The sequence below is a fragment of the Koromonas humicola genome (assembly GCF_059726255.1).
On record NZ_AP040873.1, the window covers coordinates 4,495,774 to 4,553,444 of the forward strand.

General features: G+C 56.4%; 52 protein-coding genes, 1 tRNA gene and 1 pseudogene (2 of these 54 only partly in view). 29 read left to right on the forward strand and 25 right to left on the reverse strand.

The features are described 5' to 3' along the window. Together hslU and hslV are read right to left on the reverse strand one after the other, a co-directional pair. On the reverse strand, positions 1-1,294 hold the 5' portion of the coding sequence (hslU, locus tag AC6IZD_RS19590) for an ATP-dependent protease ATPase subunit HslU (protein ID WP_497785399.1). 167 nt of this gene lie to the left of the window's left edge; 1,294 of the gene's 1,461 nt are visible here — the first part of the coding sequence; the start codon lies at positions 1,292-1,294; the stop codon falls past the left edge of the window. Positions 1,295-1,376: 82 nt separating this feature from the next. Beyond that, entirely contained in the window at positions 1,377-1,958 is a 582-nt protein-coding gene (hslV, locus tag AC6IZD_RS19595) for an ATP-dependent protease subunit HslV (RefSeq protein ID WP_497785401.1), read from the reverse strand. A gap of 378 nt (positions 1,959-2,336) precedes the next feature. Between hslV and AC6IZD_RS19600 the strand changes: the two genes are divergently transcribed. From AC6IZD_RS19600 to thiL, 3 genes are all read left to right on the forward strand, one after another. After that, the gene (locus AC6IZD_RS19600) at positions 2,337-3,245 is read left to right on the forward strand and encodes a M23 family metallopeptidase (RefSeq protein ID WP_497785403.1); all 909 of its coding nucleotides are present in this window, start codon (positions 2,337-2,339) and stop codon (positions 3,243-3,245) included. A 125-nt stretch (positions 3,246-3,370) separates the two neighbouring features. After that, positions 3,371-3,784 carry a CBS domain-containing protein gene (locus tag AC6IZD_RS19605; RefSeq protein WP_497785405.1) on the forward strand — a complete coding sequence of 138 codons (414 nt, stop codon included), beginning with the start codon at positions 3,371-3,373 and terminating at the stop codon, positions 3,782-3,784. Between the two features lie 235 nt (positions 3,785-4,019). Beyond that, positions 4,020-5,033, forward strand: coding sequence for a thiamine-phosphate kinase (gene thiL, locus AC6IZD_RS19610; protein ID WP_497785407.1), 1,014 nt, complete (start codon positions 4,020-4,022; stop codon positions 5,031-5,033). Positions 5,034-5,188: 155 nt separating this feature from the next. On the opposite strand, the gene AC6IZD_RS19615 is transcribed toward thiL, so the two are convergent. The 3 genes from AC6IZD_RS19615 to AC6IZD_RS19625 all read right to left on the reverse strand — a co-directional run bounded on the left by AC6IZD_RS19615 (position 5,189) and on the right by AC6IZD_RS19625 (position 7,673). Further along, entirely contained in the window at positions 5,189-6,301 is a 1,113-nt protein-coding gene (locus AC6IZD_RS19615; RefSeq protein WP_497785409.1) for an aldo/keto reductase, read from the reverse strand. 84 nt (positions 6,302-6,385) lie between these two features. Then, complete coding sequence (locus AC6IZD_RS19620; RefSeq protein WP_497785411.1) at positions 6,386-7,024, reverse strand: DsbA family protein; 639 nt, start codon at positions 7,022-7,024, stop codon at positions 6,386-6,388. 40 nt (positions 7,025-7,064) lie between these two features. After that, complete coding sequence (locus AC6IZD_RS19625) at positions 7,065-7,673, reverse strand: DsbA family protein (protein ID WP_497785413.1); 609 nt, start codon at positions 7,671-7,673, stop codon at positions 7,065-7,067. A 429-nt stretch (positions 7,674-8,102) separates the two neighbouring features. On the opposite strand from AC6IZD_RS19625, the gene ispE reads away from it, so the two are divergent. The 12 genes from ispE to AC6IZD_RS19685 all read left to right on the forward strand — a co-directional run bounded on the left by ispE (position 8,103) and on the right by AC6IZD_RS19685 (position 18,065). Further along, the gene (gene ispE / locus AC6IZD_RS19630; protein WP_497785415.1) at positions 8,103-9,083 is read left to right on the forward strand and encodes a 4-(cytidine 5'-diphospho)-2-C-methyl-D-erythritol kinase; all 981 of its coding nucleotides are present in this window, start codon (positions 8,103-8,105) and stop codon (positions 9,081-9,083) included. 16 nt (positions 9,084-9,099) lie between these two features. Then, a tRNA-Gln gene (locus AC6IZD_RS19635) sits at positions 9,100-9,173 on the forward strand. A 139-nt stretch (positions 9,174-9,312) separates the two neighbouring features. Then, entirely contained in the window at positions 9,313-10,392 is a 1,080-nt protein-coding gene (locus AC6IZD_RS19640; RefSeq protein ID WP_497785417.1) for a ribose-phosphate diphosphokinase, read from the forward strand. A 63-nt stretch (positions 10,393-10,455) separates the two neighbouring features. Beyond that, positions 10,456-11,145 (forward strand): 50S ribosomal protein L25, encoded by a 690-nt coding sequence (locus AC6IZD_RS19645; RefSeq protein ID WP_497785419.1) that lies wholly within the window; start codon positions 10,456-10,458, stop codon positions 11,143-11,145. 70 nt (positions 11,146-11,215) lie between these two features. After that, complete coding sequence (pth, locus tag AC6IZD_RS19650) at positions 11,216-11,809, forward strand: aminoacyl-tRNA hydrolase (protein ID WP_497785421.1); 594 nt, start codon at positions 11,216-11,218, stop codon at positions 11,807-11,809. Positions 11,810-11,848: 39 nt separating this feature from the next. Next, a complete protein-coding gene (gene rpsF / locus AC6IZD_RS19655) occupies positions 11,849-12,310 on the forward strand; it encodes a 30S ribosomal protein S6 (RefSeq protein WP_497785423.1) in 462 nt (153 codons plus the stop codon). Between the two features lie 94 nt (positions 12,311-12,404). Beyond that, positions 12,405-12,770, forward strand: coding sequence for a 30S ribosomal protein S18 (gene rpsR, locus AC6IZD_RS19660; RefSeq protein WP_497785425.1), 366 nt, complete (start codon positions 12,405-12,407; stop codon positions 12,768-12,770). 39 nt (positions 12,771-12,809) lie between these two features. Further along, positions 12,810-13,274: a 50S ribosomal protein L9 gene (gene rplI, locus AC6IZD_RS19665; RefSeq protein ID WP_497785427.1), complete on the forward strand. Its 465-nt coding sequence runs from the start codon at positions 12,810-12,812 to the stop codon at positions 13,272-13,274. 190 nt (positions 13,275-13,464) lie between these two features. Beyond that, on the forward strand, positions 13,465-14,061 hold the full coding sequence (locus tag AC6IZD_RS19670; protein ID WP_497785429.1) for an RNA polymerase sigma factor: 597 nt from the start codon (positions 13,465-13,467) through the stop codon (positions 14,059-14,061). A 25-nt stretch (positions 14,062-14,086) separates the two neighbouring features. Beyond that, positions 14,087-15,004, forward strand: coding sequence for a HEAT repeat domain-containing protein (locus tag AC6IZD_RS19675; RefSeq protein ID WP_497785431.1), 918 nt, complete (start codon positions 14,087-14,089; stop codon positions 15,002-15,004). Positions 15,005-15,060: 56 nt separating this feature from the next. Next, a complete protein-coding gene (locus AC6IZD_RS19680) occupies positions 15,061-16,275 on the forward strand; it encodes a DUF4097 family beta strand repeat-containing protein (protein WP_497785433.1) in 1,215 nt (404 codons plus the stop codon). A gap of 68 nt (positions 16,276-16,343) precedes the next feature. Then, complete coding sequence (locus AC6IZD_RS19685; RefSeq protein WP_497785435.1) at positions 16,344-18,065, forward strand: ATP-dependent DNA ligase; 1,722 nt, start codon at positions 16,344-16,346, stop codon at positions 18,063-18,065. A gap of 46 nt (positions 18,066-18,111) precedes the next feature. Here the strand turns inward: AC6IZD_RS19685 and AC6IZD_RS19690 are convergent, their stop codons facing one another. From AC6IZD_RS19690 to AC6IZD_RS19700, 3 genes are all read right to left on the reverse strand, one after another. Then, complete coding sequence (locus AC6IZD_RS19690; RefSeq protein WP_497785437.1) at positions 18,112-18,543, reverse strand: carboxypeptidase-like regulatory domain-containing protein; 432 nt, start codon at positions 18,541-18,543, stop codon at positions 18,112-18,114. A 208-nt stretch (positions 18,544-18,751) separates the two neighbouring features. Beyond that, positions 18,752-19,072, reverse strand: coding sequence for a hypothetical protein (locus AC6IZD_RS19695; RefSeq protein ID WP_497785439.1), 321 nt, complete (start codon positions 19,070-19,072; stop codon positions 18,752-18,754). Next, positions 19,069-19,605 carry an RNA polymerase sigma factor gene (locus tag AC6IZD_RS19700; RefSeq protein ID WP_497785441.1) on the reverse strand — a complete coding sequence of 179 codons (537 nt, stop codon included), beginning with the start codon at positions 19,603-19,605 and terminating at the stop codon, positions 19,069-19,071. The genes AC6IZD_RS19695 and AC6IZD_RS19700 overlap by 4 nt, the downstream gene beginning before the upstream one ends. A 340-nt stretch (positions 19,606-19,945) precedes the next feature. Here AC6IZD_RS19700 and mrdA point away from each other — a divergent pair, with 340 nt between their 5' ends. Then, on the forward strand, positions 19,946-21,898 hold the full coding sequence (gene mrdA / locus AC6IZD_RS19705; protein WP_497785443.1) for a penicillin-binding protein 2: 1,953 nt from the start codon (positions 19,946-19,948) through the stop codon (positions 21,896-21,898). Between the two features lie 34 nt (positions 21,899-21,932). Here the strand turns inward: mrdA and AC6IZD_RS19710 are convergent, their stop codons facing one another. Beyond that, entirely contained in the window at positions 21,933-22,361 is a 429-nt protein-coding gene (locus AC6IZD_RS19710; RefSeq protein ID WP_497785445.1) for a FixH family protein, read from the reverse strand. 13 nt (positions 22,362-22,374) lie between these two features. After that, positions 22,375-23,373 (reverse strand): cation diffusion facilitator family transporter, encoded by a 999-nt coding sequence (locus tag AC6IZD_RS19715; RefSeq protein ID WP_497785447.1) that lies wholly within the window; start codon positions 23,371-23,373, stop codon positions 22,375-22,377. A 176-nt stretch (positions 23,374-23,549) separates the two neighbouring features. Between AC6IZD_RS19715 and AC6IZD_RS19720 the strand changes: the two genes are divergently transcribed. Continuing rightward, a complete protein-coding gene (locus tag AC6IZD_RS19720) occupies positions 23,550-24,161 on the forward strand; it encodes a BON domain-containing protein (RefSeq protein ID WP_497785449.1) in 612 nt (203 codons plus the stop codon). Positions 24,162-24,315: 154 nt separating this feature from the next. Here the strand turns inward: AC6IZD_RS19720 and AC6IZD_RS19725 are convergent, their stop codons facing one another. The 3 genes and pseudogenes from AC6IZD_RS19725 to AC6IZD_RS19735 form a co-directional block, all read right to left on the reverse strand. After that, positions 24,316-24,933: a methylated-DNA--[protein]-cysteine S-methyltransferase gene (locus AC6IZD_RS19725; protein ID WP_497785451.1), complete on the reverse strand. Its 618-nt coding sequence runs from the start codon at positions 24,931-24,933 to the stop codon at positions 24,316-24,318. 50 nt (positions 24,934-24,983) lie between these two features. Beyond that, positions 24,984-25,865 (reverse strand): OmpA family protein, encoded by an 882-nt coding sequence (locus AC6IZD_RS19730; RefSeq protein WP_497785453.1) that lies wholly within the window; start codon positions 25,863-25,865, stop codon positions 24,984-24,986. Positions 25,866-26,368: 503 nt separating this feature from the next. Beyond that, positions 26,369-26,776 (reverse strand): annotated as a pseudogene (locus AC6IZD_RS19735) (Clp protease N-terminal domain-containing protein); the annotation flags it as partial. Between the two features lie 190 nt (positions 26,777-26,966). Here AC6IZD_RS19735 and shc point away from each other — a divergent pair. Further along, positions 26,967-28,961: a squalene--hopene cyclase gene (gene shc, locus AC6IZD_RS19740; RefSeq protein WP_497785455.1), complete on the forward strand. Its 1,995-nt coding sequence runs from the start codon at positions 26,967-26,969 to the stop codon at positions 28,959-28,961. Between the two features lie 30 nt (positions 28,962-28,991). On the opposite strand, the gene prmC is transcribed toward shc, so the two are convergent. Beyond that, a complete protein-coding gene (gene prmC / locus AC6IZD_RS19745; RefSeq protein WP_497785457.1) occupies positions 28,992-29,837 on the reverse strand; it encodes a peptide chain release factor N(5)-glutamine methyltransferase in 846 nt (281 codons plus the stop codon). A 370-nt stretch (positions 29,838-30,207) separates the two neighbouring features. Here prmC and AC6IZD_RS19750 point away from each other — a divergent pair, with 370 nt between their 5' ends. Continuing rightward, complete coding sequence (locus tag AC6IZD_RS19750) at positions 30,208-30,750, forward strand: DUF6144 family protein (RefSeq protein ID WP_497785459.1); 543 nt, start codon at positions 30,208-30,210, stop codon at positions 30,748-30,750. A gap of 142 nt (positions 30,751-30,892) precedes the next feature. Here AC6IZD_RS19750 and prfA read toward each other — a convergent pair whose 3' ends face one another. From prfA to AC6IZD_RS19770, 4 genes are all read right to left on the reverse strand, one after another. Then, positions 30,893-31,969 (reverse strand): peptide chain release factor 1, encoded by a 1,077-nt coding sequence (gene prfA / locus AC6IZD_RS19755; RefSeq protein ID WP_497785461.1) that lies wholly within the window; start codon positions 31,967-31,969, stop codon positions 30,893-30,895. A gap of 161 nt (positions 31,970-32,130) precedes the next feature. Then, the gene (locus tag AC6IZD_RS19760; protein ID WP_497785463.1) at positions 32,131-33,111 is read right to left on the reverse strand and encodes a DUF1385 domain-containing protein; all 981 of its coding nucleotides are present in this window, start codon (positions 33,109-33,111) and stop codon (positions 32,131-32,133) included. A gap of 106 nt (positions 33,112-33,217) precedes the next feature. Beyond that, the gene (locus AC6IZD_RS19765) at positions 33,218-34,684 is read right to left on the reverse strand and encodes a sensor domain-containing diguanylate cyclase (protein WP_497785465.1); all 1,467 of its coding nucleotides are present in this window, start codon (positions 34,682-34,684) and stop codon (positions 33,218-33,220) included. A 34-nt stretch (positions 34,685-34,718) separates the two neighbouring features. Beyond that, positions 34,719-34,892, reverse strand: a complete 174-nt coding sequence (locus AC6IZD_RS19770; RefSeq protein ID WP_497785467.1) for a hypothetical protein — start codon at positions 34,890-34,892, stop codon at positions 34,719-34,721. Between the two features lie 155 nt (positions 34,893-35,047). Between AC6IZD_RS19770 and recG the strand changes: the two genes are divergently transcribed. The 6 genes from recG (at position 35,048) to AC6IZD_RS19800 (ending at position 42,657) form a co-directional block, all read left to right on the forward strand. Continuing rightward, a complete protein-coding gene (recG, locus tag AC6IZD_RS19775) occupies positions 35,048-37,201 on the forward strand; it encodes an ATP-dependent DNA helicase RecG (protein ID WP_497785469.1) in 2,154 nt (717 codons plus the stop codon). A gap of 84 nt (positions 37,202-37,285) precedes the next feature. Further along, complete coding sequence (acpS, locus tag AC6IZD_RS19780) at positions 37,286-37,666, forward strand: holo-ACP synthase (RefSeq protein ID WP_497785471.1); 381 nt, start codon at positions 37,286-37,288, stop codon at positions 37,664-37,666. Between the two features lie 66 nt (positions 37,667-37,732). After that, complete coding sequence (locus AC6IZD_RS19785; RefSeq protein WP_497785473.1) at positions 37,733-38,818, forward strand: MlaD family protein; 1,086 nt, start codon at positions 37,733-37,735, stop codon at positions 38,816-38,818. Positions 38,819-39,045: 227 nt separating this feature from the next. Beyond that, positions 39,046-41,076 carry a M13 family metallopeptidase gene (locus AC6IZD_RS19790; RefSeq protein WP_497785475.1) on the forward strand — a complete coding sequence of 677 codons (2,031 nt, stop codon included), beginning with the start codon at positions 39,046-39,048 and terminating at the stop codon, positions 41,074-41,076. 174 nt (positions 41,077-41,250) lie between these two features. After that, a complete protein-coding gene (locus tag AC6IZD_RS19795) occupies positions 41,251-41,760 on the forward strand; it encodes a hypothetical protein (protein WP_497785477.1) in 510 nt (169 codons plus the stop codon). Between the two features lie 261 nt (positions 41,761-42,021). After that, positions 42,022-42,657 carry a hypothetical protein gene (locus tag AC6IZD_RS19800; RefSeq protein ID WP_497785478.1) on the forward strand — a complete coding sequence of 212 codons (636 nt, stop codon included), beginning with the start codon at positions 42,022-42,024 and terminating at the stop codon, positions 42,655-42,657. A gap of 85 nt (positions 42,658-42,742) precedes the next feature. Here the strand turns inward: AC6IZD_RS19800 and AC6IZD_RS19805 are convergent, their stop codons facing one another. Then, positions 42,743-43,366 carry a helix-turn-helix transcriptional regulator gene (locus AC6IZD_RS19805; RefSeq protein WP_497785480.1) on the reverse strand — a complete coding sequence of 208 codons (624 nt, stop codon included), beginning with the start codon at positions 43,364-43,366 and terminating at the stop codon, positions 42,743-42,745. Here AC6IZD_RS19805 and AC6IZD_RS19810 point away from each other — a divergent pair. Further along, positions 43,365-44,126, forward strand: coding sequence for an HpcH/HpaI aldolase family protein (locus AC6IZD_RS19810; protein ID WP_497785482.1), 762 nt, complete (start codon positions 43,365-43,367; stop codon positions 44,124-44,126). The two genes, AC6IZD_RS19805 and AC6IZD_RS19810, sit on opposite strands and share 2 nt — an antisense overlap. 22 nt (positions 44,127-44,148) lie before the next feature. Then, positions 44,149-46,500 carry a GH92 family glycosyl hydrolase gene (locus AC6IZD_RS19815; RefSeq protein ID WP_497785484.1) on the forward strand — a complete coding sequence of 784 codons (2,352 nt, stop codon included), beginning with the start codon at positions 44,149-44,151 and terminating at the stop codon, positions 46,498-46,500. A 90-nt stretch (positions 46,501-46,590) separates the two neighbouring features. On the opposite strand, the gene AC6IZD_RS19820 is transcribed toward AC6IZD_RS19815, so the two are convergent. The 4 genes from AC6IZD_RS19820 to AC6IZD_RS19835 form a co-directional block, all read right to left on the reverse strand. Next, the gene (locus AC6IZD_RS19820; protein WP_497785486.1) at positions 46,591-48,771 is read right to left on the reverse strand and encodes a patatin-like phospholipase family protein; all 2,181 of its coding nucleotides are present in this window, start codon (positions 48,769-48,771) and stop codon (positions 46,591-46,593) included. Between the two features lie 47 nt (positions 48,772-48,818). After that, entirely contained in the window at positions 48,819-50,879 is a 2,061-nt protein-coding gene (locus tag AC6IZD_RS19825; protein ID WP_497785488.1) for a beta-N-acetylhexosaminidase, read from the reverse strand. Between the two features lie 266 nt (positions 50,880-51,145). Beyond that, on the reverse strand, positions 51,146-53,635 hold the full coding sequence (locus AC6IZD_RS19830) for a PAS domain S-box protein (protein ID WP_497785490.1): 2,490 nt from the start codon (positions 53,633-53,635) through the stop codon (positions 51,146-51,148). Positions 53,636-54,015: 380 nt separating this feature from the next. Beyond that, on the reverse strand, positions 54,016-54,645 hold the full coding sequence (locus tag AC6IZD_RS19835) for a GntR family transcriptional regulator (protein ID WP_497785492.1): 630 nt from the start codon (positions 54,643-54,645) through the stop codon (positions 54,016-54,018). Positions 54,646-54,780: 135 nt separating this feature from the next. Here AC6IZD_RS19835 and AC6IZD_RS19840 point away from each other — a divergent pair, with 135 nt between their 5' ends. Both AC6IZD_RS19840 and AC6IZD_RS19845 read left to right on the forward strand, forming a co-directional pair. Beyond that, entirely contained in the window at positions 54,781-55,305 is a 525-nt protein-coding gene (locus tag AC6IZD_RS19840) for an ester cyclase (RefSeq protein ID WP_497785494.1), read from the forward strand. 9 nt (positions 55,306-55,314) lie between these two features. Further along, positions 55,315-56,292: a polysaccharide deacetylase family protein gene (locus AC6IZD_RS19845; RefSeq protein ID WP_497785496.1), complete on the forward strand. Its 978-nt coding sequence runs from the start codon at positions 55,315-55,317 to the stop codon at positions 56,290-56,292. Between the two features lie 165 nt (positions 56,293-56,457). Here AC6IZD_RS19845 and lipA read toward each other — a convergent pair whose 3' ends face one another. Then, the gene (lipA, locus tag AC6IZD_RS19850) at positions 56,458-57,384 is read right to left on the reverse strand and encodes a lipoyl synthase (protein WP_497785498.1); all 927 of its coding nucleotides are present in this window, start codon (positions 57,382-57,384) and stop codon (positions 56,458-56,460) included. Positions 57,385-57,450: 66 nt separating this feature from the next. Further along, positions 57,451-57,671, reverse strand: partial view of a c-type cytochrome gene (locus AC6IZD_RS19855; protein ID WP_497785500.1) — the 3' portion only. Its footprint extends 157 nt past the window's final position; only the last 221 of its 378 coding nucleotides appear in the window; its start codon lies off the right edge, out of view; the stop codon is at positions 57,451-57,453.

Consider the following 57,671-nt stretch of genomic DNA (forward strand, 5'->3'; position numbering starts at 1 on the left):
TCTCTGTCGTCTCGTTCACCCGCGCCGCAAAGACCGCAATCTCCTCCAACGCATCCGGAGTGAACTCAAGCTTCAGGTTTTCCGTTTCCAGCAATGCGACGTACTGCTTTGTCAGCGACGATTTCGGCTCCGTCAGAATCTTGACGAAGTCTTCCACCGTCAGCGACTTCAGCTCAACGCGAATCGGGAAGCGGCCCTGCAGTTCCGGAATCAGATCGCTCGGTTTCGACACATGGAACGCGCCCGCAGCAATGAACAGAATGTGATCCGTTCGCACCATTCCATAGCGCGTGTTGATCGTCGTGCCTTCTACGATCGGCAGAATGTCTCTCTGCACGCCTTCGCGCGATACATCCGGCCCATGTCCACCTTCACGTCCAGCAATCTTGTCGATTTCATCCAGGAAGATGATTCCGCTCTGCTCTACCCGATCCAGAGCCGTCTTGGTTACCTGGTCCATGTCGATCAACCGCTGCTCTTCTTCCGCAATCAGGTATTCAAAGGCTTCGGCCACCTTCATTTTCCGCTTCTTCGTACGCTGGCCAAAGATGTTGGGCAACATGTCCTTGAAGTTGATGTCCATGTCTTCGATGCCCTGATTGCTGATGATCTCGAACGTGGGCGTGTTCTTCTCGCGTACGTCGAGTTCTACTGTGCGCTCGTCGAGTTTGCCTTCACGCAATTGCTGCCTCAGCTTCTCGCGGGTGCGCGAGGTGCTTTCCGCAGGCAATGTGAGCGCGGTGGAGTCCCCCGGAATCGTTGTTGGTCCACTGCTGGGCGTCGCCGTGCCGCCGGTGCTTCCGTCTCCACCTGTCGTGCTGGTTGTAGCCTGTGAAGGAGGCAGTAGAAGATCCAGAATGCGTTCTTCTGCATTCATCTCTGCCTTCTCTGCAACGTCTTCGAGCTTTTCCTCTCTCACCATGTCGATTGCGATCTCGATCAGGTCGCGAATCATCGATTCCACGTCCCTGCCCACGTAACCGACTTCGGTGAACTTCGAGGCTTCGACCTTCAGGAAAGGTGAATTCGCCAGCTTTGCCAGCCTGCGCGCAATTTCCGTCTTCCCCACGCCCGTCGGTCCAATCATGATGATGTTCTTCGGCATCACTTCCTCGGCCATTTCTGGCGAGAGTTTCTGCCTGCGCATCCTGTTCCTGAGGGCAATGGCCACGGCGCGCTTTGCGTCCTGCTGGCCTACAACATATTTGTCCAACTCAGAGACAATCTCGCGCGGAGTCAATTCGTCCAGCGCGATTGAATCTTCTTCTACGGTCTGTGGCAAGTAAATCGCCATTCCAAATCCTTTCGGCGTCCGGGCTGCTGCGGCCCTCGTTGTAACGCCCACTTCATCGCGACCCTCATCAGGACCGCTGTTGCTACAGTTCTTCGATGGTGAACTTTTCGTTCGTGTAAATGCAGGTTTGGCCTGCGATGGTCATCGCTGCTTCGGCCACTTTCCGCGCGTCCATGTCCGTGAATTGCATCAGCGCGCGCGCCGCACTCAGCGCAAAGGGCCCTCCGCTTCCGATGGCCGCTATATCGTCATCCGGCTCAATCACGTCTCCGTTGCCGCTTAGCAGATACGTCTGTTTTTGGTCGGCCACCAGCAGCAGCGCTTCCAATTGCCGCAGCGTCTTGTCCGTTCGCCAGTCTTTGGCCAGCTCCACAGCCGACCGGCCAAGATTTCCGGCAAATTGCTCCAACTTGGTCTCAAATCGGCCAAAGAGCGAGAAAGCGTCGGCCGTCGATCCGGCAAAGCCCGCCAGAATCTTTTCCTGGTACAATCGCCGAATTTTCCGCGCTCCCTGTTTGATTACGTGATCACCGAGAGTCACCTGCCCATCGCCTGCCATCACCACTCGACCGTTGCGGCGTACGCACAGCACGGTGGTTGAACGAATTCGATTTTTCTGGTCGTGGGAAGATGCCTCGAAGGAAGTATTACTAGTAGATTTCATCGACATTGGCGTAGTTCACTATTATAACAGTGCACTCATATTTCTCTCGCTGGCGCGCATTCCGGATACTAACTCGGCGTTCGGGATACGAGTACTCACCATCAGTTTCTCTGAATGGTCCCCGATTTGCCCATCTATTCGCAATTTCATCGCCCATTGTGCAACTCTGGATTCCGGAAACGTCATCCAATATGCCAGCCGGGTGCCGAAACTGTTACCGTTCCCATTGACGCTGTCCGTTGCACGTTGGTAGGCTTGTAGAGTCATTAAGCGAATGAGCAGGCAAGGGAGGGGCGTTCTCAACGTCCGACGGCAACCTGCCCTCCTGTTTTTGGCTTGAGTTTCCGGCCGCATCTTTGCAATTTCTGGGAGATCACATTGCGGAAGCGCTGGTACATTCTTTTTGTCGCGCGCGACTCTGACGGTCAACTCCGCAAGATTCCCATCCCCGTACATTATCTCTACGTGTTTCTCGCTGGCGCCCTCATCGGCATGTGCACCATTACCGGCATGGCTGGCTCCTACGCCCGCATGCTCTGGAAGGTGGAGCGCTTCAACGATCTTCGCGCCGAGAAAGACCAGATCAAGCGCAATTACTCTCAGCTTGAGCAAGCTACTAAAGAGAAAGATGTTCAGGTAGCCTCGCTGGGTTCAATTGCCTCCGAAGTTTCTGCAATTTACGGGCTCAAGACGAATCCCCGCCTCTTGCCGACCAACGACAACGTGCAGCCCGAGCAGTACCAGGCGTCACTGAATACGTTGTACGCCCTGCGGGGATCGGCCCTCACCGGTGCCGCCGCCTCCGGAATGCAGGATGCAGGCACTCATCGTCTGACGTCACTCTCCGATTGGGCGCGCACCTCCACTGCACCTTCGCTCTGGCCGGTTGAGGGACGCCTTACAAGTTCATTCGGCGAACGCGTCGATCCGTTCAACGGTGAAGGCGCATTCCACAGCGGAATCGACATCTCGGTGCCCTATGGCACCCCGGTACACGCTGCCGCTGATGGCGTGGTCAGCTTCGCTGAGTTCATGAGCGGCTATGGACGCCTCATCAACATCGATCACGGCCATGGAACCTCGACCCGCTACGGACACCTCTCCGGGTTTGCCATTTCCTCCGGCCAGCACGTTCACCGCGGACAGGTAATTGGGTACGTGGGCACCACAGGACGCGTCACATCGCCCCACCTGCACTACGAAGTTCGCATTCAGAGTGTGCCAGTGAACCCGCACAAGTATCTCCGTACCACGATGGCTCGGGTCGGCAAACAAGGTGACAGCTAGCCACAAAGTTCCAAGTACTCTTCCTTATTCCTTCTCGTATTTACCCTCAATTCACACATTTCGGAAACTTTTTGCCTCCCGCGGTGTCTCTAAAGGAGTATCTTTCCTAAACGCGTGGCCCATATATGAGCATTGTTGATTATTTACCAGCAAACCCAATTGTTGTCTCTGTCACCTCGTCCGCTGCAGAAGCCATTGAAGCCATGGTGCACCGTGGCATGGGTGCCGCAACCGTCGTTGACGAACAAGGCGTAGTGGCCGGCATTTTTACCGAGCGCGATGTGATGACGCGCGTCGCCCTTTCAGGCCGTGACCCGCACCAGATTCCCTTGCGTGAGGTGATGAGCAGGCCGGTCCTCATGGCGACCCGTTCTACTCCTATCGCCGAAGCCACTGCCGTCATGATCAATCATCAGAAGCGTCACCTGCCCGTAGTCGAAGACGATGGCCGCATCATAGGCATTCTGTCGATCCGCCACGTCCTTGAGCGCAAGGTCGACGAACTCACGGCCCAGATTCGAGAGTCCGCCAACGTCTAGTTGACGGACAACCCTTCTCCAATCTCCACTGAGCAAACCTCAGATGCCCTTTTTGTCGGCCGACATCGATCTCGCAATTTCATTCTGAGCGAAGCTCCTCCCGTCTGTTCTTCATTTCTCCGCTCCCGCCACCAGCTTCGAACCTTAACCTTCGACGCCTTCAACTTTGAATCTTTGAAACATTGAAACCTTCGGAACTTTGAAACCTTGCGTTTTTCGAGTACTCTGCTACGTCATGCCAATTTCAGAGACACGTCTTGTCGAACGCATCCGCCTTGCTGCTGAGGCGGCTCACCCATCGCTCCGTCGTTCCGCGCCAGCTCGCGTCACGCGTTCCATCGGAGACGACTGTGCCGTGCTTTCCACCGCCGCTGGCACGGAGACGCTCGTCACGACCGATTTCTCTCTTGAAGGCATTCATTTCCGTCGCGAGTGGCACCCTGCCGACGCCGTAGGCCACCGCTGCCTGACTCGCGGACTCTCCGACATTGCTGCCATGGGAGGCACGCCCTTTGCCGCGTTCCTTTCGCTGGCTTTGCCCCAAGATCTCCCGCAGCGCTGGGCCGATCAGTTCTTCGACGGCCTTCTCAGCACTGCCCAAAGTGCCGGAGTCACGCTCGCCGGTGGAGACATCGCGCAATCACCCACGGGAGTCCTCGCCGACATCACAGTCCTAGGCACGGTCGCTGAAGGAAAGGCGATCCTGCGCAGCACCGCCCAGCCAGGCGATCGCATCTTCGTCACCGGAGAACTCGGTGCGCCAGCCGCCCTTCTCGAACAGATGTATGCGCAGCCTGAACGCCGCTTCCGCGCGTCATCTTACCCGGCGCATTTCTATCCGCAGGCTCAGCTCGATGTGGCCCGTTTTCTTGGAGACAAGCAGATTCCTTCGGCAATGATCGACATCAGCGACGGGCTGTCGATTGATCTCGAACGTATCTGTCGCGCCTCGGGCGTCGGAGCCATATTGCAAGAGAACGCCATCCCCATCGCCTCGCTCAACCGGCACGAAGTTGAGCTTCGCCACGCCCTCCACGGCGGCGACGAATACCAGCTCCTGTTCACTGTTCCGCCCGGCCGCCGCATTCCCTCCGACTACAAAGGCGTCTCCATCTCGCTGATCGGCTACATCACCGAAGGCAACGAGGTTTGCGTTGAGCACGAGAATGGCTACACTACCGAACTCGAACCCAAAGGCTGGCAATACTTCACGCCCGCTTCCGTGCGCGCCAATCGCAGGAGCAAGTAATTTTAATTTGTGGGTGTGCGCTTCTTGGGTTGTCATCCTGAGGCGAAGCCGAAGGATCCCAGCGCAGCTTTCAGCTTCGCTGGCGCGCTTGGTCACCAGCCACCCAAACGCAAAGAAGGCCGCCTCGCGGCGGCCTCCTCGACCAATCATCATATCTACGCTCTCTCGTAAAACCTGAAAAACAACGACTGCTTCGAAACCGGCTCGGCTCTGGCTACTAGTTCCGCCATCTGCTTGTCGCTCAGCGGCGTGAACTCCTTTGCCAGCTTAACGTTCTCTTCCAACTGCGCCACCGTATCGCAGCCAATAATTACCGTGCTTACCGGACGCGATAGCGTGTAGTACATCGCCTCGCGCATTGTCAGAGTTCCCGGCGTCGGAGCTAGTACCGTGCCTTCCCAGGAATGTTTCTGCTGCTCCATCGACGGCGGCGTCCACGTGGACAAAATCCTGCCGCGCGCTGGAATCTTCATTCCGATAATTCCCATTTGACGTTCAACAGCCAGCGGCAGCAGCTCTTTGTCGAAACTGTAGTGGTGCGAATCCGCCGCGTTCATCGCCATCAACACGGTGTCAAACGGATGCCGCCTGATGCTTTCGATCAGCGCCTCGGGACGATAGTGCCCGGTCACGCCCAGGAAGCGAACCACCTTCTGCTCCTGCATTTCACGTAGAGCTTCTATCGCACCGCCCTTGGCAAAAATCTGCTCGACATCGGTCAGCGTGCCCACGTCGTGCAACTGCCACAGATCCACATGATCGGTCTTCAACAACTGCAACGACTTCTCAATCATCCGTAGCGAAGCGTCGCGAGTGCGCTCCTTCGTCTTGGTCGCGAGGAATGCCTCATTCCGACGCCGCTGCATCACCGCGCCGACATACTGCTCGCTCCAGCGTTCCGGCCCGCCGTAGATCGACGAAGTGTCGATATAGTTCACGCCCAAATCGAGCGCACGCTCAATGATCGGAACCGCGACATCGGCGTTGTGCCCGCGCTCCAGCGCAGCCTGCCCGCCCAGGCTGAAGATGCCCACGCGAAATTCGGTCTTGCCCAGGTTTCGTGTCGGCATCGCCGTCTGCGTCACAGGGTTAAACGGCAGCCCCGCCTTCGTCTCGACCTTCGTAGTCTCTGCCAACGCCGAACTCGTCAGCAGCCCAACCGTTGCTGCTCCGCCCACCTTCAGAAATTCGCGCCGGCCCTGCTTTTGCCCCTGATTTTCCTCGCTCACGTTATCCTTCGCACCCGCGCAGAAGCGCGCACTGATCATAAACCTACTCACGTTAGGAAGAATCTCTCTTCACTCAAACGAAAGGCCACCCGAGGGTGGCCTTGATCTGATCTGTAACCAGACTTACTTCTTCTTCACTGTCTTCTTGGTCGTCGGTTCTGGTCCCATAGCTGACTTCACCTGCTCAATTGTCTCGAACAGCTTCGACTGGTCCGTCACCTCGACATACGGCACGCGCGATGAATTGCTCACGACATAGATCGTCGGCGTCTGATGTACGCCGGTGGCGGTTCCAAGCTGGGTGTCCGCCTCGACCTTTGCCTTAAGTGCGCCGCTCGGATCGTAGAACGCGGGCAGAGCCGTGTGATGTGCGGCAGCAAACTTGTCGGCAAACTGACGCAGGTTCGTCTTGTAGATCGATCCCTGGTTCGCGAAGATGTAGCGGCGGAACTCCTCGCCGAGTTGCGGCGACTGCGTGTCGAAGTAGCGCGCCATGATGTGCGCTTCCTTGCTCCACGGATGGTTTGGAATCACGAAGTCATGACGTACCAGTGCGACGCCGTAATTGCGCTGTGCCTGAATCAGCAGCGGATCGGCCTTTGCGCACGCCGGGCATTGCAGGTCTTCAAACACCACCAGTGCCATCCGGCTCCCAGCCGGAGGATGCAGCGCGCTAGTGTCGCCCGCCCATGCGGCCGAAGCCGCCATCATCATTACTGCAACCAGCGTTATCAACTTCGCTGCAACCTTGTTGGTCTTCATTATTGTTCTATTCCCTTCACGTTTCTTCGCAGGAAGCGCTCTACTTCTTGTCCGCCTGCAACTGCTCGATCATTGCAAATAACTGCGCCCGGTCCAGAGTTTCAATAAATGGTGCACCGCGCTTGCTATCACTCACTACAAACACGGTTGGAGTGTGAACCACTCCCGCCCGCTGCCCCAAAACGTAATCGGCTTGAACTTTCGCCTTCAACTCACCCGCCGGGTCGTAGTTTTCTGGAAACTCGAGCCCATGCTGATCAGCAAATCGCTCTGCCATGCCCGACAGGTTTTCTTTGTTGATCGACTGCTGATTGGCATAGACCCAGCGGCGGAACTCCTCACCCAGCGCGAGTGACTTCGTGTCGAAGTAGCGGGCCATAACATGCGCCTCAAAGCTCCAATTGTGCTGCGGCAGCGGAAAATCGCGCCGAACAACCGGAATCTTGTACTTCGTCGCAGCCTCTTGCAGAAGAGGTTCAGCGGCGGCGCAGTCCGGGCATTGCAGATCCTCAAAGGCGATCAGCGCTACCGATGCTCCCTGCGGAGGTCGCAGCGCACTTGTGTCTCCAGCCTTCATAACTCCCGGCAGGATCAGAAAACTCAGCACGGCCGCAAAATGCAGATGCCACGCTGCTTTCCTAAAGCCCATTCTGCGCGCTCCTTTCATTCTGGCCTCCCATGATAGACGAAGCTTCTCAGCCGTGCACTTCACGCCGCGTATTCAGCCTCGCAAATTAGATTGGCTGAAATCCGGGATGCTGTGAACATTTGCAGCCGCAAAAAAATAGAGACGTGGATTCGCTCCACGCCTCCAAGATGCTAAAGGAGGTTGTTTTCTTATGCTCGTTAGACGAACCAGCGACAGAGTCGTTAGCATCGGGATCGAAAATTCTTAGTCTCGGGACCATATACCATCTGGCTAACACTCTTTTGTTCCGGAGATGGCAAAAGAGGTAATCCTTGCTCCCTCAGTCGGCCGAGTGACGTTCGGGTTAAGTTTTTGGCTCAATCCTATTTACATCTTCAGCAATCGTTTCCGAGATTCTCGTTCCACAGCCGCTCCTAGTAGAATCACCTCATGGCAGTCACAGTTCGTTCGTTTGCAAAAATCAACGTCGGATTGGCGATTGGCGCCGTGCGCCCCGACCGCATGCACACGCTGGAGACCATCTACCAGACGATCGCCGCCCATGACCTGATTCGCGTCGAAGCCTCGCGGGGCAGCAACATCGAGATCCGCTGCAAGAACCCGCAGGTTCCCTGTGACGAGAGCAACACATGCTATCGAGTTGCCGACCGCATGCTGCGCTATTGGAAGCAGCGCACGAAGGTCACGATCACCATCGAGAAGAACCTTCCGGTGCAGGGCGGATTAGGCGCGGGTTCATCAAATGCAATTGCCACACTGTTTGCCCTTGAGCGTGAGATGAAAGAGGAACTGCCGGCGCACGAGCGTTTGCGCATTGCGGCTGAAGTCGGTTCCGATCTGCCCTTGTTCTTACTGGGTGGAACCGTGCTGGGAGTTGGACGGGGCGAGCAGGTCTATCCTCTTCAGGATCTCCCGGCGGTTTCGTGCGTGCTGGTCACGCCTAAGGTCGCCGTATCGACTCCGCAGGCCTTTCGTGACTGGGACACCCTGATGGAGAGCCAGCCTGAGCCATCGAGTTTGACGCAGAATCAGGGCTCCGTTACACTATCTAAGTTCAATCGCTCTTCGTTTGAGTGGTTGAGCCACCTGCATGAATCCGGTGTTCCCGTTGAAAACGGGGACCGGGCCGAGACTCCGCTTCTCGACCTCGTCCGAGCCGGGATAGAAAACGATTTCGAAAGAGTCGTCTTTCCTCAGTATCCCGAATTGCGTGACGTGAAGCGAGTGCTTGAACGCGAAGGTGCCAATTATGCTTCGCTCTCTGGATCGGGCTCTACGATGTACGGTTTGTTCAGTACTCGTGAGCACGCATTAAAAGCAGCCGAACGGATGAGCGCGGAAGGATTGGTAACCACCGTCACAGAAACGCTGCCCCGCAGTGCGTATCGCGGGCAGATGTTTGTGAAGTAGGTTCGGCGATTCTTACTGGGCGGTAGACTAATGGTAGGTCAAGTGCCTTTGGAGCACTTCGTCCAGGTTCGAATCCTGGCCGCCCAGCCAGACCACAGGTAAGCAATACTGGCATCAGAGCTGTGCCGCGAGATTGTTCAATCGCGCAGCGATTGACGGTGTCGCGTGCGGCAACTTCGAATTTCACGCGAATCAGGTGGGGATCAACCAGTCCCCCGCGAGGATAACGATGGAAGCAGTACCGAAAACGAGTTCAGTAGCGGCAGCCGCCGAAGCCACGCAGACGGCGCCGGAAGTAGGATCAGCGACCCCGGTTAAGGGAGCCGCCGAGCAACCTAAGAGTGACAAGAAACCGGTAACCGTTCGCCGCGATGACAAGCTTCGGATTTTTTGCGGCACGTCCAATCCTGGGTTGGCAAAGGAAGTCTGCGATTTCCTAGGTCTTCCGGTTGGGCAGATGTTCCTGACTCAGTTCTCCGATGGTGAAATCTACGTTCAGATTCTGGAGAACGTTCGCGGTGCTGATGTGTTCATCATTCAGCCCACTTGCGATCCTGTATCGCACAATCTGATGCAGTTGTTGCTGATCATCGACGCGCTCAAGCGTGCGTCGGCGCGCCGCATCACCGTTGTGATTCCTTATTTTGGCTATGCCCGGCAGGACCGCAAAGACAAGCCCCGCGTTCCGATCAGCTCCAAACTCGTTGCCGATATTCTTACCACTGCTGGCGCCAATCGCGCCCTCGTTGTTGACCTTCACGCTCCGCAGATCCAGGGCTTCTTCAACATCCCCGTGGATCACCTTTTTGCTTCGCCGGTTCTGGTCGATCATTTCCGGAAATTGAACCTGCCGAACCTGACGGTAGTTTCTCCTGACGCTGGCGGCGTGGAGCGCGCCCGCTTCTTTGCAAAGAAAATGGATGCTCCGATGGCGATCGTTGACAAGCGCCGTACGGAGATCAACGTAACTGAAGTGATGAACGTGATCGGCGATGTGCGTGGCCGCACTTGCCTGATCCTAGATGACATTGTGGACACGGCGGGAACGCTGGTGAAAACCGTACAGGCGCTTTTGGACAACGGCGCGGTTTCGGTTTCTGCCTGTGCCTCCCACGCAGTGCTTTCCGGACCGGCAATCGAGCGCATCTCAAAGTCGAACCTGAAAGAGCTGATTGTTACCAACACAATTCCGCTGAGCGAGGCGGGACAGAAGGAACCGAAGATCAAGGTGCTTTCGATCGCCGGTCTCATCGCGCGTGCGATCCAGTCGATCCACGAAGAGACCTCGGTGAGCAAGCTGTTTAGCTAAGTCCTGTCGCATGTGTTGCAACAGGGCGTCGAACTGAATTCAGACGTAGAAGGACTGAAACTGATGGCAACCGCAACCGCAACAAACACCGTGGAAGCGAAGATTCGCGAAGCTTCCGACAAGAACGCTGCGCGCCGTCTGCGCACCACCGGATTGATTCCGGCAGTGCTGTATGGTGCCAAGAAGGACCCGCGCGCAATCGCCGTCGATCCGAAGCAGATTCTGAAGATCCTGCACTCGGATTCGGGTCACAACACGATTTTTGACATCACCCTCGAAGGCGAAAACGCCAAGGCGATGGTGGTGGATTGGCAGTACGAACCCCTGAAGGGCAATCTGTTGCACGTCGATCTGAAGCGCATCGCGATGGATCAGAAGATGCGTCTTTCGGTGCCGGTTCACGTCGAAGGCGAAGCCAAGGGTACCAAGGAAGAAGGCGGCCTGCTGGATCTGGTTCTCCGCGAAATCCAGATCGAGTGTCTGCCGATGGACATCCCATCTTTCATCTCGGTGGACGTCACCAACCTGGGCCAGGGAGACGCAATCCGTGTCGCCGACCTGCCGCAGAACCCGGCCATCAAGTACTTGAACGATGCCGATTCTACGGTCGTGCATATCACCTTCGTTAAGGAAGAAGTCGCTGCTGCTCCGGCGGAAGGTGCTGAGACTGCTGCTGCTGAGCCCGAAGTCATCAAGAAGGGCAAGACTGAAGCGGAGCCCGAAGCTGCAGGCAAGGATACAAAGAAGAAATAGTGGATGGCCGGGCTCATTGTGGTTCGCAGCATTTCGTGCTGCCTGAGCCGGTGATGGAAAGGTTCGAAGGGTGAAACTGATTGTCGGGCTCGGGAATCCGGGCATCGAGTACCAGTTCACACCGCATAACATGGGGTTTCTGGCGATCGATCGCATCGCCGGGCAGTGCGGAGTGAAAGTTACAAACCGCCACTGCAAGGCAGTTACGGCGCGAGCGGTTCTGGAAGGTGAGCCAGCATTGCTGGCTAAGCCGGAAACCTACATGAACCTCAGCGGAGAGTCAGTCAGGGAGTTGCTGGAGCATTACGAATGTGATCCAGCAAAGGACCTGATCGTGTTGTACGACGACCTGGCACTCCCGTACGGCTTTATCCGGGTTCGCGAGCGTGGCAGTGCTGGCGGGCATAACGGGATGAAGTCGATCATCGCCTGCCTCGGTGGTTCGCAGGAGTTCCTGCGGATTCGTCTGGGGGTAGCGCCTGGGCACCAGGTGACAAACGGCAAGGAATACTTGCTGTCACCTATACGGAAGGCGCATTTGCAATTGGCCGATGAGGCCCTGGACGCGAGCAGTGAAGCGGTTCGAGTGATTTTGACGCAAGGAGCGTCAGCCGCAATGAACCGGTTTAACAAAAAAGGGAACGACGCCGGGCAGGCGGAGTAAGGATTAGGGCCAGCGCGAGCGCAGCCCAGGAGAGAACAGATGGATCGCAAATATGAAGTGATGTTCATCCTTCGTCCCGATACACCCGAGGAGGATGTCGAGCGCCTCCTGCAGACGATGGAGACAAATGTTGCCGCGACGGGCGGCAAGGTGACGGGCTTTGAGCGCATGGGCAAGCGCCGCCTGGCGTACACGGTGAAGAAGTTCCAGGATGGTCTTTATATTCTGGCTTTCGTGGAAGGTCCCGGTTCGGTGCTGAAGGAACTGGAACGCCGCCTCCGTGTGCAGGAACTTGTTATCAAGTTCATCACCGTGCGTACCGACGAGGAAGAAAAGCGGCTGGCGAAGGTCAAGAAGCTGCGTGACTCGAAGGTGCGCGGCCAGGGAACGCAGGGTCAGGCCGCGGCTGCAGCAGCTCAGGCAGCCGAAACCGCTGCCGCTACTGCGCAGGCTGAGACTTCGGAAGCAGCTCCGGCGGAAGTTCCTCCGGCGACTGTGTAAGCAACCGCACCTCTCGATAGAGATGCGGCGGGGAGCGCGAAAGGTCGCGCTCGCAACATAAGTTCAGGCGCCGCGGGCGCCAACAAGGAGAGTTATGGCAGACGAGAGCACCAAACAGGCAGCTCCGGAAAAGTCCGAAGCAGCGGCACCTGATGCCGCAGCACGTCCCTCGGGTCCCCGTTCTTCGTCGGGACCGCGCCAGGGCGGACGCCCCGGTGGCACGGGCCGCGACGGTGGCTGCAAGTTCTTCCGGCGCAAGAAGGTTTGCAAATTCTGCACCGAGAAGATAGACAACATTAACTACAAGGACGTTCGCTTGCTTTCCGGCTTCGTGGCCGAGAGTGGCAAGATCGTTCCTCGCCGCCTGACGGGCGTTTGCACCCCGCACCAGCGCCGCGTTACCGAGGCCATCAAGCAGGCGCGCAACATCGCTCTGCTGCCGTTTGCCGCCGGGCACTGAGCCCCTGGCGCACGGCTGAAACTAGAGAGGAATTGAGTCATGGAAGTCATTCTGAAAGAAGATGTTGCCAAGTTGGGCGCGCGGGGCGAAGTGGTGAATGTGGCCGAAGGCTACGGTCGCAACTACCTGTTGCCCAAGAAGCTCGCGGTTCAGGCTACGGCGGCGAACAAGGCCGTCATCGAGCAGATGAAGGCCTCTGCGGTTCGCAAGCTGGCGAAGGAAAAGGGCGATGCCGAACTGCTGGCGAAGCAGTTTGATGGCGTCAGCCTCCACTTTGTCCGCAAGGCGGGCGAGAACGATGCGCTATTCGGTTCGGTCACCTCGTCCGACATCGCGCACGAACTCGAAGGCCGAGGATTCAACATTGATCGCCGCAAGATTGAGCTCGATCAGCAGATCAAGTCTCTCGGCGAGTTCAATGTGCCGATTAAGCTGCACAAGGAAGTCACTGTGCAGATCAAGGTCACGGTTACCAAGCAGGACAGCGAAGCAGCCGCTGAGTAGTTTGGTTCAAAAGGTAAGTGAGAGGCCGGCGTCCGAGGGCGCTGGCCTTTCTTTATTCAGAACTGCAAAATAGATTGCTAACGGACTGTACTTTGTTCCGTCCAACCCTGTGAGCAATGTACTCTGGCCGCCGCGGTCAGACATCAACGTCGAGGGTTCCGGGCAAAGGCAGAGATCCCCAGAGGAAGACATGGTGGGGCAAGGCCCGGGCCGGGTGAATGACGCTGAATTGATTCGCGCGGCGCAGCATGGAGATCATGCGGCGTTCGAAGAACTCGTGCGCCAGTACGATCAGCCGGTACTGCGGTTGGCCCTGCACCTGACAGGCTCGGAGCAGGAAGCCAGGGACATCTACCAGGAAGCTTTCCTGAAGGTTTACCGCAACCTGAACAGCTTCCGGTTTGAGTGTTCTTTCTATACCTGGGTTTACCGGATCGTCTCGAACTTGTGCATGGATTACCTCCGGCGCAAGCAGGTGCGGAAGGAAGATCCTTCGGTGCGGGTCAGCTCGGACGGCGAAGAGTTCGATCTGCTGGATCAGGTTCCGGACGAGCGCGCTGGAGCGAGTCCTGAGCAGGACTTGATGCGTCGCGAGCTGGGTACGCGCATTGCTAAAGCGTTGACCAAGCTGAGTCCGAGAGAGCGCGTGGTTTTCGAGATGAAGCACTATCAAGGTTTGAAGCTGCGCACCATTGGCGAGGCTCTGAACACAACGGAAGAGACGGCGAAGAACACACTCTTTCGAGCGACGCAGAAATTGAGAGCCGCGCTGGCGGACATAAAGTGAGACGTAAGAAGTAAAGAAGGCAACTATGAATTGCGATTGGGTTCGGGAAAACATCGCGCTGTATCTATACGACGAGCTGACCGATGACGCCCGTCACGAGCTGGAGTCGCACGTCGATCGCTGCACCGAATGTAAGGCTGAGCTGGAGTCGATGCGTGCATTCCAAGGCGTGATGAGCGAACTACCTCAGCTCGAGGTGACCCCCAACCTCCTGGCTTCAGCGCGTATTCAGTTCTCGCAAGCACTTGAGACCGAACCCAAACGTCGCGGCTGGCGATTCACCTTTGACCCGATGGCGTGGATGTGGCAGGTGAAGTTCTCCCCCGCGCTGGCTGCTGTGATCTTCATGGTTGGTTTCGGTGGTGGTTTGGGCACCATGTATCGCATGAGCGCCGGGCTGCACGGTGGCGCAGGCGCCCAGCAGCAGGAAGCCTCGATTGCAGGAATTCGCAACATCATTCAGGAACCGGGTACAGACCGCGTGCGCATTGATTACGAGCGCGCTCTGCCGGAAACCGTGCAGGGATCGGTAAACGATCCTCAGATTCAGGCGCTGCTTGTAATGGCGTCGCGCAGCACGGCTGATTCCGGACTACGCATTAATTCGGTCGATCTGCTGCGGCAGAAGCCGGACGATCCGGCAGTCCGCGAGAGTCTTGTGTATTCGCTGCGCACAGACAGTAATCCTGGCGTGAGATTGAAGGCGGAGGAAGCGCTGGCTCCGATGGTGAAACAGGATATTCGCGTGCGTAACGCGATGCTGGAATCACTGCTCAACGACAACAATCCGGGGGTGAGGGCTGGAGCATTGAAAGCCTTGGGCGCTGTGCGAAGCGACACGAGTGTGCGACAGGCGTTGACGCAGTTGGCGAAAGAAGATCCGAACGAATTTGTGCGGCAGGGATCGGCGCGGTTGCTCGCGCAGCCCGCGACCGCTGAGTAAGTAGATAGACACTAATCAATGAATTTCGTAATCAAGGAACTGGCTGACCTTTTCCCATGCTCAATACGTTAGGCGGTCAGGCAGTGAGAATCATCGGCAAGGGTCGGATGCAGGCAGCATGTCTGCTGGTGATGGTTGCGCTCGTCGCTCCGGCGCTGGCCGACCAACACGTAGAGCGCGAAGGCCGCGGCTGGGTTGAGGAGCACTCCGGTCCATTGACCAGCGACAAGGCTCTGGCAGTCACGCGCTTTGTCGGATCGGTACGCGTCGTGACCGGTGCGAAAAGTGGTAGCTATGTTGTTCGCGTGCATTCGCAGGAACCGGTAGAGGCTACGGCCCGCAAGCAGTTCGCAAACTACCGGCTGATGCTCATGCGCAAAGGTGGGCAGACTGTTATTCAGACCGTTGGTCCCATTGATCTGGGACTGCGCTCGGAACTGGTGTTGCAGGTCCCGGGTGGCATGGAGACAATTCACGTCGATACGCTTGCAGGCAAGATCACAATCAGCGGCAAAGTCAACAAACTCGACCTCCGCACGCATGGCGGAGATATTGAGCTCGATGATGCGAATGAATTGAAGGCCGTCACCATGGGCGGCTCGGTGATTGTGAATCGCAGGCTCGGCGATTCGTTCATTCAGACCGGGGGCGGCGATATTCGCGTTGATGCCTCGACGGGCGATCTGGAAATACTTTCTCTCGGCGGAAACATCTGGCTGAAGGCGATTGCGAGGGGTCGCATTCGTTCGGGCGGAGGAAACATCGAAGTTGTTCGCTGCCTGGGGTCGCTGCTGGTGCACACCGATGGAGGCAACATCAATCTCGGCGAAATGGGCGGAGCGGTAACGGCTGAGACCGGTGGCGGATCGATTCGCGTTGGAGTAGCGCACAACGCGGTGGTGGCAAACACCGCATTGGGCAACATCGAGCTCTGGAAGCTATCTCAAGGAGCGCAGGCGCACACCGGCATGGGGCGCATCACTGCTGAATTTATTGGGAATCGCAATTCTATGCACGACTCTGAACTAGTGACTTCGATGGGAGACATTGTCGTGTTCTTCGCCCATGGGGTACCCGGAAACGTGCACGCCGTCACGGGCGCCAGCCCTTCGAAGCGCATTGTCAGCGAATTTCCGGACCTGAAGATTTCCAATGGAATGTCGGAGTACGGGCCGCGCAGTATTGCTGTGGATGGTGCTATTCACGGCGGCGGGCCGCTCGTTCAGGTGCGCACCATGATGGGACAAATCGAGCTGCGCAAAGTTCACTAGCCTATCCCCAGAACTCTCCTTCCTTCTCATTTGCTATCTCACTGAACCTGCGGAGCATCCAAAGCTGCGTGGGTTCGGACTCTATTGCAAATTTCGGTGCGGTCTGTGAAGCCGTCGCGGCCACCTCGCGCAAGAGCGAGAAGGTGTCAGTCGTGGCCGCATATCTGAGCAGCCTGCCAGTAGCCGAAGCTGGATTGGCCGCACGATACTTGGGCGGGCGTCCCTTTGCTGCGTGGGAAGAGAGAACGTTGCAGGCTGGGGGGAATCTTCTGTGGCGTGCGCTGGCCGAAGTGTCCGGTGATGACGAAGCGCTGGCAGAGGCGTTTCGCAAACATCGTGACCTGGGCAGTGCGGCCGAGGAGGCTTTTCGTGCGCGCAATGAGCGCGGCGGAGTGTTGATCCTGCAGCAGCTTGCTGGGAGCTTCGATGCATTAGCCGAAGCGCGTGGGCCGGCAGCAAAGCTAGCATTGCTTAACGCGCTGCTCGCGCAATGCTCGCCGCTCGAAGCCAAGTACATTGTGAAGATCATGCTGGCCGAAATGCGTATCGGCCTGAAGGAAAGCCTCGTCGAAGAGGCCATCGCGAAGTCGTATGGTGCCGAGGTAGACGCTGTGAAGCGTACGGCCATGCTTACGGGGGATGTGGCGGAAACGTTGTTGCTGGCAGCCGAGCATCGATTGCAGGATTCGCGCATGCGGCTGTTTCATCCTATTGGCTTCATGCTGGCATCGCCCGCGGCCGATGCGGAGGAGGCCTTTGGGGAGTTCTCGGACGCCATCATCGAGGACAAGTACGATGGCATCCGCGCGCAGGCGCACGTCGAGGCAGCGACGGGCAAGGTACGCATCTATTCGCGCACCCTCGATGAAATCAGTGGTTCATTTCCCGAGTTGGTTGAGCCGCTTGCAACTTTCACACAGGACGTGGTGCTCGATGGCGAGGTGCTGGCTTGGAACAATGGCCGTGCACGACCGTTTCGCGAGTTGCAGAAGCGATTGGGACGCAAACGCGTAACGGCTGCCATGCAGCGCGATATCCCGGTGTCATACGTTGTGTTCGATGTCCTCGCACTCGGCGGACAACTGACGATTGCACGCCCGCTGCTCGAGCGCAAAGAGTTGCTGGGCTCGCTGTTTTCCGGTCGCAAACAGCAGTCGCAGCCGTTCCCCACGATGCTGCAATTTGAAGAACCACAAGACAACTCACCAGCTCCTGAGGATCGCATCCTGCTCGCGCCGGAAGTTGAGGCGCACTCTTCTGCGCATTTGGAAGAGCTTTTCAATGCGGCGCAGGCGCGAGGCAACGAAGGCTTGATGATCAAGCAGGCGAAGTCCGAATACACTCCGGGGCGTCGTGGCAAGAACTGGTTGAAGTTGAAGCGCGAGTTAGCGACGTTGGATGTCGTAGTGACTGCCGCCGAATATGGCAATGGACATCGGGCGCAGGTTCTGAGCGACTACACGTTTGCCGTGCGCGACGGCGACCGCTTGCTTAATGTCGGCAAGGCCTACACCGGGCTGACCGATGCGGAAATTCTGCGCATGACGGAGTGGTTCAAACAGCACACGATAATCCAACGCGGACACGTACACGAAGTTGAACCCACGATAGTGATCGAAGTGGCGTTCAATGCGGTGATGCGTTCGGATCGCCACAATAGCGGCTACGCACTGCGCTTCCCGCGAATTGTGCGCCTGCGTGAAGACAAGCCCGCGAGCGAAATCGATACGTTGGATCGGGTCAGAGAAATCTATGAGAGGCAGGGTGCGGAAGCGAAGATTGCATCGTGAATATAACTCAACGCTGCCCTCCTAAGAATAGGCCGTCTAGATCCGATCACTTAACCGGGCACTGAGAATCCGGCTGGTCGGTCGGATTCACTCGCAGGGTCAGTTTCAAGTTACAAGGTGCGTCAGCCCTGCACCACAACTCAGATGGCTGTTTGAACGCTCGGGTAGGTGAAGCGATTAGACGATAACCTCCCTTTGGAATCGAGCCGAGGTCGAACTTGCCATCATTGCCAGTGACTGCTTTTGCAACTGTGACCGGCTTAGTTGCTGATACAAATCGACGCAGCTCGATAGGTGTGTTCTTGAATACTGCGCCGGTCTGATCTGTTACCTGTCCTCTAACCACAGTCGCCGAGTGCAAACTAAGATTAGGGGTGACTTGGAGCTTATCGCAGTAATTAGCGTCACGGCTGCCGAACCCAACAAGCTGAGCCAATCCGGTATAGCTAAGCAGAAGCATAATCGCAATGGTTTTCATGGTCGTTTGCTCGAAGTATGACACCCCCCGGTGTAAGTCGTTGGTTCAGGTATTGCGTTAGACTGCTCCAACGTGGCCGCAGCCCCAGAGTTGGAAAGACGCCAACTCTGGGCCACCCTAAGCATCATGAGATCGTGTGGCGGCCTCACGTCATAGCGGAGGCTGGTCAGTGCATGGCTACGGGAGTGATAGCGACTCCACCGTTTGGCTATAGAGTTCTTGAATCGGAAATCAACTGGATGGCTTTCAGTATCTCCTTTGCTCTCGCGTGAACCACTCCTATGATTCCGAGCGCGAGGCTGCCGGTCCAAAGCACCAGCGCAAGACTCGCTATCTGGAACTCTACCCATTGGAAGTCACGTGAGGAATTCGTTCGCAGGACGTCTGAGATTTTGAACACCTCGATGAACGCGAAACATGCCATCAGGAAGAGGCCTACTGACATGAAGCGGATCACCTTCCCTCTGCGGTCAACTTTGTCCAGCGTCTTGCGTAATGCGGATTCTGTTGCATCTGAAGCTGAATTCATATTTGCCTTTCTGTGGCAGCCCTCATGCATTTGAGACCGTAGGCGAGTCGGGATTTCACCGTTCCGGGACTCAACTGCAGGACGTCGGCGACCTCCTGAATCGTGAGGTTATGCAAATAGTGCAGAGCCAGCACGGCTCTGCTTGCGGGTGAAACATGGGTCAGCAGGCGGTGGACGTCTAACGTAAATACAGTCGCATCGGCTTCTTCGAGCGCAGGGAGATTATCAACTTCGATCTCCTCGTCACACTTGGCCTGCCACAAACGCTTGCGGCGAAGGTAAGCGAAACAAGCCCGGCTTGAGATTCGATATGTCCACGCGCGGAAATACAAGGGCTCCGAAAGAGCCGACAGGTCACGGCAGATCTGCAGAAAGACCTCCTGTAGCACGTCTTCTGCGCCTTCGGTACCCACCATCCGTCGCACATATGCGTAGAGAGGACTCTGCACTGCTCGCAACAGTTCTTCAAGCGCCTCACGATCCCGACACTGGGACCGAAGAACCAGGTGCGCTTCATGTAGCCGAGCTTCCATCAATTCCCTCTACTCTGATTAGGGGCAATTATGAGCCTAAGTGTTCGAATTGAGGGGAGAAACAATATTCAGGGCTATCGTTGTCGAGAATCCGAATACTGTCATGCGCATGACAGCTGGCGCTCATGGCCGCAGTCCCAGAATTGGAAATTCGCCAACTCTGGGCCACCCCAAGCAGATGGCGGCGGGTTTAGCTTGTAACAGTCCGTCAGGCCTGAGGGAAAACTCTTAGCATTCAGCTTAGAATTGAACCTTAGCGAGAGACACAGGCGCGCCGACATCCTGTCTTGCAGGGTGGCATTGACTGGTGCACAACCTGTACGTCCGCGCCGGTCAATTCATGTTCGAACGCGAAGAAAAGGTTTCACAACTCCGTCTGACGATTGCGCAGTATTGCGTGGTTGGCATCTTCCTGCTGTTGATTTATGGGCTGTGGCGGCTTCAGGTCGTGCATAGCGATTACTACGAAGCAATGGCGCAGCAGAACCGCATCAAAGAGGTGCCCATCCTTGCGCCGCGCGGCAGAATTCTCGATCGCGAAGGCCGCATCATTGTCGACAACTATCCATCTTTTTCGGCGCTGTTGCTGCGGGGGCAAGGCAAGCTTAATGAGCAGGATTTCGATGCCATTGCTGCGGGACTCCACCTCGACCCCGATGAAATGAAGCAGCGGATTCATCGGCTGACGGCGCTGCCAGGGTACCAGCCAATCTTTCTGAAATATGACATTGCTCCGGATGAGCTAGCGTTTATCGAGTCGCATCGAAACGAGCTTCCCGAACTGGACGTCATCACGGTGCATCGTCGGCTGTATCCGAAAGCTGGATTCATGGCGCACGTCATCGGGTATGTTGGCGAAGTCAGTGAAGACATGCTCAGGAATCCGCGGTATGAGCTGTATAGTCCGGGCGATGTCGTCGGACAGAGCGGCGTGGAGGCGGAATACAACGACCTGTTGATGGGCAAGAATGGCTCGCGACGGGTGATGGTGAACAGCAAGGGCAAGGAGGTCGGCGAACTCAGCGATACCCCGGCGATCCCCGGCAAGCAATTGCAACTGACAATTGATCTCGATATTCAAATCGCTGCGGAACAGGCTCTGGGGAACAATCCTGGCGCGGTTGTTGCGTTGGACCCGCGCAATGGCGAAGTACTAGCGATGGTGAGTCGTCCGACGTTCGATCCGAATGCATTTGCCGTGCGGATTTCTAACAAGGACTGGCAGGCGCTGTTGAGCGATCCGGATAAGCCGCTATTGAACAAGGCGATTCAGGCGCAGCTTGCACCGGGTTCCGTGTTCAAGGTTCTCATGGCCGTCGCGGCATTGCAGGAAAATGCAATTGCGCCCGAGACGAGGATCAACTGCGCTGGCGGCGCGGATTACTATGGGCACTTCTTCAGGTGCGACCGCCACCATGGGCCGGTGAACATGGCCGAGGCGATTGCGCTCAGTTGCGATACATATTTTTACGCGCTTGGGGCGAAGTTGGGAATAAACCGCATCTCGCAATACGCGAGGGCCTTCGGCTTGGGGCAGAAGACGGGAATCGATCTGCCGCAAGAGGCTGCGGGCGTGATGCCGGGCGAGGAGTGGGCGGCAAAATACTACAAGCGAAAGTGGTATGCGGGCGAAACCATATCGGTAAGCATTGGCCAGGGAGCTGTGGCGGCTACGCCTGTTCAGCTAGCGCGTGCGATCGGCGCAGTAGCCAACAATGGCACGCTTTACACGCCGCATGTGGTCCGCGAGGAGGGATTACCGGACAATCTTCGTCGGAGCAATGTGGCATCGCGAAGGCAGGTATCTTTTTCCCCTGAAGCTTGGACCCTCGTCACAGATGCCATGGCGCAGGTGACGACCACAGGCACGGCTGCTGCGGCGCATCTGCCGGGAATCGATTTTGCCGGAAAAACAGGCACGGCACAGACGGTCTCGCTGGAGACACGCAAGCGGATGGGACTCTCGAACAAGAAGTATGAGGACAACGCCTGGTTTGTGGGCTTCACTCCGCGTCGCAATCCGGAAATCGTTGTGGCGGTTCTGAGCCAGGGTGCTGGATGGGGATGGCGCTCCGGAATCGTCGCTTCGAAGATCATCAAGGTGTATGCAGACAAGCAGCGCGCGAAGGCGGAGGGCAAGCGCTACGTCGTGCCGAATATCGCGCCAGTGAATCCCGGTCAGGGATCGGGTGAAACACCCGCACAACCTGCTCCGGAAGAGAATCCAGCTTCGAAGCAGGTCGCGGCGCTCAACATCGGGGATAGTGGAAGCGCGCAGCGTCGCAGGCTGTAGACCTGTGAACGATACTGCGGGGATCCGTGTGACTCTAGCCGCCGACCTCGATGTTGAATTTCTGCTCGCGGCTTTTGCCGTCGCGTGAGGCGGAAAGGTTCACGTCCCACGGGCCAGCCATTTCCAGATTCACCTGTCCCTCGTAATCGCCTCCACCCTTGTTGCTCAGGGTGATGTGTTGGGCACCGTGTTCCATGCCGGGCATGGTGACGTCGGCTTTCACGGTTGCTCCGTCGGCGGGTTGGTTGGCAGCATCGATCACATGCACCTTCAGCATGATTGGCGAGCTGTACTTCGGCGGAGTGGGGTCGGTTGTCAGCGTGAAGCGAAACGGCGTGAGTTGGTCACGCGTGTTATTGATGATCGCCGACGGGGATGGTGGTGCGGCTGATTCGGATTTGCATCCGGCGAAGGTGAGTGTGAGAGCAGCAACAGCGACAACGGTGAAAGTCGAACAGCGCATTTGCCTGCTTCTCCTAGTGTGAGTGTCCCGCCTGCGACTGCCCGTGGTCGTGCTTGTGCTCGTGAGGAACGGGCAGAATGCATCCATGTTGCAGGTCGCAGTCGGCGCTTTCAAACTGAATGGTTGTGTGGTGGATGTGGTGACGGTCGGAGAGCAGGTGGCGCATCTCTTCCAGAATGACGTTGCTGGCCGAAGGAGGAATGTCGGCAATGGTAATGTGCGATGAGAGCGCGTGGGTGTCGCTGCCGATGCTCCACACATGAAGATCGTGGACATCGAGCACTCCCTTGATCGAGCGCAACTCCGACTCGATTTCCTCCAGCTCCATGTTGCTGGGTGCGCCTTCGAGAAGAATGTTGATGCTTTCGCGCACGATGTTGATCGACGACCACAAGACCATAGCGGAAATCGCAATCGAGAGCGCCGGGTCAATCCAGTTCTGACCAGTGGACAGAATCGCCCAGCCGCCCACGATGACGGCGGCAGTCGAAAGCGTGTCGCCAATCTCGTGTACCAGCACCGAACGCATGTTCAGGTCGTGAGCGCCACGCATGAGCATCAGCGTGATGGCGCCATTGAGCAGAACGCCGGCGGCGGCTACCCACATCATCAAGCCTGCATGCACCGCTTCCGGATGATACAGGCGGTGAATTGCCGAGTAGAAGATGAAGGCGGCAATGACTATCAGGGTGATGGCGTTGACGAAAGCAGCCAGTACTCCGGCGCGTCGCCATCCGTAGGTTTTCGTGCTCGTAGGCGGGCGCTCACCGAAGTACGCGGCGAGCCACGAGAGCAGCAGGGCAAAAAAGTCCGAAGCGTTGTGTCCCGCTTCCGAAAGCAACGCCAAGCTATGTGCCTTAAACCCCGCAAACAGCAGCAGCAGAATGTACGCCAGCGTGAATCCCAAAGCCAGGCGCAGCACACGGCTGTTGAGCGGAGGATGAGCATGGGCGTGAGAATGCCCGGCGTGCGAATGCATGAGATGGAGTTTACGGCGGGCCAGCTTACACATCAAGACTGCGGAATCCGGAATTGCACAGCATTTACATTGTTGGCCTGAAAGGGCTTCCCGGTTGTGAACGTGAGTAATGAACAACAAAGTTCGGGCAGCGACCGGAAGCTCTCCGGCATCTCAGATATTGAGCAACGTGGGTCGCGATGAGTCGAGCCGCGAAGGGGAGCGATTCTTTGGGCAAGAAATCTCTGTTGCTGGTTCTGGCATTGACGGCGTTTTCCGCCAGAGCAATCTCGCAGGAGATTGTGATTGAGCCGACCAACGGGAATTCTCGACCCAAAACCAAGGTTACGCGCCCCGCTGCTGCGGAGTCCGCTCCAGCACAGCCGAAAGCGGCATTGAAAACCGCTGATCAACAAAGTCCTCCCGCCAAGCCGGGGGCGAAAAAGCCTGCCATGCGTCGCGTCTCAGCGAAGCCGAAGCCTTCGGTTTCGGTTGCTCCAAAGCCCGAGGCAGTTTCCACTCCAGAGCCGACGAAGGTAGAGACTCAGGTTCCGCCAGCACCGGCGGTGAAGAAAATTCCCGACCGCCCGGAGTGGGCGCTCAAGGACACGCGCGATGCCCAGACGCTCCAGAACGAAATCGCAAACGCCTTGGCTCGCGATCCAAAGCTCTCAAGTTCTGCAATCAAAGTGAATGTAGATGGGGATTCGGTCACTATTCAGGGCCAAGCCGCGGGTACTGAAGAACGCCTTCAGGCTGTGCGCCTGGCACAGAGTTATGCGTGGAACCGCAAGGTCATCGACAATATCGACGTTGTGAAAACTGTTTCCGCACAGAAGTGATGAAACCTCCTGAACTTTCCCCGGCTTCGGCCGGGGATTTTTCATTGCGGGCTGGGCAATTTCTGGATTCGTGCCCCAGAGGCGTTTTGCTTTCCCACCTTAGCCGCGCATGAAACGCGCGTCGAAGGTGGGGCACCTGCGATTTTTTTCGGAGCTAGACGGCGAGTTCGCCGAAGAGGCTGGGTTGCTTGGGGACGGATGGGCGGAAGCGTGCGCCTTCGAGCCGCAGCAGAAATTCCTTCGCGGGCAGGCCCCCTCCGAATCCGGCTAGCGTGCCGTTGGAGGCAATTACTCGATGGCACGGAACTATGATCGCCACGGGATTGTGATGATTGGCTTGTCCTACGGCGCGTGATGCCAGGGGAGAGCCAACTTCCTGAGCAAGTTTGGCGTAGGACCAAGTCTCGCCGAAAGGGATTCGCAGAAGCGCCTGCCAGCAGCGAACGTGGAACTCTGGCCCGCGCAGGTCGAGTGGAAGATCAAACTTCCGGCGCTCGCCTGCAAAATATTCGTCCAACTGGCGCATGACATTGCGGAAACGCTCTGGCTCCTCGATCCAGCGAACGTCCTTTGTGCCGTAGGGAGCGATCAAGTGTCCCTCGAAGGCGAGCATGGCAAGACCCCGCTCGCTCATGGCGAGGTCGAGATGGCCAACAGGCGACTCGTATCCTGCGGTAAAGAAGAACTCAGATGGCTCGGGAAATAGCATCGACTGGCCAAAGATAGCATGAATGCGGGAGGCTTCGCCTAGTCCATCAGCGTACGAAGGCATACAAAAAGGCGCGAGCCGTGTGGCCCGCGCCCTTTTTCCTCGTCCCCGTGTTACTGAGGCTGTGACATCGAAGGCGTAGTCTGTGCGGACTGCTGTGCGAGGTCGCTTACACCGTTCTTCAGGAGCGTGACTTCGACACGGCTGCCGCGAGCGTGCTTGGTGTTGTCGTCGGAGGCATTCGCAATCTTCGCGTTGCCAAGGCCGAGTTCATAGATGCGGTACACCGGAATCTGGTGGTTGATCACCAGGTAGCGGACGACGGCATCGGCCAAGTGCTGCGACTGCTGCAGCGAGCCTGCGCCACGTCCCGGCGTGAAGCCCTGAACTTCGACAACGTATCCCTTCTGGTCCTTCATGGTCTCGGCAAGCTGGTCGAGAGCTTCCTTTGCGCTCTTGCTCAGCGTGGTAGCGCCGGGCTTAAAGCGGATCTCAACCTGGTTCGCGCTCTGGTACTGATCAAGGTTCGCTACGACCTGCGAAACCGTCTGCAGATGAGTGCTGGCCTGCTGCGCGGTCTGGTTCGCCGTGTTTGCACGGTTAGCAGCGTCCATCGCGTGCTGGTCGGCCAAGGAGGCGTGCTGGTCAGCGCGCTGGATTCCGGCGGTGGCGCGCGCATCAACGTCTTTCAGCATGCGGGCGTTCGAGGCCGTCAGTTCGTCAAGTTCGTTGGCGCGATCGCGGATCGGAGCCAGTTGCTTCTGAACGTACTTCTTGCGGGCGAACGGGTTCAGATGACCCCAGAAGCCTTCGCGGGTCTGAGGCTGAAGTGGTTCGAGCTGCTTGTCAGGATTGGCCATCGGCGAATTCGCATCAGTCGTCTGCGTCTGGGCTGCGGGCTGCTGCTGATCCGGCACTGGGTTGCTTTGCTGCGCAACGACCGGCAGGGCAAGTGTGGCAACCAGGGGCAAGGCAAACAGGAAACGGTTTTTCATTAGCATTCCTCCGGCGGGCTGATCCGCTTTCAGGCTACCCTGTGCGGTACCGCGACACTCTTGCTAATACAGTTCAGATGCCAAACTGAAAGTAGAAGTAAGTCGCTTGTTTTCAACGAGAATACAAACAGAGTGACACTGGTGAACGGTAGGAATAGGGCCAGGTGGGTAGAAATTACAGAGTTGAAAAGGGAGTAATGGCCGACCTATTTTCGTCTAAGTTCGATGAGGATTCTTGAGGGTTGATAAGCGGTGGCTACTTCGGTAGGTTCGGCGTTGAAGACGTATGTCACGTTTTCAACCTGATAAGACGTGTCTTCCTCATTCCTGTTCTTGAACATCACTTCTTCGCCGATGTGCGGAATAGGCGCATGAGGCGGTGCTCCGAAGGAGGCGATGAGGTCAGTGCCGCAGACGAACTCGATGCTCTGGCCTGTGCTGGTACGGGTGTAGGCGGCGGGTTTCGGGGTTGATGGGCCTGAAAGAATCGCGGCCAAGATCATATCTCTCGCCGTTTGAAGATCGAGCCCCGATTGTTTCAGCAGCGATGCAGCAGTGAATTTCTCTTCGTGCAGCAAACCCAGGAGCAGATGTTCGGTGCCGATGTGTTTATGTCCAAGTTTGTCAGCCTCCTCAGCGGCATACGCGAGCACACGCTTGCACTCGTTGCTGAGCGGCAGGTCAACCGAGGTTGAGACTTTCTCGCGAATAACCGTGGTTTCTTCTATGCGCTTGCGAATTGATTCGGCGGTTGTGGACGAGGCCAGAACCAAACGTGCCAGCGCCTTGTCTTCACGAAGCAATCCGAGCAGCAGATGCTCTGTCTCAATAAAAGGAGCGCCGAATTGGCTTGCCTCGTATCGGGCGAAGAAGATCACGCGCCGTGCTTTTTCTGTGTATCGCTCAAACATTGCAAACGTGGACCGCCGCTCGAAAGTTCTCTCCATTACTGATGCAGAACAGAGCCCTTGCTTATGGCTGCATGGCAATCGCCGTGGATAAGTAACGCATTTTGCTTTGACGATCGTAAGTAGAACGACGTAAGCTGAAAAGAGCTGTTCGAAATTGACGGTTTTGGAAGGTTTTTGGAGAGGCTTGGAATTGGACAGAATACCGGGAGTGGTATTTGCAGGCGAAACAAAAACAGCACAGATAGACGAAGCGGCGGTCGCATTCAATGCGATCTCAGCAGACGAAGCAAGATCGGTGGCCAAACAGGCGTCGCGTGCCTTGGTGGCTAAGCAATATAGCGAAGGCTACTGGTGTGGCGATCTGACGGCCGACTCGACGCTGCAGGCCGACTACATCCTGCTGCAGATGTGGCTTTATCCGGCGGCGGAAGATGGCACGTGGAATCCTCCGACCATGGCGAAGATCCGGAAGGTTGCGCGCGTCATTCTGGAGACGCAGAACCCCGACGGAGGCTGGAGCATTTACGTGCCCGGCCCATCGGAAATCAATGCGACTGTGCGCGCGTACACGGCGCTGAAGATGGTCGGCACTGACATGCAACACCCGCGCATGCAGAAGGCGCTGGCGATGATTCGCAAACTCGGCGGCATACAGGCGTGCAACAGCTACACGAAGATCAACTTCAGCTTCTTCGACCTGTTTCCGCGCAAGTTCTGTCCCACGGTGCCTCCGGAACTCATGCTGCTGCCGGGAAATTTCCTGTACGAAATGTCTTCCTGGACGCGAAGCATCATTGTGCCGCTTTCGATCGTGCAGGCCATCGGTGGAACGAAGCCTACGCCCGGACTGCTTCGAGTTGACGAGCTGATCCACCCGACACGCAAATTTGCACTGCAAAGAAAAGACCGGATCGCGAATCTGTTCATCACCGCCGATAAGCTGTTGAAACGCTGGGAACGGCAGAGCGTTAGAAAGATTCGTGACAGTGCAATTCGACAAGCCGAGAACTGGATGCTGCAGCATTTGCAGTACAGCGAAGGGCTGGGCGCAATTTATCCGAGCATGATGTACGCCGTCATGGCCATGGACGCGCTGGGATATGAGCGCGATCATCCGGACCTGCTTCTGGCAATTCAGTATTTTGACGACCTGATGCTGGACCGAGGCGAAAGCCTGCTGTTTCAGCCTTGCAAATCGCCAGTCTGGGATACGGCTATTGCCGCATTTGCACTGGGAGAGCTTGGGGAAACTGCGGGGAAACAACTCGTAGCCGCAGCCGACTGGCTGCTCGATAAAGAAGTCCGCCGGAAGGGTGATTGGGCGAGGAAGCGTCCGGATTTGGCGCCCTCGGGTTGGGCTTTCGAATTTGCAAACGAGTTCTACCCCGATATAGACGACACAGCGATGGTGTTGCTGGCACTGCTCCATGCCAAGGCAAGCGACCCTGAAAGACAAGAGCGTGCCGAGAAGCGGGCAATTAACTGGCTGCTCGGAATGCAGAGCTCGGATGGAGGATGGGCCGCATTCGACGTCGACAACAACTGGCAGATTCTGAACAAGGTTCCCTTTGCCGACCATAATGCCATGCTGGACCCAACCTGCGCCGACATCACGGGGCGCACGCTGGAATCACTTTGCAAGCGCGGTTTCGACTACACCCACGAGGCAATCGCACGCGGAATCACGTATCTGCTTGCACAGCAGGAAGCCAATGGAAGCTGGTACGGACGTTGGGGCGTGAACTACATCTACGGCACTTTTCTCGCTGTTCGCGGCCTGAAGGCGACGGGCGATCCGAACGTCGCACATGCGATTGCAGGGGCAGCAAACTGGTTGAAATCGGTTCAGAATCGTGATGGAGGCTGGGGAGAAAGTTGTCGAGGTTACGACACGGGCAAGTTCGAGAGAACAGAAAGCACTCCTTCACAAACGGCGTGGGCGGTACTCGGATTAATCGCAGCCGGGGAAACTCACACAGCGGAAGTCGCCAGGGGCGTGAAGTGGTTGAAAGAACACCAGCGTCCAGATGGAACGTGGGATGAAAAGATAACCACGGGTACTGGTTTCCCGCGAGTCTTTTACATCAGCTATCACCTGTACCGCGATTACTTCCCTGTGCTGGCGCTGGCGAGTTATGCAAAAGCTGTGAGCGTGGAACGTTCAGCAGCAGCTACAGTCTCCTAGAACACTGTGCGAATAGGCCCAATCTCGGGCCTATTTCTTTTGCGCAACTATGACACGAGGAATCCCGGCTAGATCGGCAACCGAGTGCACGTCGTTCCATCCAGCGAGGAGCGACATGACTGCGTCGGATTGCGAGTAGCCAATTTCCATCAGGAGCCAGCCTCCGGGGCGAAGAGCTTCGTGTGACTGCGGTATTAGACGGCGGATCACGTCCAGACCGGTGTCTCCGGCGAAGACCGCCATGTGCGGTTCGTAATGCTTCACCACATTCTGCACTTTGTCCGACTCGTTGAGTCCGACGTAAGGAGGATTGGAAACGACGAAGTCGAACGTTCCGTCGCGCGGGATGGAGGCAAGGACATCGCTCGCGGCGAATTGTACGTGCGCGCCGAGGCGATCGGCATTCGTGCGAGCGATGGCGAGTGCATCGGGAGAAAGATCGACGGCGAAGACTTCGGCCTGAGGTAGCTCGCATGCGAGCGTGATTGCGATGGCTCCGGAGCCGGTGCCGACATCGATGATTTTGAGGCGTGGACCGAGCGAGTGTTGCTGTATCAACTGCAAGACGACTTCGATGATGTGTTCGGTTTCTGGGCGCGGGATTAGGACCGCCGGGGTGACGAGGAAATCGCGTCTCCAGAACTCCTGATGCCCGGTGAGGTACTGTAAGGGCTCTCCTGAGGCGCGGCGGGAGATGAGCGCTTCGTATTGCGACTGCTCCTCGGGCGTCAGTTCGCGCTCGGGGTGAGCAAAGAGGTATGCGCGGTCGCACTGGAAGACGTGGAAGGCAAGGACTTCGGCGGAGATGCGGGGTTCTTCGATGCCGGAGCTTTCGAGCTGGGTGATCGCAGAATGGATGGCTTGGCGGAGTTGCACAAAAGCATTGTACGGCGAGAGAAGGTTTAGCTAGAAAGCTTGCTCTTGCTACGGTGCGGTCAAATTCAAGCGCGACGTGGGTGGCCCAGAGTTGGCGGTTTACCAACTCTGGGGCTGTTTCACTCTCATCAAGGCTCCGGTTTGTGCGATTGCGTGAGATTCGTGCTCAGTGTCGGTGAGTGCAAGGGCGCAGGGATTCGCGACTTAGGCATGCTGCTCATTCGAGACACACCCAGAGTTGGAAAACGCCAACTCCGGGCCACCTACCCACCCTATGGTTTTCCGCTTGGACTCTGGTTCGTTGATGCGTAAATTGTTGTCGTAATACGAACGCACTTCATTCAGGTGTCTTAAATTCCGAGGTCTAATAATGGATCGTAAAAAGTTCCTTCATCTAGGCTGCTGCGCATTTGCTCTTCTCGCCACCAAGAACGGCGTTTCCGAAACACAACAACCATGCGATGACAACCGGCTGAAGTTCATTCAGAACTGGGTTACCGATTTGATGGAAACCATCGACAGCGAGGTGGATGAAGAAACCAAGATCAAGCTGCTCTCAGGCTGCGGTCGCGGTTGCTACCGACGGTTCCAGTTCAAGCAGGATATCGCGGCCAAAGGAAAGGGCAATGTCGACAAGCTTGTCGAGGCATATCACGCCAACTTCGAGGCGTGGCGCGAAGGCGACGACAAGGTGCACATTCGCTTCGGTGCCGAAAACAAGAACGGCTGCTACTGTCCCGCGGCGAACTATCGACCATCGAAACCCAACGACATTCACTGCTACTGCACTCGCGCGGCACATCAGGCGATTTGGGAAGCAGCCCTCGGGCATCCTGTGAAAATCGATATCCTGCAGACCGTAAGGCGGGGTGATCCCACCTGTCACTTTCTGGTGCATCTTCCTCAGGCGTAGTCAGGCTTCACGAAGCGGTCTGTTATTGGCGCGTGAAACCTCTTAGAGGCAAAGGCAGGTAATTAGAGGCAAAAAGCAACTACCCCACCCTAACCTCGAACAGCGCGAGTTTAGGATGGGGCACCCTGCAGATCTTGTTTTGTTATGCGTTGGCGGCTTCGCCTTTGAGTTTCTCGGCTTGGAAGTGGGTGACCAAGGCATCGACGAACGGCTGGAGTTTGCCTTCCATTACCTGATCGAGCTGGTGGACGGTGAGGCCGATGCGGTGATCGCTGACGCGGTTCTGGGGGAAGTTGTAGGTGCGGATCTTCTCGCTGCGGTCACCTGAGCCGACCATCGAACGACGCTCTTTTGCGAGAGCTTCCTGCTGCTTGGCCTGCTCGAGTTCGTAGAGGCGCGAGCGGAGAACGCGCATACCCTTTTCGCGATTCTTGATCTGCGACTTTTCGTCCTGACAACTGACTACCGTGTTTGTCGGCAAGTGGGTGATGCGCACGGCGGAGTAGGTCGTGTTCACCGACTGGCCTCCGGGACCGGACGAGCAGAAGGTGTCGATGCGAATGTCCTTGGCCTCAATCTTGATGTCCACGTCTTCGGCTTCGGGGAGCACAGCGACAGTGATGGCACTGGTGTGGACGCGCCCTTGGGTTTCAGTGTCGGGGACACGCTGCACGCGGTGCACGCCGCTTTCGTACTTCATCTGCGAGTACACGCGCTTGCCTTCGATGATGGCGATGACTTCTTTGAGTCCGCCTACAGAGGATTCGGAGCTGGAGAGGACTTCCACTTTCCAGTGGCGCGACTCGGCATACCGCATGTACATGCGGAAGATTTCGGCGGCAAAGAGTGTGGCTTCGTCGCCTCCCGTGCCAGCGCGGATTTCCAGAATGACGTTCTTTTCGTCGTTTGGATCCTTGGGCAGCAGGAGGACTTTCAACTCTTCTTCCACGATCTTGAGCTGGTTTTCGAGGCCGTGCAGTTCCTCTTCGGCGTAGGCCTTCATTTCGGGATCTGTTTCGGAGGCTACAAGCGCACTCGAATCGGCGATGCCGGTCTGCACCTTCTTGTACTCGTGATACTTCTCGACAATGGGTGCGAGTTCGCCCTGTGCCTTGGCGGCCTTCTGGTATGCGGTGGAGTCGTTGATTGTTTCGGGGGCGGCGAGGGATTCGTTCAATTCCTTCCAGCGCGCCTCAATTTGGTCTAAGCGATCAAACATGGTGTCCCTGAGCTTTCAGGCCGCGCTGGCGCCGACGGGCGCGCACGGCCGGATGATTCCTGAATTTTGGGGTGGAACGGGCGGCAAAAAAGCGCAAAGAGCGGCGGGCGCCGCTAAAGGTGAAGCTGCGACGCAAGAGCCGGGATGGAAGTGCCAGTCATTTAGGCGATTACCATTTCTCCGCCATGTTTCGTTTCGAGATCCATGGCGTGATTAAGGGCGACAATGGCGCACTCAACCTGGGTGTCATCGGGCTGCTGAGTGGTGATGCGCTGCAGCCAGAGTCCAGGGGCGGTCATCAGCGCAAAGAGCGAAGAGCGCTTCTTGGCCGCATACCGAATGATCTCATACGAGCCGCCAGCAATCACAGGCAGAAGCACGATTCGCGAGGCAAATCCGGCCCAGAATCCATGCACAGGAACCAGCGCGTACACGGCAATCGAGATGATCATGACAGTCATCAGGAAGCTGGTTCCGCAGCGCGGGTGGAACGTGGAATACCGCTGGACGGCTTCGGCTGTAAGCGGATCGTGATTCTCAAAGGCAAAAACCGTCTTGTGCTCGGCGCCGTGGTATTCGTACACGCGGCGAATATCGCTCCAGCGCGAGGTGAGCCAGATGAAGCCAAGGAAGATGCCAAGGCGGATCAGGCCCTCAACCAGGGCAAACAGCACAGAATTTCCGGTCTCGGGAGCCCAGTGGCGCAGCGAGCGGGCGGCGGCAAAGGGCAGGAACTTATACATAAAGATGAAGAAGCCGAGCGAGAGCGCGATGTTCAGGGTCATGGCCCATCCGCTCATTTCGAGCTTCTCACCACTTTCGGTCTTTTCGTTTTCAAGAGCTACGTCGGCCGAGTAGCGCAAAGCTTTGAATCCCAAAGCCATAGCCGAGCCTAGGGTGACAATGCCGCGGACGAAAGGCCAAGCCTTCCACGGCTTTTTGTCGCTGGCTTTTTCAAGCGGCTCGGAATGAGTCGCGATCTGCCCGTCGGGCTTGCGGATTGCGATGCCCCAAGCGTGCGGGGAGCGCATCATGACGCCTTCAAGAACGGCCTGGCCGCCGACGAGAGTTTCTTCTGCGCTCTCAAGAGCGAGGGCAAGCTGCAGAGCTGTATGGAAGCGAAGATGCGAACGGAAAGACATAGGTAAGTATTAGACGCCCAAATCGGGCAAGAAGATACAAGGGTAACTTCTCAGATAAGCGTAAGGTGACGAGTTCCGGCTGTCAATCTGCAGGGCCAAATCGCAGCTACTCGCCTGCGGCAGATGCCTTGGAGCAAGGCGCGAGGCTGACGCGATTACGTCCGCCAGCCTTTGCGTTGTAGAGCGCAATGTCGGCTGCCCCGACGATCTCGTCTCGCTTGATGCCGTTGGCCGGAAACTCGGCTATTCCAACGCTGATGGTTACTGAATACGGAACGCCAGTAAATTTCGTGTTGCAGACAGAGCGGCGAAGCTTATCGGCCACGGTGGCAGCAGATACAGACTGGGTGGCCGGCAAAATGATCGCGAACTCCTCACCACCGTACCGGCAAACGACGTCCACCTTGCGCAATTGGTGGATGAAGACGTCGGAAATCTCACGCAGCACGTCATCACCGATCATGTGACCAAACTCGTCGTTGATCTTCTTAAAGTGATCGATGTCGATCATGAGGACGCTGACGCCGCCTCCGTAGCGGGCGGCGCGGGTGACTTCATCAATCAGGCGCGACTCGAAATAGCGGCGATTGAACACTCCCGTCAGGCCGTCGCGATAGGCGAGCTGGCGAACGTGATCGACGTATCGGGCATTCTGCGATGCGGTGGCCAGAATGTCTGCTACAGACTCAAGCGCCTGAATATCGTTGGCCGAAAATGCTTTCTTCTGTGTGGATAGGCAGACCAGAATGCCGACGGTTTCGCCGAATGAAATCAGCGGGATGCGAACTTCTTCGACTGCTGTCGGAAAGTACTCGGAGCCTCCGCAAACTTGCGAATGATGCAACTGCGTACCGTTTCCGGCGTACTCAGGCGGAATGACGTCACCCACCGTAAGCTTGGCTTCGAGAACGCCTTCTTGCGCCCGCAGGACAAGGTCGCCCTCTTCGTCGCGAAGAATGATGGCTACATGCTCGACGGGAAACGACTGCGGTATTTGCGTACAGAGCCGGTCCAGCAGCTCCTTTAGATCCTGATCGACCGTAGTGCGCTTGGCGATCGCATTGATGGCCTCGATCTGGGCTGCACGACGCTGAAGCAATGAGTAGAGCTTGGCATTCTGCAAGCCGATGGAGGCTTGGGTGGCAAAAAGTGTAAGAAGATCGACGGTTTCGTTATCGAAGTAGCGCGGTTCGTCGCTTTGGCAATCCAGAACGCCTACTACCTGATCGCCCACGATGAGCGGGATCGCCAGCTCGGAACGAGTATCAGGCATATAGCAGATGTAGCGCGGGTCGGTTGTGACATCAGGTGAATAGATGGGGCGACGTGCCTTGGCCGCTAGTCCTGTGATGCCCTTGCCGAATGGGACAAAGAAGTCGGGAGAAGTGCGATTTGCGCCGAATTCCGCGCGCACGTATAGCCGCTGCGATCCTTCGTCCAGCAACAGAATGCTGCCACTTCGTAACTGGAAGTAGTCACGGACGATGGCAAGAACCTGATTCAGAACTTCATCGAGGTCGAAGGTGGATAAGACCGCTTGACTCGCGTCGTATAGGATGGCTATCCGTTGCATAAGCAGCCTGGTGATGCCGATAAGCCATACTACCTTAACGCGGCCTTCGAATCTCTTTTTTGTGGCGGTACCAAAGTTCCAGCAGGCCCATTACGACTAGACAAAACCAGAAGTCCACCACGAGGCCGAGGTCGAGTCCGGCGGTATTGTGGCGGGCAGCCGGGGGAAGATAACCCGAGCAGGCGAAGTAGATCGCATTCCCAATCAATACTGCCGCGAGCGATCTCCAGAAGTTTCCCGGCACAAGTATTTGGACACCGCATGGCCGCGAAAAGTTGGCAGAACAACTGCTTCCTGAATGAGAGCGCGTTCCCCCAGCGGGACGCGGACAGAGAATGACCGCAATGCGTTAACATGCGAGAGATGCCAGAGTTACGTACAGAAGTGCAGTACCTGAAAGGCATAGGGCCGCGGGTTGCGGAAACCCTGGCCGCCAAGGGTATCCATACTCTGGAAGACCTGCTTTACTATCTGCCGTTCAGATATGAAGACCGGATCAATCCGCGCACAATCGAGCAACTGAAGGCCGGGGAGATGGCCTCGGTGATCGCCGAGGTTCGTGGAAGCGCGCTGCTGCGCACTCGCCGGTTGCCCATCTTTGAAATGACCGCCGGACAGGGCCGCAGCAAGCTGAAATGCATCTGGTTTCGCGGAAACTACCTGGAAGGCAAGTTCAAGCCGGGTGCGCTGGTCGCGCTTTATGGCAAGGTCGAGTATTCGACCTTTGGACGCGGTGGTCTGCAGATGGTTCAGCCGCAGTTCGAGATTCTGCATGAACCTCCAGAGGACGGTGCACTGCCGGTTGAAACCGAGGAGCAAAAGAAGTTCGAATCGCTCGAAATTGGGCGAATTGTCCCTATCTACGAAGCTACCGGGAAGCTGAATGCGCGCTGGTTTCGACGCACCATTCGGACCGCGCTGGAACACATGCCCGAAGATGTCGCAGATGCGGTTCCGGCAGGAATTTGTGCGCGTCTAGGGTTGGTTCCCCGGTCCGATGCGTTCTGGCATGTGCATTGGCCCGACGAGGGAGAGAACTTTGCCGACCTGCAGGCCGCGAGGACTCCCGCGCACCAGCGGCTCATTTTTGAGGAACTGTTCTTCCTGGAGTTGGGGCTGGAACTGAAACGACGCAAAGCGCGCCTGCAGCCCGGAATTGCATTCGAGATTAATGATCAAGTTCGGGCGGCGCTGAAGAACGTGCTGCCGTTCCATCCCACTCGTGCGCAAAAGCAAGTGCTCAAGGAGATCGCCGAGGACATGGCGCATCCGTCTCCGATGCGGCGGTTGTTGCAGGGAGATGTGGGCTCCGGCAAGACGATCGTCGCATTCGAGGCCGCGACGATTGCCGTTGAGAACGGATACCAGGTCGCGCTGATGGCTCCGACCGAAATCCTCGCTACGCAGCACTATCTCTCGGCACGTAGGATTTTGGAGCCTGCGGGATATCGAGTAGTGTTGCTGACCGGATCGCTGGAGCAGGATCGCAAGCGCGCAATTCGTCATCACGTGGCGCACGGGCACGCGCAGATCGTAATCGGAACTCATGCGCTACTCGAGGACAACGTTGAGTTCGAGCGACTCGGGTTGGTAATCGTCGATGAGCAGCACCGCTTCGGTGTTTTGCAGCGCATGAAGCTGATGCGCAAGAACAGCGAAGTGCAGCCGGACGTACTTGTAATGACGGCAACGCCGATTCCGCGCACGCTCTCGCTGACGCTCTATGGCGACCTCGATGTGAGCATCATTGATGAGCTTCCGCCAGGACGAACTCCGGTGAGCACGCGTGTCGTGCCCGACGAACGCGACGAAGAAGTATGGGAGTTTGTGCGCAAGGTGGTCGCGGCGGGGCAGCAGGCTTATGTCGTGTATCCCGTGATCGAGGAGAACGAGAAGGATACCGGCCTGAAAGCGGCTATCAAAATGTATGACGAGCTGCGCAAGAAGGTCTTTCCGGAGATGAAGCTTGGCTTGCTCCACGGGCGGATGAGCGCCGATGAGAAAGATGAGATCATGCGCCGCTTCAAGGCCGGAGAGGTGCAGATTCTGGTGGCTACCACGGTGATCGAGGTCGGCGTGGATGTGCCAAATGCGTCGATCATGGTGATCGAGCATGCCGAGCGTTTCGGGTTGTCGCAACTTCACCAACTGCGTGGACGCATCGGGCGCGGCAGTGCGAAATCCTACTGTGTGCTGATGACTGGCGGAAAGATCAGCGAGGATGCGCAGCAGCGTCTCGACACGATGGTTCGCACGAACGACGGATTCGAGATTGCTGAAAAGGATTTGGAACTGCGTGGGCCGGGTGAGTTCTTTGGCACGAAGCAGGCCGGCATGCCGAGTCTGCGGGTGGCAAACCTGATTCGCGACCGCCGCTTGCTGGAGTTGGCGAAACGCGAAGCGCGCGGCTTGCTGGAGGAATCGAATACGGAGGCCACCGAAGGGGAAAAGCGGATGGTCATGCATTATCTGAAGAGCCACTGGAACCGCCGTTATGGGCTGGTGGAAGTCGGGTAGAAGCGCTTTTTCAGAACGGCAATTCGGTTCTGCATCTAATTGATAAAGACACGAAGCGGAAGGCTTCGGTGTACCCTGAACACCATGATTGTAGGAATTGGCGTGGACCTCTGTGAGGTCGACCGGATGGAGGCGGCAATCGCGCGTCATGGCGAGCGCTTCCTTACGCGCATATACACTGAGGCCGAGCGCGCGTACTGCGACTCGAAACCGAATCGCATGGAGCGTTTTGCCGGGCGGTTTGCCGCCAAAGAAGCGGCAATGAAGGCGATAGGAACCGGGTGGCGCAGGGGCGTGGCATGGCGAGACTTCGAAGTCTCGCGAGCGCCGAGCGGACAGCCGGTGATCGTTTTTGGTGGCGTGGCGAAGAAGATCGCTGATGGATTGGGCGTAACGCGTGCGCTGGTTTCGATCACGCACATAAAGAGCATGGCCATGGCCGAAGTGTTATTGGAGTCGGAATGAAGGTCCAAATCGCTAAGCACCAATTCAGGTTTGTTATGATTCGAAGCAGTCGCGATTGGAGAGACCGTGCCTAGTCAAAAGCAACTTCACTGGGCTCAGCTTCGAGTTGGGCTGACCGTTGTCTTCGCCGCAATGGTTCTGGCGTTCCTCGTCTTTTTGATGAGCGGTACCACTGGCTTGTTTTCGACGACGCTGCACTACGTGACCTACACGGACAGCGCCGGTGGGCTGCGCAATGGCGCGCCAGTGCGGTTGCAGAGCGTCGATATCGGCAACGTTGAAAACATCCGCGTGGTGAACCATCACGACGCGAACGGCGCAAGCACTCCGGTAGAAATCCGGATGAAGATCAACGCGAAGTTCCAGCCATTCATCCATGCGGACTCGCAGGTGCTGCTTTCGACTTCGGGCGTACTAGGCGAGACCTTCATAGACATTGATTCGACCCAAGCCAAGGCCGCGGTGGCACAAAACGGCGCTGAGCTGCCGTCAAAGACTGTACCCGATATTCAGGACGTGGTGCGCAGTTCGCAGACGACTCTGCAGAACCTGAACGTGCTGATCAAGCGCGTGGACAAGATCGTTGGTGCGGTTGAAGATCAGCAGGGCTCGGTCGGAAAACTGATCTACGACAAGCAGCTCTACAACAACATGAACAGCTCGGTTGCGCAGGTGAACAACATGCTGACGGACATTAACAATGGCCGCGGCAGCCTGGGCAAACTGATGAATGACGACTCGCTCTACGAGCGCGCGAATGGCGCGATCGACAAGCTGAACACCATCGCCGACAACGTGAACAATGGCAATGGAACGATCGGCAAGTTCATGAAGGATCCTTCTCTTTACGACAACGCCAATCAGACGCTGGCGAAAGCGAATCAGTTGATGGACTCGATCAATCGCGGCGAGGGTGGACTCGGCAAGTTCGCCAAAGATCCGGAGTTCGCGAAGAAGCTGGATAACCTGGTGACGAACCTCTCAACCATATCGACGCAATTAGAGGCCGGACAGGGCACCGCTGGAAAGCTGCTGAAAGATCCATCGCTTTACAACAACACGGATAAGTTGATGGCCGAGAGCAACAATTTAGTGAAAGCGATACGTCAGGATCCCAAGAGATACCTGAGCATCAAGCTGCACATCTTTTAAATGGGACGGGGTGAAGAGCCCCGTCTCGCATCACCTCTGCGCTCAAGCTCACCTCCTCGCGCGTGGTAAATCGGAAAATCGTTAAGAATTATTACGGCCACTCGCAATTCGGCTACTTTCCTGATAAGTTCGCAAGAATCACCGAAAAGGGATTTTTAGTCGCGTCTATGCGCCTCTTTAGGGTGCTGCGCGTCCTTTACGGCGTTTGAATTGAGGGTAGATTCCGAATGCGTTTTGTGAAGATTTTCTCCGTGGCTCTGCTTGCATGTAGCGCTGCGATGGCGCAGGCCACCCCTCCGGCTCCGGTAAGTTTCGACAAGTCGGCAATGGACCTGACGGCCAATCCCTGCCAGGATTTCTATCAGTACGCTTGCGGCGGATGGCGTGCATCGCATCCTATTCCCGCTGACAAGGCTCGCTATGGCCGGTTCGACGAACTGCGCGAGTACAACCTCTACGTGCTGCATTCGATTCTGGAAGACGCGGCGAAGCCGGGCAAGCACACGGCGAACGAGAAGAAGGTTGGCGACTTCTACGCCTCCTGTATGGACGAGAAGACGATCGATGCCAAGGGCATCAAGCCTATCGAGCCTTGGTTGAAGAAGGTGCAAGCCGTCAACAACAAGCAGCAGGTGCTGGACCTTCTGGCAGAAATGCAGGCAAGTGGACTCCGTTCCCTCTTCGGCTTTGGAATGGGAGCAGACCTGCATAACTCCACCATCAACATCGCTCACCTGGACCAGGGTGGGTTGACGCTGGCCGACCGCGACTACTACCTGAAGCAAGACGCCAAGATGACGGAAGTTCGCGGCAAGTACATCGACCACGTCACAAAGATGTTGACGCTCGCAGGTGAAACCCCGGCGCAGGCAGCAAAGGATGCTGCGACAGTGCTCGCGTTGGAAACGAAGATCGCCGAAGCCTCGATGGACCGAGTGGCGCGCCGCGATCCGAAGAACCGCGATCACAAGATGACGATTGCCGAGTTGGCCAAGCAGGCTCCGGAAATCGACTTCCCTCGCTACTTCAAGCTGGTGGGCTCCAAGAATTTCGATTCGCTCAACGTGGGAAACCCTGACTTCTTCCAAAAGCTGAGCGGGCTTCTTGTCAGCGAGCCGATCGACAACTGGAAGACATATCTGCGCTGGCGCGTAGTGAAGGGATCGGCCTCGCTACTGTCGAAGCCTTTCGTTGAAGAGAACTTCGAATTCCAGGGCAAGTACCTTTCCGGACAGAAGGAACTGGAAGCTCGCTGGAAGCGCTGCTCGTCGATGACCGACAACGCGCTGGGTGAAGCTCTCGGACCGATCTATGTGGAGAAGGCGTTTGGCAAGGAAGCCAAGCAGCGCATGGACGTTCTGGTCGCGGCCGTCGAGAAATCGATGGGCGACGACATCCAGAGCTTGGAATGGATGAGCCCTGAGACGAAGAAGGCCGCCAACGACAAGCTTGCGAAGGTCTCCAACAAGATCGGTTATCCGGACAAGTGGAAGGACTACAGCAAGGTTGCGATCAAGCGTGACGACTTCATGGGCAACGCTCGCGAAGCTAGCGTATTCGAGATCAAGCGCGACCTCGATAAGCTTGGAAAGCCGGTGGATAAGACCGAATGGGGCATGACGCCTCCGACGGTGAACGCCTACTACAGCCCGAGCGAAAACAACATCAACTTCCCGGCCGGAATCCTGCAGCCGCCCTTCTTCAGCGCCAAGGTGGATGAGTCGGTGAACTACGGCGGTATCGGCGTGGTGATCGGACACGAACTGACGCACGGCTTCGACGACCAGGGACGCAAGTTTGACGGCGATGGAAACTTCACCAACTGGTGGGGCCCGGCCGATGGACCTGAGTTCGAAAAGCGCGCCGGATGTGTTGCCGATCAGTATTCGAGCTTTGTCTCCGTAAGCGACGACAAGGGAGAAGTTCACCTGAACGGCAAGCTGACGCTAGGTGAAAACACGGCGGACAACGGCGGCCTGAAGCTGTCGTTCATGGCCATGAACAAGCAGCTTGGCGACAAGATGAATCAATCGATCGACGGATTCACTCCGGCGCAACGGTTTTTCATCGGCTTTGCACAGGTGTGGTGCGAAAACGTGACGCCGCAGCGCGCTCGCGAACTCGCATTGACCGATCCGCACTCACCCGGAAAGTTCCGCGTGATCGGCACCGTGCAGAACTCGCCGGAATTCCCCAAGGCGTTCGGATGCAAGCCGGGCGATCCCATGGTTCCGGTGAACGCCTGCCACGTCTGGTAAGAACTCTTCCTCAAAACGACTGCCCGCGGAACATCGCGGGCTTTTTTTGCGAAGACTTCAGCGGTCTACTTCTCGCGCCTCGGTCTCGGAATTGAAGTTGCTTTCTGATCTGCTCCAAACTTTAATTGTCAAATTATCTTGATTCCATGTTGCTCGATCGAAAGGCGTCGCCTCATGCGTATTTTTCCCGAAGGATGGAAAGAGTGGTTGCAGCCAACTGGCACGGCAATGCAGGCTCTTGCCGGACTTGCCCTGTTCATTGCAATCGGGGCGTTTGGATACGATCTCTACCAATCTTCCGCGTGGATAAAAGTTGATGGGGAAGTCACTTCAGCCAATCTGCTGCATGAAAGTGACGAAGAAGGAGAGCCGATGTGCAGTGCGGAGTACAAGGTTCGGTATGTCGTAGGCACGACTCCCCATGTACTATCAACTCGCTTTAAAATCTCGACCAACAACTGTGCAGCTTGGAAAAGCCGGGTTGAGCAAATGTCCCACAGCAAAGTAGCCCTCTTATACCCTCCGGATGGGCCCGACAGTGCCATTGTGTATAGCCAGGATTGGCAAGAATTCCACCTGGTTCCAATCGTTTGTTTTGCCGGTGCAGTCGGCTTTGCGATCGCCGGCACGATTGCAAAGCTCATCGGCCGCAAATTGAGCGGAGCAGCAGACGTCTTGGCATAACTTGTTCAAGCGCAATCTCTCGAAGGCTGATTCGCCAGCCATGAATAAACCGCTTTCGGAATCAGGAGCTGGCGACCGTCGATGGCAAATCCCGACAATCTGATCTTTATTGCAGCCTAAATTCGAAGGCTTCTCGGTAGTTCCGCTCCGGTTCGGGAAAGAATTTTCGTTTTCAGCAGGAAAGAAGGGCTCGGCGTAGGCTAGCGGGAGTAGAGTAGGGGCGCTCTTCAGTTCTTGGGAATCACGTCACGAGGGTGATTTATGAATTCTCGAGTGCTCTTGTCGCTGCTAGCCGGTGTTCTTCTTCTCTCTTCCTGTGGATCAGAGCCTCCCAAAGCCACTTCGCCCCAGACTGCGAAATCGACAGAAAAGAAAGAGGTCACTTTGCTGACCGCGCGTCCGTGTCTGGAGCGGATGGCCTACATGGCGCTGAAATGGCAACCCGACGCGCTGCCCTATCATGTGGAGTCTGTTATCAATGCCGAATCAAACGGGCAGGATGGCAAAGCTACGGTTTGGAAGGCAACTTTTGCTTCGGCCAGCCGTGGGCTATCGCGGACATATATGTGCTCCGGAAGCTTGCTAAAGGAAAGTCCTGCGTTCGGTGTTACGGCTAACCGCGAGTATCCCTACGCCGCTGGGGCAACCGTCTTGACGTTTACGACAATGGACGTGATGGTTGATTCAGACACGGTGGCGAAGCTCTCGAAAGAACACGGCGGAGCCGACCTCATCAAGCGCGATCCGAAGCAACCGGTGTATTACGAACTTGGCATGGACACGAAAACGAACAAGCTGCTATGGGCGGCGGTTTACGGCACAAGCCAGAAAAATAACAAAGGCATCGCAATGGTCGATGCGCATGCCCCGACCTTCCTGGGAGTCTTCAAGCACTAACCTTTCTAGGATTCGCTACTAGGTGCAAAAAGTGAAAAGCCGCAATGCGCAAATGCAGTTGCGGCTTTTTTGTTTGAGCATTTCGCTACACAAGGCGAGGCATACCCAACCTCTTCACCAGACACTCAACGAGCGCCGCCGAGTTCCCAGCCGCCACGAGTTCGTCGTACACATCTACAGGATCGTCACCAACCAGGACGAGCAGTTTGCTTGGATACAGCCGCTTCAGTTCGCGTCCGAGGTCGGCAGGATGCTGGTCGAGGAGGACGGAATCAATCACGAATCCATCGACATCGTAGCGAGCGGCGGTCGAGAGCAATTCGGCGGAAGTGAAGGCAGTGAGCACGTTGAACTTCGCGCATTCCATCTCAAGCTTGAGGGTGGAAAGGGCATTCGGTGTCATCACATCAAGCACAATCAGCGTCGGTCGCACATACGCTGTACCGTCCACCTTGGTGCGCTGCAACCAGGCATCAATCTCATCTGCATAGGCAAAGACCGATGCTTCCGAGCCAAGCCGCTGCACTGGCATGCGGTAGGTCAGTTCCCATCGCTGGACAGTCCTGACTCCCCGATGTAAGTAGGAAGCGATTTCCTTCCATGTGCTCAGGATGCGCCGTTCGTGCATGGAAAATTGGATGACGCTGAGGTCATAAACGTGATGCCTGAGCTGTGTCACCGGATAGAATGTTTGCGGAACAAAGGACATGAACCAAGAATGCAGCTTCATTGAAGCGATGAGTCGCCCCGGTCCCATGATCGGCACGCTTGTGAGTGTTCGCGCGCCAGAGGTGGCCGAAGCTCTCGCTCTTAGCGGATTTGACTGGCTGTTTGTTGACCTGGAGCATTCGACGATCGATGTTCCAGCCGCACAAGCCATCGCGCAGGCAGTGGCCGGACGCGCCTTCACTGTTCTACGTCTAGCAGGCAACAGCCCAGAGCATTTCAAGAAAGCACTCGATACTGGTTGCGATGCAGTGATTGTCCCCTTGGTGAATGATGCGGAACAGGCAAGGGCCGCAGTGCGAAGTGCGAAGTATCCTCCGCTTGGTGCAAGGAGTGTCGGGATCGGCCGTGCTCATGGATACGGGCTTAAGTTCGCCGACTACGTGGAGCGGGCAAACACTTCGGTTGGACTCGTTGTGCAAATCGAGCACGAACAGGCAGTGGCGCACATTGACGAGATACTTTCGGTCAAGGGCATCGATGCGGTGCTTGTCGGCCCTTACGATCTCTCGGCGAGCATGGGGCTCATAGGCCAGATCGGCCATCCTGAGGTCTCGGCAGCCATTGAGAAGGTGCGCAACGCTTGCCTGACATCATCGGTTCCGTTTGGAATCTTCTGCGGCACGGTTCAGATGGCTACTCTCGAGGTCGAGAGGGGTTCAAAGCTCATAGTTGCTGCTACGGACCTGCTCCTAATGACGAGCGCCGCAACGAGCAGTCTAATGACACTTCGAAAGAGCTAGCTGTCGTTCAAAGGGGGAACAATTGCGAATTGCTCGCCGCTGTTTCGTTGCATTGATTGCTGGACTTACTGCACTTACTTCTGGATTCGCGTCGCAGCTCGCGGCGCAAACAGCCAAGCCCGCCGCGGCCTTTGGTGCTGTCGATACCTTCATCGGCACTGGACCCGATGGCCATACGTTCCCCGGCGCAACCGCTCCGTTCGGAATGGTGCAACTCAGCCCTGACACTCAGATCCTGCCATTCAAGCAAAGCTACAAGTGGGCTGCGGGCTACCGTTACGAAGACACGACGATACTCGGGTTCTCGCACACGCACTTCTCCGGAACTGGACACTCCGATCTCGGCGACTTCCTCGTTCAGCCGATTTCTGGCGATGTAAAGCTTGAGCCTGGAGACGTGAACGCTCCGCGCTCGGGGTACAGGTCAGGATTTCATCACGAAACCGAGAAGGCCGAGCCCGGATATTATGCGGTTACGCTCGATGATTATGGCGTGCGGGCAGAATTGACCGCGTCCGAGCGCGTAGGCGTACATCGATACACGTTTCCACCGAACGCTCCCGCGCACATTCTGCTGGACCTCCGCTCGTCTATCTACAACTATGCGGGGAAAGTTCTGTGGTCGAGTCTTCGTATTCGCCGCGATGGCACCATCACTGGAGCGCGGCAGACTCGCGGATGGGCTCCTGACAGGCAGTTGTATTTTGCGATGCGCTTCTCGCGGCCTCTCGTGGCGCACGAGTTTTACGACCGCGAGCCTGAAGCGGTCGAATACAAGGGCTTCCGTCCACCCGTCACTTCCGCGAGCGATGCGCAGGCGATTGCCGGACGCGGACTGATTGGCGTATTCGATTTCGGTGCGATCGACACTCCCCTCATCGTGAAAATGGCTATTTCGCCCACCAGTGAAGACGCTGCGATAGCCAACCTCGATGCCGAAGTTCCAGGCTTCGATTTTGACGCTGTACATGCGCGTGTTCGACATAAATGGGAGCAGGCTCTTTCGGTAATTGATATCAAGGCCGATGCAGCAACGAGGAAGAATCTCTACACGGCGCTCTATCATGCGCTGATGGCTCCGAGTCTTTCGATGGATGTTGATGGCAGCTATCGCGGGCCAGATAACCAAGTGCACAAGGCCGCGGGATTCAACTTCGTCTCCACGTTTTCGCTTTGGGATACATATCGCGCCGAGCAGCCGCTACTGACCTTGCTTCAGCCCGAGAGCCGGACCGTCGATATCGTTCGCTCCTTGCTCGAATCGCAGAAAGAGAGCCCGTTCGGAATCCTTCCCGTGTGGCAATTCCAAGGGCAGGAAACCTGGTGCATGATTGGCTATCACGCCGTGCCCGAGATCGCGGACGCCTACATGAAAGGCATTCGCAGCTTCGACACCAATCAGGCTCTTGACGCTATGGTCGCCAGCTCCACTTATGGCCCGTACGGACATCTGCGGGAGTACATGCAGTTGGGTTATGTCCCAATCGATACCGACGGGGAAGCTGCTTCAAAAACCGTGGAGTATGCGTTTGACGATTGGACGATTGCGCAGATGGCGCGGAGCATGGGACGAAATGATATCGCTGATCAATTCCAGCAACGCGCTTCGAATTGGAAGAACGTTTTCGATGCGAAGGCCGGATTTGTGCGTCCGCGACTGACCGCCGGAGCTTATCGTGAGCCGTTCGATCCTGCGCGTGCGGGAGCCGACAGCGGATTCACGGAAGGAAATGCGTGGCAGTATTCCTGGTATCAACCGCAGGATGAAGCCGGGCTTATCAAAGTGCTTGGCGGCGACGAAAAGCTTGTGGCCAAACTCGATGCGATGTTCGAAGCCAAGGTGGATCCCAAGCAGTATGCCGATGTTGAAGACATTGCAGGAATGATCGGCCAGTATGTTCACGGCAACGAGCCTAGCCACCACCTCGCCTATCTATACAACTACGCAGGACAGCCTTGGAGAACACAGGAACGACTGAAGCAGATCGTAGATACGCAGTACAAACCCGCACCCGATGGTCTGGTTGGCAACGATGATCTCGGACAGATGTCTGCATGGCTTCTGTTCACGTCCTTGGGCTTCTATCCGGTAGCGCCCGCCTCCAACGAGTACGTGATTGGGCGTCCATTCGTCGACGAAGCGACAATCAACTTGCCTAATGGAAAACAATTCAGAGTTGTGGCGCAGAACTTGAGCGGCCAGAATCGCTACGTGCAATCGGTGTCTCTCAACGGCAAACCAATAGCCCGAAGCTTCATCCGGCATGAGGAAATCATGAGTGGTGGCGAGTTGCGTTTTGTTATGGGCAGCGTGCCGAACAAGACTTGGGCAACGGAACAGAGCGCGCGACCGTATTCAATGTCATCACGTTAAGTTCTACGTGCAGACCATTTTCTCAACAATCCCACATGCAAAAAGGCCCAGTCCGAGAATACCCCGGACTGGGCCATGGTTTTTGTGTCGCTACTGTCTCTTGCCAAGTGCGCCGAGGCTCAGTCGAAATCTCGCTTTTCCATCTTCATTGAAACTGACCGATAGTCCTGCGGCTCCGAGTGGAGTTGGAAAGAAGATTCCAGTCGTTGCACTTTGATGTGTTTGCCAGCCTCTGCTGCCAAGGTCGAGCCGTCCGGCCTCGTAGATGGCGGCAATGCCGGGATAAACCGAAAGCCGTCGCACAGGTGGAGCATGGAATATCACTCCGCCACCACCAATCGCAAGAGTGTTGGCATGGAATTCCTGGTATCGGAAAGCGCTCAGTTGCCCAGATCCACCTGCAGTGAACTGTTCGTACAAGTTCAACTTTTCGCCGAAGCTTGAAGCGAGATTCCCAGTGAGAATCCACGTAACGTGCTCGGAGAATGGACCCACGCTCGTGAATTGGTTCGTAACGTATGGGTGAGACTTATCCCTGATCGAGTAACCAACTGCGCCCTCAAGCCTCATTCCGCGGTACGGAAGGCCCCCGGAGTCTTGCGTGTTGTAAATCCAATTGATCTCCGGATTCGCGAAGGCATGGCTACGCGCGACGACTCCATCAACACTCACTTCATCACTGTACGAATCGTATCCTCCGCTGAGTCCGAGTCTCACCTGAATGAATCGCCACGTTCCCATCCCCGCATAAAACGTGCCCGCGAAGCGGTCGCGAGTCGGGGCCGATCGTACAGTGCCGACGTATGTGTCGAAATGCGTCCGTTCAACCATCATGCCCGGTGCGAAAAAGTATCCCGTTCCGCCAAGGGGGCTGTAGTACTCGGTGCGGAGTCCGGGGTCGTATCCAACGGTTGCAGTGGCAAGAGTGCGAGACTTGTAGGCCGTCGCTCCAATGTGGCTGAGAGCTAATCGTAGCGCGGCTTGTGAAGGTTCTCCGGGAGACGTGCTGAATACAAACGAGGGCCGCACCAGAATGCTTTCGCTCGGGCGTTCGAGGAAATCGACATTGAATCGATCATTCTGGCGGTCCCAGCGATATGAGGCACCGGGCACTCCGGTTGCGGCGACCACTCCTGAAAGCGTGTCTTCAAGGTGTGCAAGTGTTACTGGCTCATTGCCGAGCTTGCGATGCAATTCGTCCGTTGCTTTCTGTTGGAACTCTTTTTGCTGAGCGGTGACCGCGCCCACCGGAGCTGCAAGAGGCAAATTTCTGGACTTCTCTTTTCTTGCCTTCAGATAGCTTTGCCATTCATCGTCGCTGACTTCAAATTGCTGTAGTTCGCTCGCTTTTGCTTTCGCGGCTTCGTATCCAGCGTGTATCAAGTCTCGCGAACGCGCATAGTCCGTTCCGGTGAGTTTGGCCGTATTCACCACGATTAGCAGATCGGCCATTGCGGCAGAGCGGCGCTCATTCTGTTCGACTGCAACCGAAACTGAACGCAGGGCAATTGTGCTCAACGAGTTCAGATCTTTCGGCCTCGGAGTGGCGCCTTGAAGCACGACAGCAATCGTCTTTTGTGCACCCATGCTGCGGGCCACTTCGACCGGCAAGTTCTGGACGATGCCTCCATCGACCAGCACCTTGTCATCCAGACGCACCGGCGTAAATACCGCAGGCAATGCCATGGTCGCGCGCATTGCCTGCGACAAAGAGCCCCGATCCAGCACCACGCCTTCGCCTTTGATTAGGTCTGTCGCAACGCATCGGAAGGGAGTAGGAAGATCCTCGAACGATCGCAGATCTCCGTAGCCCGCCGTATATCGGCTCAGCATCATGGCGAGCGCCTCGCCCGAGTTGATTCCCTGCGGCAACGAGAATCGTCGGCCAAGACGCAACATCAGATTGCCATAGCTCTGGTTCCAGGCTCGCTTTTCGACGATTGGCTGATCCCTGTACTGCGGGGTAGGGTTCAACAGCAGATCCCAGTCAGCACGTTCTGCGATGTTCCTCAGATCTGCTGCACCCAACCCCGTCGCGTAGAGTCCTCCCACAAGTCCACCCATACTGGTGCCCGCAACCGCGTCGATTGGAATTCGGTGCTCCTCGAAATATTGAAGAACTCCGATGTGTGCCAACCCAAGCGCACCGCCGCCGCTCAGTGCAACTCCGACTCGTGCCCGCGACGAACGCGACTCCGGACTTTGCTGTTGAGCCACAACGTGCGAACTAAGCAGAGCGCAGATCACACCTACGAGCAACTTGGACTTCATGCGAGCGACTCCAATACGATCCGCATCTTCGATTCATGCAAACAACATTAATGGCCAGCACTATGTACGTCAGTTTGGGCCGCGGCGGAAAACAACTCCTGCAACGATGGCAACCAAGCGAGCCGGATCAACGCTTTTGGCGCGGCTGCCTGCTTGGCCAATGCCGATTTCTGTTCCAGCCATCCAGTGGGAGGAGTGCTGCCGTTGCTTAGGAACGAGACAGCCTCGAGCCCCGCCGTCCCGAGCGCAGACAGGTCCTGCACGCGACCGCCCATTTCATTTCTCAATCGCGACGATGCAGGCAGAGTCTGTACAGCCCCGTCCGCTTCAATCCACGACGTGAATACTGCCCTGAGCTGAGCCGCATACTGTTCGCGCTTCGTTGCATCGTTGAGAAACCCATTGACCAATCGAGGCAATTCCCTGCGCATGCGGCATTCCGGACTCGCCCAATCTCCCATACCATCGAGCGGCACTAGCTGGGTGTAATGACTGTGCCACCGGGCGCTGTTTGAAGCGGGTTCGAACGCATCGGCGATAGCACGAGTAGATTGCACAGGAATGCTCGCGAAATAACTCCGCAGCATACGCTCGGGATTCGACTGATGTGCCAACCCTAGTTCGTCAAGCGTGCCGCTCATCACCTCCAGTCGGCGATACATGTCATTAGCATCAACAACGGACGAAGGCGACCAGAACCTTTCAGCAATGGCTGCCGTCCGCGGCCAGATTCGCGAATCGATATTCTGCGGTGAAATGTATTCAGCCCACATGCAAACCTCGCCTCCGAGAACCAACGAAGCTTGCTCAGCTGTTAATCCGCTCGTTGCGGGGAGCGGATCAGCCGCGTAATGCTCGGCTGCGGTTCGCATTGCATCCAGATAATAGGGAGAAGACAGAATCCCTCTGTACCCGCGTCGCGCACCATCCGCCAGAGATTTCTCACCGCGCCACGACTGCACGACAGCACTCTGCGGCAGTTCGGGATTCAGGATCTCATCCCACCCGACCATCTTCTTTCCATGCTTTTCCAAAATCTTCTGCACGCGTCGATTGAAGTAAGTCTGCAGAGACTCGGTCGATGTTATGTTGTGGGCTTTCATGAACGCCTGAATATGCGCGTTGTTCTTCCACTGCTTGCCGTTGTTCTCATCGCCACCGATATGGAAGTAGGCATCCGGAAAGAGCTTTGCCATCTCGCCGACAAACTTGTCCAGAAACTTGTATGTCGTGTCTTGTGTGGGATCGAGAACTTCGTCGAAGATTCCGTACCTACGTTCGATGTTGTGCGGTCCCGACCCGCTCCCCAACTCGGGATAGGCGGTGATCCAGCTTGCGGCATGTCCCGGCATATCAAATTCCGGAATCACGCGAATGCCTCTTTCGGCCGCGTACGCGACCAATTCCTGAACTTCAGCCCGCGTGTAGTAAAGACCATCCGAGCCCGATTCCTGCAAACGAGGAAACGCGCGGCTCTCGATGCGGAATCCCTGATCATCCGATAGGTGCCAGTGGAATACGTTCAACTTCACCGCAGCCATCGCATCGAGATTCCGCTTCAGAACCTCCATCGGCTCATAGTGACGACTGACATCAATCATCAATCCTCGCCAGGGAAAGCGCGGATGATCCTCGATGCTCACTGCTGGCAGGAAGTACCCCTGCGCATCGTGATCTATCAACTGGAACACTGTCTCAAGACCTCGCAGAACGCCAGTCGATGTCTCCGCCCGCAGTATCGCCTGCTCTGGCTTCACTTCGAGAGAATAGGATTCGTCTTCCCCAAACTGCGGAGTAGCTTTTGCAGCGTGATTCCACTGCACTAACAAGGCGGCTTTATGACTGTCCGTTGCTCTCGCCGGGGGAATCTGGAGAGACGTATGCATCCCGATCCGCCGTACCAGTCGATCGACGGCACGATTGACCCTCTCATCCCCCGTACCCTGCAATGCAACTGTGAAAGAGGAGTCGACCTTCAGATGGCCGGTTGAGAGCTGTACCTTCGCCGGAAACGGCATGACGGTAATTTGTTGAGCTGCATCGGACTGCGCGAAGCAAATCGTGGTGACAAAAAGGAGGAGAGCTGCAATTTCCAATCGTGGGTTCATCGTTCGTAGCTTTCGTCGGCTCAGGGCTTAGCGTTGGTGCGTCGTGGCGCGCCTCGACGCAATCCTAATCAACCTCTGAACAATCCCAATGAGCACTCATTGGAGTTTACTGTCCGAAAGCTCGACGCAACAGAATGTTTTGCTGCCGAAACCCCACTCTGCGGTGCAAATTCCCGGTTCGGAGATCAGAATGGGACGAGTGTTCATGCAGAACCGCAGCAAAACGGCTAGATTGAATTGCAGAGTAGATCAGGCAAGTCGCACGGTTATTTAGGATCAGCTTTGATCAGGACCAACGCGCAGTCATCAAGCTGCGGCTCGCTCCCGGCAAAATCTCGCGCAGCATCGTAGATCCCTTCAGCAATCTGCTCGGCAGCCTCAGTGTAATGGGCACGCATATATTCCAATACGCGATCGTTTCCGAATTCGAGTTCTTCCGAGTTAATTGTTTCTGCCACCCCGTCTGTCATTATGAGCAGTATCTGCGATTGGTTCAGCTGGATGGTTCGAGCCGGATATTCACATTCGTTGAACATACCCAAGGGACAGCCAGTGCTTTCCAACCAATGTTCGACTTGGCAGCAACCATCCAGCAGCAGCGCCGTGTGGCCTGCGCCTGCATAGGTAAATGAATTGCGATCCGCGGCAATTCTGATGAGCATTAGGGTGACAAAACGACCTTGTTCGAGGTCTGCCCTCAGCATGCGGTTTACGCGAGCCAACACCTCGCCGACCTCCAGTTGTAATTCAGCAAAGGACCGCACATAAGCACGGGTAAGAGCCATCACCAAGGCAGACCCTAACCCATGTCCACTAACGTCTCCAACCGCGACGTAAAGCGAGTGATCACCCGCAAGTATGAAGTCGTAATAGTCTCCTCCAGTCTCATCGGCCGGATGTGCAGTCGCTGCGAGTTGAAGGCCTGGAACATTGATGGCGGGCTTGTAAAATCGTTGCTGCACTTCTCGCGCCAGGCGGAGTTGCATTTCCTGTTCCTGCCTCATGCGTGAGTCAGTGATGTCTTTCATCACGGACACATAATGAGTGATGTTCCCTTGGTCGTCGCTTATCGGGGTTATGCTCTGTTCGGTCCAATAGAATTGCCCGTTCTTCTTACGATTGACGATCGTTCCCCTGAACGGTTCGCCTTCAGAAATGCATTTCCAAAGATTGCGGTAGAAATCTGGGTCTTGCTGGCCTGACTTTACAATCCGTGGCGTCCTGCCAATGACTTCCTCATGACTGAAGCCGCTCATAGCTTCGAATGCGTCATTCACGTACTGAATAATGCCCGTTCTATCCGTGATCAAGACGCTGTCCGCCGTCTGCTGCACCGCTCGCGAGAGCAGCGTTATGGTTTCGGTGGCACTCCGGCGTTCTCTTTCGTGTTGCATTTCACCGCTTAAATCGCTGATCCACTTAACCGCGCCCTCAAAGTTTCCGTTCTGGTCAAAGATTGGCGCGGTAGAAACCCTTGCCCACAACTCCGCGCCATCTTTCGTTCGATAACGGCACACGTAACGTTCAGTCACGGTCTTCGAAGCAAGACGCTGCCGTAGTGCGCTCTCTTTCGCAGGAACATCTTCCGGGAATACGAAGTTGAACAGGGATTGTCCAACAACTTCTTCCACGCTCGTTCCCAGTAACTCCGCCAATCTATGATTTACAAACCGCGTCTTAAGCTGTGCATCGAGCATCCAGATGCCCTCGCCAGCGGACTCGAGAATGCCGTCATAACGTCGTTGACTCTGCTGAAGCGTTTCTCGTGATGCAAGTTCGCGAGCGGCTTGAGCGCGTTCTGTAATCAGAACCGCCACCGCCAAGCCGAGGATTGCTAACAAGGCAAGGAACAGTCCAAGGAGGACAGCACCTCGTAGTGCGCCGATTGTTATGAACGGCCCAAGTCCTTGGGTGGTTTCCCAAACTGCCATACAGGCAATCAGGAAGCTGACACCTGCCGCACCAGCAGTCTCGAAGCGCACTGCCCCCCACAGCACGAATGGAACTAGGACAAGTACGAGCACGTCTCCGCCAACCCGGGGAACGAGGCGGCTGTCAAAAATCAAAACGCAAGCGATCAGCGTGCCCCAAATAAGGCTGGAGAGTTCCAGCATATGGCGTTCCCGGCAGGCGGCAACAATCTTGGGCAACGACAAGGCCAGCGGAACCACCAGCAAGATGCCGGTCGCATCTCCTAGCCACCAAATCAGCCATGCCACGGCGAAATGCGACCATGGCTTAACCCCGAAAAGAAATAACGACGATGTTCCGATTGTCGCAGTGAGTATTGGCCCGCAAACACAAGCAAACAGCAGGAAGTAAACCAAATCTTGGACCCGAGTAAACTCTCCCTTAAATCTCCCGAGCTTGCGTAATAACCACGCCCCAGTTAGCGGACCTAGCGTGTTTCCCACCGCAATTCCGAGACACGCCGAGTGCGGCATCCCGGTGACATAGTTAAGCAGGAAGGCGCCCGCAGCGATAGCTGGCCAGAGGCTATGGTTCAGGAACAACACTGTTAGGCCTATGCCAGCAGCGGGCCACAGTGGAGAAACATTTGCGCTTGTGAACGGAACCGCTAGCCCGAGTCGACCAGCTACGAAATATGCTGCGGCAACAACAGCCAGTTCAATAATGTATGTAGCTGCTGCGCGGTGTTTTCCTCGCTCCGCATCCGTGGTGGCCGCTTTGCAATTTCCTAACCCCGGGATTTTGCTGCCTGTGACGTTCTCAACTCTGAGTCGACGTAACCTCACAAGAGCACCTCCCTTACAGCTCCGTTCGCAAGGTCTCGACGCTTTCTTGGGAGGAGCGCCGCCCCGCACATTATTCGCACGAATCGTGTTCTTGACCCACTCCAAACGAATGGAGCTCACAAGATTTCGACCAACGAGAGTTCGAAATTACGTTGTCGTGTCGAACCGCCACTAGGCAGTTTGTCTCTCTTGATCGCTTCAGTGTCTCAGACGCAAACAGGACGGCAGTTCAGTGGCTTCCAAAAACAGGTCAGGCGAATATAGCCGCTGACATAAAAGTATGTCGCTTTTAGTCAGAACTGTATTCAGTGTAGGTCAGGGTGTTGCTGACTAGTTGGTGCTGATGCGGTTGTTGTCGTTTGTGCACTAGCCTGTCGCAATTACCGGAATGCTTCAGAATGCTCACGGAGTAGCTTCCCCGCGAGCTTGCCATTCCCCTGACAGAGTGCGCTAACTATCGAGTCGTGTATATCCAGTGTCGGTTCAAGGCTTACTGTGGAATGACCGAGGAAGAGTCGCGTACGAATGTCGAAGCGAAGTGCTTCCCAGCTTTCTAAGAGTACTTTGTTTCCCGCAGCCTCAACGATCATGTGATGAAAGGCCAAGTCCTGACGGGCATACTCTTCCGTCTTTCCTTGCATGTAGGCCTTCCGAACCTTGTCTGCCTGCTTTTGAAGGAGATTCTCTCTTCCTTTGAACTGTCCCGCGGCCAACTGCCCCGCAAGTTGCTCAAGCACTGCACGCACCTGGTAGGCCTCGCCCAATTCTTTAGCCGAAACAGTGCGGACGCGACTTCCGCGATGAGGTTCAGTCTCAATCACACCCGTGGCATCCAGTTCCCTCAAGGCTTCTCGCACCGGTGCTTGGCTGATGTGGAATTCTCGAGCTAATTCCAACTCCTTGAGTCGATGCCCCGGCGGATAACGCCCATCCACGATCCTCTCGATGATCAGGGTTCTTAGTCGCCCCGCGGTTCCTTCGCGATGTAAGGGAGAAGAAGATTCGGTCATTTCTCTGAATCCTTATCGATTATCGATAATCTCTAGACATTGTAGCGCAATTGAAGCAGGAGCATTGAAATGTCCGTAAGCAGAAATTGGAGTCGTACTTTCGCAAATTTGAGCCTTGCGCGTCCGCGGTCAATTATGACAAGCCTTTTAGCGGTTGGTCTAATTGTTGTGCCCGCTCAGGCACAGCAGGCCTCATTGCCTCAACCTGCATCTGTAACCATCGACCGATCGCTTTCCGAAAAAGATGCTGCACAACTGATCGAAACGGCACGCCTGTTCTATGCGTTCTGGGACACCGGAACGGCCGAGTACGCCTTCGCCGCGGTGGACAAGAATTTTCACGACAACACTTTGCCGCCCGGACGACCGCAAGGTCCCGAGGGCCTAATCTTCGCTTCGAAGGCTTTTCGGAGCGCTGTCCCTGACCTCCATTGCAAGATACAAGACCTGCTAGTGAGCGGAGACAAAGTGACAGCCCGCCTCAGCTTTACAGGCACTCACAAGGGGGAGTTCATGGATCATCCACCTACCGGAAAACCTGTGAAGTTCTTTGCAATTGACATACTGCGTATCCAGAACGGACGGATTGTTGAGGACTGGCATCTCGAGGACAACCTCTCATTGCTGGAACAACTTGGCGTGATTTCCCTGAAAAAGTAAGAGGACAAAATGATAGATCGTCGTGCGTTCATGAAGAGCAGCGTTTTAGCTGGGCTGGCGACAGCTACGACAGCATCTGCCGGAAACTCTATTGAAGTGCTGCAGCGGAAGGAAAAGGTTGTCATGGAAAAATCAGGTGCTTTTTGGCCGGACGGAGCACGGTTGGTGATTTCCGTCTCCATGCAGTTTGAGGCAGGTGCGCAGCCGGACCGAGGTGCGGAAAGTCCTTTCCCCGTCATCGACAGCAAGTATCCGGATCTCCCCGTCACAAAGTGGTACGAGTACGGATTCAAAGAAGGAATCCCGCGAATGTTGGACATGTTTGACCGGTTCGGGGTGAAGGTCACCTCTCACATGGTCGGCGCTGCCGTGGCAAGGAATCCTCAGCTTGCAAAGGAGATTGTCGAGCGCGGGCACGAAGCTGCTGGCCATGGCCAGACATGGACTCCGCAGTTCTCGATGACGCCACAGGAAGAACGCGCCTCTTACGAGGCCAGCATCAAGACGATCGAAGCTGCGACTGGGACTAGGCCTTTAGGGTTCAATGCGTTCTGGTTGCGTGGCACTGCTCAAACGCTCGAAATCCTGCAAGATCTCGGATTCATCTATCACATCGATGACGTAAGTCGTGACGAACCTTTTCTTATCCCCGTAAAAGGTAAGCCGTTTGTGGTGGTTCCCTATACGATCCATACAAATGACATTGTGAACTACGAGGGACGCCACTGGACCAGTGCGGAGTTCGGCAGCGAATTGAAGTACGAGTTTGATCAACTGTATGCGGAGGCTGCAACACGTCGTCGCATGATGTCGATTAGCGCGCACGATCGGATCAATGGTCGTCCCGCTCGAACCAAGGTGCTGGAAGAGTTTATCGCGTACGCGCAAAAGCAGCCTGGAGTTGTCTTCTTGCGAAAGGATGCGATTGCTCGATTCGCACTGGAGAGTGCTGCCATAATGCGCGAACAGCCAACCAAATCGGTTTGATTTGGCGCTGCTTCTCTTTGCCGATTAGCAAGGCGATCCTAGGTTGCAAGCGTGATCAGCGTGCGAGCGCGGCGGTGACAACACTTAAGTCGATTCACCAGGTGCGGAGCCTCGAGTCGACGGCTCCGCATTTGTGTCAGTGTCACCGAATTGGCGAATGCCGGATCAACCCAGGCTAATGATGCTGCTGCTGCTCTTTGTGCTCTCTGCCTGCTCGTGGGCATGGTAGCTAGATCGGACAAGAGGGCCGGACTCGACATGGCGGAAGCCCATCTTCTGTGCTTCTTGCTTGAGGTAGGCGAAATCTTCGGGCGGGTACATGCGCTTCACCGGAAGGTGGTCGCGGGAAGGCGCGAGGTACTGGCCGATGGTGAGGATGTCCACCTTCTGTCGAGCCAGATCGCGGCAGACCTGAAGCAACTCATCCATGTCTTCGCCGAGGCCAGCCATGATTCCGGTCTTGGTGACTGTATCGGGAGAGAGTTCCTTGGCGTGGGCTAGCAGATGAAGCGTGCGTTCGTAGCGGGCTCCGCTGCGCGCTACGCGGTAGAGGCGCGGCACGGTCTCGGTGTTGTGGTTCAGGATGTCGGGCCGCGCATCGAGCACGATCTGCAGGCAATCTTCGCGTCCCTGGAAGTCGGGGATGAGCACCTCGACCGAGCAGTCGGGCTGGCGTCGGCGGATTTCGCGGATGGTTTCGGCAAATACCTTGGCACCGCCGATGTTGTCGTCATCGCGATTCACGCTGGTCACGACGGCAAACTTCAATCCGAGTTCGGAGACGGCTTCGGCCACGCGACGCGGTTCGTCGTAGTCAATTGCCTCGGGACGCCCCTTCGGTACGGCGCAGAATCCGCAGCGCCGGGTGCAGAGATTGCCCAGCAGCATAAACGTCGCGGTGCGGTGATTCCAGCACTCGCCAATGTTCGGGCAGTGGGCCGATTCGCAAACAGTGTTGAGCGAAAGTCCTCGGGCCAGCTTCTTGAGCTCGTGATACTGCTCGCCCATAGGGGCCTTGGCGCGCAGCCAGCGCGGCTTGGGTGCTGGGGCGGAAGGAACGGTCTGGATCTGAATCAGCTCGGAGGTCGCCATCGGGTTCTCTTAGTGTACGATGCGCAAGCATCGACAAAGACTCATTCTACGCTCTTGCCGCATCGCCTATAGCGTCTTGAGGTATGCCAGCAGGGCGGCGATTTGCGAGTCGGAGAGGGTCCCACCGAAGGCCGGCATCTTGGCCCGGCCACGCACGATCACCTCTGTGATGCGGTCGTCATTAGCGGGCATCCCACTCGGCAAGTACTGCTTTTTGTAGATGTTGTGAAGGCTCGGGCCATGCAGTCCACGCTTCGAGTAGGGCTCGTGACAGCGGGCACAGTTGG

Excerpts from the sequence above, each read along its gene's own strand:
- hslV (WP_497785401.1), bottom strand. The coding sequence starts at position 1,958 with ATGAAATCTACTAGTAATACTTCCTTCGAGGCATCTTCCCACGACCAG.
- AC6IZD_RS19605 (WP_497785405.1), top strand. The coding sequence starts at position 3,371 with ATGAGCATTGTTGATTATTTACCAGCAAACCCAATTGTTGTCTCTGTC.
- thiL (WP_497785407.1), top strand. The coding sequence starts at position 4,020 with ATGCCAATTTCAGAGACACGTCTTGTCGAACGCATCCGCCTTGCTGCT.
- AC6IZD_RS19615 (WP_497785409.1), bottom strand. The coding sequence starts at position 6,301 with ATGATCAGTGCGCGCTTCTGCGCGGGTGCGAAGGATAACGTGAGCGAG.
- AC6IZD_RS19620 (WP_497785411.1), bottom strand. The coding sequence starts at position 7,024 with ATGAAGACCAACAAGGTTGCAGCGAAGTTGATAACGCTGGTTGCAGTA.
- AC6IZD_RS19625 (WP_497785413.1), bottom strand. The coding sequence starts at position 7,673 with ATGGGCTTTAGGAAAGCAGCGTGGCATCTGCATTTTGCGGCCGTGCTG.
- ispE (WP_497785415.1), top strand. The coding sequence starts at position 8,103 with ATGGCAGTCACAGTTCGTTCGTTTGCAAAAATCAACGTCGGATTGGCG.
- AC6IZD_RS19640 (WP_497785417.1), top strand. The coding sequence starts at position 9,313 with ATGGAAGCAGTACCGAAAACGAGTTCAGTAGCGGCAGCCGCCGAAGCC.
- AC6IZD_RS19645 (WP_497785419.1), top strand. The coding sequence starts at position 10,456 with ATGGCAACCGCAACCGCAACAAACACCGTGGAAGCGAAGATTCGCGAA.
- rpsF (WP_497785423.1), top strand. The coding sequence starts at position 11,849 with ATGGATCGCAAATATGAAGTGATGTTCATCCTTCGTCCCGATACACCC.
- rpsR (WP_497785425.1), top strand. The coding sequence starts at position 12,405 with ATGGCAGACGAGAGCACCAAACAGGCAGCTCCGGAAAAGTCCGAAGCA.
- rplI (WP_497785427.1), top strand. The coding sequence starts at position 12,810 with ATGGAAGTCATTCTGAAAGAAGATGTTGCCAAGTTGGGCGCGCGGGGC.
- AC6IZD_RS19670 (WP_497785429.1), top strand. The coding sequence starts at position 13,465 with ATGGTGGGGCAAGGCCCGGGCCGGGTGAATGACGCTGAATTGATTCGC.
- AC6IZD_RS19675 (WP_497785431.1), top strand. The coding sequence starts at position 14,087 with ATGAATTGCGATTGGGTTCGGGAAAACATCGCGCTGTATCTATACGAC.
- AC6IZD_RS19680 (WP_497785433.1), top strand. The coding sequence starts at position 15,061 with ATGCTCAATACGTTAGGCGGTCAGGCAGTGAGAATCATCGGCAAGGGT.
- AC6IZD_RS19690 (WP_497785437.1), bottom strand. The coding sequence starts at position 18,543 with ATGAAAACCATTGCGATTATGCTTCTGCTTAGCTATACCGGATTGGCT.
- AC6IZD_RS19695 (WP_497785439.1), bottom strand. The coding sequence starts at position 19,072 with ATGAATTCAGCTTCAGATGCAACAGAATCCGCATTACGCAAGACGCTG.
- AC6IZD_RS19700 (WP_497785441.1), bottom strand. The coding sequence starts at position 19,605 with ATGGAAGCTCGGCTACATGAAGCGCACCTGGTTCTTCGGTCCCAGTGT.
- mrdA (WP_497785443.1), top strand. The coding sequence starts at position 19,946 with ATGTTCGAACGCGAAGAAAAGGTTTCACAACTCCGTCTGACGATTGCG.
- AC6IZD_RS19710 (WP_497785445.1), bottom strand. The coding sequence starts at position 22,361 with ATGCGCTGTTCGACTTTCACCGTTGTCGCTGTTGCTGCTCTCACACTC.
- AC6IZD_RS19715 (WP_497785447.1), bottom strand. The coding sequence starts at position 23,373 with ATGTGTAAGCTGGCCCGCCGTAAACTCCATCTCATGCATTCGCACGCC.
- AC6IZD_RS19725 (WP_497785451.1), bottom strand. The coding sequence starts at position 24,933 with ATGCCTTCGTACGCTGATGGACTAGGCGAAGCCTCCCGCATTCATGCT.
- AC6IZD_RS19730 (WP_497785453.1), bottom strand. The coding sequence starts at position 25,865 with ATGAAAAACCGTTTCCTGTTTGCCTTGCCCCTGGTTGCCACACTTGCC.
- AC6IZD_RS19750 (WP_497785459.1), top strand. The coding sequence starts at position 30,208 with ATGGATCGTAAAAAGTTCCTTCATCTAGGCTGCTGCGCATTTGCTCTT.
- prfA (WP_497785461.1), bottom strand. The coding sequence starts at position 31,969 with ATGTTTGATCGCTTAGACCAAATTGAGGCGCGCTGGAAGGAATTGAAC.
- AC6IZD_RS19760 (WP_497785463.1), bottom strand. The coding sequence starts at position 33,111 with ATGTCTTTCCGTTCGCATCTTCGCTTCCATACAGCTCTGCAGCTTGCC.
- AC6IZD_RS19765 (WP_497785465.1), bottom strand. The coding sequence starts at position 34,684 with ATGCAACGGATAGCCATCCTATACGACGCGAGTCAAGCGGTCTTATCC.
- recG (WP_497785469.1), top strand. The coding sequence starts at position 35,048 with ATGCCAGAGTTACGTACAGAAGTGCAGTACCTGAAAGGCATAGGGCCG.
- acpS (WP_497785471.1), top strand. The coding sequence starts at position 37,286 with ATGATTGTAGGAATTGGCGTGGACCTCTGTGAGGTCGACCGGATGGAG.
- AC6IZD_RS19790 (WP_497785475.1), top strand. The coding sequence starts at position 39,046 with ATGCGTTTTGTGAAGATTTTCTCCGTGGCTCTGCTTGCATGTAGCGCT.
- AC6IZD_RS19795 (WP_497785477.1), top strand. The coding sequence starts at position 41,251 with ATGCGTATTTTTCCCGAAGGATGGAAAGAGTGGTTGCAGCCAACTGGC.
- AC6IZD_RS19800 (WP_497785478.1), top strand. The coding sequence starts at position 42,022 with ATGAATTCTCGAGTGCTCTTGTCGCTGCTAGCCGGTGTTCTTCTTCTC.
- AC6IZD_RS19810 (WP_497785482.1), top strand. The coding sequence starts at position 43,365 with ATGAACCAAGAATGCAGCTTCATTGAAGCGATGAGTCGCCCCGGTCCC.
- AC6IZD_RS19805 (WP_497785480.1), bottom strand. The coding sequence starts at position 43,366 with ATGTCCTTTGTTCCGCAAACATTCTATCCGGTGACACAGCTCAGGCAT.
- AC6IZD_RS19820 (WP_497785486.1), bottom strand. The coding sequence starts at position 48,771 with ATGAAGTCCAAGTTGCTCGTAGGTGTGATCTGCGCTCTGCTTAGTTCG.
- AC6IZD_RS19825 (WP_497785488.1), bottom strand. The coding sequence starts at position 50,879 with ATGAACCCACGATTGGAAATTGCAGCTCTCCTCCTTTTTGTCACCACG.
- AC6IZD_RS19835 (WP_497785492.1), bottom strand. The coding sequence starts at position 54,645 with ATGACCGAATCTTCTTCTCCCTTACATCGCGAAGGAACCGCGGGGCGA.
- AC6IZD_RS19840 (WP_497785494.1), top strand. The coding sequence starts at position 54,781 with ATGACAAGCCTTTTAGCGGTTGGTCTAATTGTTGTGCCCGCTCAGGCA.
- AC6IZD_RS19845 (WP_497785496.1), top strand. The coding sequence starts at position 55,315 with ATGATAGATCGTCGTGCGTTCATGAAGAGCAGCGTTTTAGCTGGGCTG.
- lipA (WP_497785498.1), bottom strand. The coding sequence starts at position 57,384 with ATGGCGACCTCCGAGCTGATTCAGATCCAGACCGTTCCTTCCGCCCCA.